Genomic DNA, 57,671 nt, shown 5'->3' with positions numbered 1-57,671 from the left:
ACATCTTGGTGCCGTTCAGCACGTAGCGGTCGCCCTTCAGTTCGGCCTTGAGCTTCATGCTGACGACGTCGGAACCGGCGTTCGGCTCGGACATGGCCAGCGCACCGACGTGCTCGCCCGAGATCAGCTTGGGCAGGTACTTGCGCTTCTGCTCTTCGTTGCCGTTGCGCTTGATCTGGTTGACGCACAGGTTCGAGTGGGCGCCGTAGGACAGGCCGACCGAGGCCGAGGCGCGCGAGATTTCTTCCATGGCGACGATGTGCGCCAGGTAGCCCATGTTGGCGCCGCCGTATTCCTCGCTGACGGTGATGCCCAGCAGGCCGAGCTCGCCCATTTTCTTCCACAGGTCCATCGGGAACTGGTCGGTGCGATCGATCTCGGCAGCGCGCGGTGCGATTTCGGCTTCCGCGAACTGTTGTACGGCTTCGCGCAGCGCGGCGATGTCTTCGCCATGGTCAAAGGTCAGGCCTGGGAGATGCAGCATGGTCGTCCTCACGGTGAACGGTGGTTGGGCAAAATTTAAGGATGAATCATACTCGCCTCTTACGTTAACGTAAACGTCAACCAGATGGCGAAAAAACGGGAGGTCCTGGCCTCCCGGTGCTTCAGGCCGCGTCCTTGCTCTCGGCGCTTTCGGCCAGCAGGCGGCGGCATTCTTCTTCGTGGGCGGAAATCTCTTCGAGCGCCATCTCGATGTCGGCGCGCTGCTGTTCCAGGGTCACGCGCTGGTGGGCCAGCACGCCGAGGAAGCGGTCGATCTGGGCGACGGTGTCGCGCGGCGACTCGTACATGTCGACGATGCTTTTAATTTCCGACAATGTCAGGCCGAGGCGCTTGCCGCGCAGGGTCAGCTTCAGGCGGGTGCGGTCGCGCGGGGTGTAGACGCGGTTGCGCCCGCCCACGCCTTCGCGCTTGGGGCTGAGCAGCCCCTGGTCCTCGTAAAAGCGGATGGCGCGGGCGGTAATGTCGAATTCACGGGCCAGTTCGGCGATGGTGTAGGTAACCATGGTGCTAGGGGTGAAGGAAAGCCTGGACAAGGAAAGCAAGGCAGGGAATCGCTTACAATCGATGCCTGCGCATTTCCGTTTACGTTAACGTTAACGGCATTGTAGCGCGCCCGCCTGTCGACGAACACGAAAGTTTTCCATGAACCCGCTCGAAGCCCAATTGCATTATCCTTTTGGCGACACGATCCCCGCGCCGGGGGAGATGCACGAACTGGCGCCTGGTCTGACCTGGATCCGCATGCCGCTGCCCTTCGCCCTCGACCACATCAACCTTTGGCTGCTGCGCGACGAGCAGGAGGGGCAAGCGGGCTGGAGCGTGGTCGATTGCGGCGCCGCTACCGAGGCCACCCGCGCGGCCTGGGAGGAAGTGCTCGCCAGGCGCCTGCAGGGCGCGCCGCTGCTGCGCGTGTTCGCGACCCATTGCCACCCGGACCACGTCGGCCTGTCCGGCTGGCTGAGCAGCCGCTTCGACATCCCGTTCTGGACCACGGCCGGGGAGTTTGCCTTCGCCCGCATGATGGCGGCGGCGCTGCCGGGTGTCGACGGTCCTTCGGCGATCCCGCATTTCGAGCGCCATGGCCTGGTGGACCCGGACATGCTGGAACAGATGCGCAGCCGCCGCAATTACTATCCCTCGCTGGTGCCTGCGGTGCCGGAAGCCTATACCCGCCTGCGCGATGGCGACTCGGTCGAGGTCGGCGGCGCGTCCTGGCGCGTGATCACCGGTTTCGGCCATTCGCCCGAGCACGCCTCGCTGTATTCGGAAGCACTGAATATCCTGATTTCCGGCGACATGGTATTGCCGCGCATTTCGACCAACGTATCGGTATTCGCAGTCGAGCCGGAAGGCAACCCGCTCGAGCTTTATCTGGAATCGCTGAAAAAGTTCACAAACTTGCCTGAAGATACTCTTGTATTGCCGTCGCACGGTAAACCTTTTCGCGGCCTGCATACCCGTATTGCGCAACTGCATGATCACCATACGGCGCGTCTCGCGGAAGTCCTGGCGGCCTGTGCCGAGCCGAAATCGGCGGTCGACATCGTGCCCCTGATGTTCCGCCGCCAGCTCGACGCCCACCAGCTCAGTTTCGCTCTGGGCGAGGCGCTGGCCCACCTGCATAAACTATGGCGCGACGGCCTGTTGCGGCGCTCGAAAGACAGCGACGGGATCATCCGCTTTCGCCTGGCCTGATGGGCCTGGAAGCGGCGGTGGCGGCCGCCGCCCAGGTATATTTGTTGCGCGCAATCGTGCGGCAATGTCATAATCTTTCCGTTAGGATAGATATTTAGCCTCATCCATCCCAGCGGCGGAAATTTTTGCAGACAATAACTGACGCAAATTCTATTAAATAATCACATCTTTGTTACTTTTTAAGGGTATGATTGTTCGCGAGGCTTCTCAGCAGCAGAAAGCCGGCCGTCCGCACACCATAGTAAGTATTGCAATGAATTCGACCAATGAACGGGAGAGCTTCAGTGAGCGCCTGCAACAGGCGCTGAAGAACGCCCACTACTCGCCCGATAGCCCGACCCGCCTCGCCAGGGAATTCAATATCCGTTTCGAAGGCCGCCCGATCACCGTCCATGCCGCGCGCAAGTGGTTGGTGGGCGAAGCCATTCCGACCCAGGAAAAGCTGCGCATGATTGCCCAGTGGCTGGGCGTGCCCGCCGATTGGCTGCGCTTCGGAGGCGCCGAACATGCCGCTACCGACACCAATGGCGGCAGCGCCCGCTTCGAATCCGCCGACGTCAAGCTGATTGCCGACCTGCAGCGCCTGGATGAACACCACCGCCAGCTCGCCCGTGAATTCATCCGCATGCTCGTGCGGATGAACCACCAGAAGCCCGAGCAAAAATAGTTTCGCAATTGCACTTTTCGTGACTGCCGGGACGCACAAACGTCCGCAGCTGGGTCATAATCGGTTTGTGGCGAGCGGATCCGCCGCCACAAGGTCACGTCAAGGAGCAGCAGCCGTATGCGAAACAACTACGCCAACACCGCCCAGCTCAAGGAACTGATGACCGCCCCGCCGATGACGGCGGCGCGTCATGCCGAGGTAATGCGACAACGCAATGCCCGGCGGCGGATGCTCGAGGAAGCGCGCGAGGCGAAGAAGGCCGACGAGCCCTTCGACGGCGACAAGCGCTGACAAGACTGGGGTTTACGAACCCTGCGTGTCTTTCATGCCGCCCCATCTGGGGGCCTGGGCGTTGTCGAGCCCGAGCAGGTCGACCGCCCGGTCGACGGTGTGCTCGACCATCTCTTCGATCGTTGCAGGACGGTGGTAGAAGCTCGGCAAGGGCGGGAACACGATGCCGCCCATCTCCGTCACGGCGGTCATGTTGCGCAGGTGCGCCAGGTTGAACGGCGTTTCGCGCACCATCAGCACCAGCCTGCGCCTTTCCTTCAGCATCACGTCCGCGGCACGCGTGACCAGGTTGTCCGACAGCCCGTGGGCGACGGCCGCCAGCGTCTTCATCGAACAGGGCGCGATCACCATGCCGTCGGTCTGGAACGAGCCGCTGGCGATCGAGGCGCCGATATCGCGGTTGCGATGGACGACGTGGGCCAGCGCCTCGGCGTCGCGCCGCTGCAGGCCGAGTTCCTGGTGCAGGGTGAGGGAAGCGGCGTCGGACACCACCAGGTGGGTCTCGACGCCGGGGGTCGCGTGCAGTCGCCGCAGCAGTTGCACGCCATAGACTGCGCCGGTCGCGCCGGTGATGGCGACGATGATCCGGCGGAGGGCGTCACCGCGCGGGCGGCCGTTCATGCGATCAGCCGTTCTTCAGCAGGGTCTGCAGTTCGCCCGATTCGAACATCTCGTTCATGATGTCGGAGCCGCCGACGAATTCGCCGCGCACGTACAGTTGCGGGATGGTCGGCCAGTTCGAGTAATCCTTGATGCCCTGGCGGACTTCCGCGTCTTCCAGGACGTTGACGGTGGCGATGTTCTCGACGCCGCAGGCCTTCAGGATCTGGATGGCGCGGCCCGAGAAACCGCATTGCGGGAACTGGGCGGTTCCCTTCATGAACAGCACGACCGGGGTGTTGGTCACGGTGTCTTTGATCCAGGTTTGAACGTCGCTCATGTGTGTGCCTTCAGTGGGGAGGATAAGATGCCGTCATTTTATAAGAATTCGGCAGGGCGGGCATGGACCGGGACCCAATCCCGGGTCGGCTGTGACAATCGACGGATTTTTGCCGGACAATCCCCGCTATGATGGCCTGTCCGCTACTCAAACGGGATTCGCCATGAACGCCCACCGAGGCTTCGCTTCCATGCCATCGCCCCTGCTGTGGTTCATGGCCGCGCTGTTCGTCATTCCCGGCCTGTACGATGTCCTTACCGGGAAGTTCCAGGACCGGCTGGAAGACCTCGTGCTCAATGCTGCCCAGTTGCTTGCGGGGCTGTTCCTGCTGTATTGCGCCGTGCTGGCCTGGCGCGACCGGCGCGGCGCGCTGGCCTCGCGCCGCACCACCATGGTCGGCTACGCCTGTTTCGGCCTGTTCTGCCTGTGCTTCGCCGTGAAGGCAGGCCTGATCGCGGTACACATGTTCCCCTGACCGGGCTGGCGCGGCTTGGGTGGGGCGCGTCGACTGCGGTATGATCGCGCGCATCGTCCATTCCCAGGTCTTATCCATGCAACAGCCACCCCGCCGCGGCCCCAACGCCGGCACGAATTTTCTCATCGCCGCCCTGCTGGGCATTCCCGGCATGATCAACCTGGTCGGCGGCATCATGCGCGCCGGTGCCGGCGAAATCATCTGCGGCCTGGCGGCGCTCGGCTACGCCGCGCTGCTGGTGCGCGACGCGCTTGCCATCCGCAAGACCGGCCGTCCGGCCATGCCGCAATCGCGCATGCTCCTGATCGGTTTCGGCTTCCTGAGCGTCTACATGGTAGGTCTCTACCTCAAGCACGCGGGCTGAGGACAGCGGCCGGCCGCCGGCTTACTTCTTCAGCTTGGCGAAGGCCGCCGCCATCGCGCCGCCGGCAGCCGGCGCCGGCTTGTCCTGGCGCTGTTGCTGATGCGCGGCCACGCGCTTGCGGTCGTCGCGGTCGGCGCGCTGCTCCGGGCGCGATCCCGGCTGCGGCGCCGCGTCCGACAGGCGCATGGTCAGCGCGATGCGCTTGCGCTTGACGTCCACTTCCAGCACCTTCACCTTCACCACCTGGCCGGCTTTGACCACCGTGTGCGGGTCTTTCACGAAGGTGTTCGACAGGGCCGAGATGTGCACCAGGCCGTCCTGGTGCACGCCGATGTCGACAAACGCGCCGAAGGCGGCGACGTTGGTGACCACGCCTTCCAGGATCATGTCGGGGCGCAGGTCCGAGATCGCTTCCACACCCTCCTTGAAGGTCGCGGTGGTGAACTCCGGACGCGGGTCGCGGCCCGGCTTTTCCAGTTCCTTCAGGATGTCGGTGACGGTCGGCACGCCGAACTTGTCATCGGCATACCGGACCGGATCGAGCGACTTGATGAGCGCGCCGTCGCCGATCACGGCCTTCATGTCGCGCTTGATATCGAGCAGGATCTTCTGGACCAGCGGATAGGATTCCGGGTGGACCGCCGAGGCGTCAAGCGGGTTCTCGCCGTTCATCACGCGCAGGAAGCCCGCCGCCTGCTCGAAGGTCTTGTCGCCCAGGCGCGGCACCGCCTTGAGCGCCGCGCGCGAGGCAAACGCGCCCTTCATGTCGCGGTAGGTGACGATGCTCTGGGCCACGCTGGAAGACAGGCCCGAGACGCGCGCCAGCAGCGGCGCCGAGGCGGTGTTCACGTCCACGCCCACCGCGTTCACGCAGTCCTCGACCACGGCGTCGAGCGAGCGCGCGAGCTGGGTCTGCGAGACGTCGTGCTGGTACTGGCCGACCCCGATCGACTTCGGGTCGATCTTGACCAGTTCCGCCAGCGGGTCCTGCAGGCGGCGCGCGATCGATACCGCGCCACGCAGCGACACATCGAGTTCCGGCAGCTCGCGCGAAGCGAATTCCGAGGCCGAATACACCGAGGCGCCGGCTTCCGACACCACGATCTTGGTGAGCTTGAGTTCCGGGCGCTGTTTGATCAGGTCCTGGGCCAGCTTGTCGGTCTCGCGTGAGGCGGTGCCGTTGCCGATCGAGATCAGGGACACGTTGTGCTTCGCCGCCAGCTGGCCCAGCACATGCAGGGCGCCGTCCCAGTCGTTGCACGGCTGGTGCGGATAGACGGTGGCGGTGTCGACCACCTTGCCGGTGGTGTCGACCACCGCCACCTTGACGCCGGTGCGCAGGCCCGGGTCCAGGCCCATGGTGGCGCGCGGGCCGGCCGGCGCCGCCAGCAGCAGCGCCTTCAGGTTGCGGGCAAACACCCCGATCGCATCGAGTTCGGCCTTCTCGCGCAGTAGCCCCATCAGCTCGGTCTCGATGTACATGAAGCTTTTGACGCGCCAGGTCCAGCGCGCGGTATCGAGCAGCCATTTGTCGGCCGGGCGGCCGGATGCCCTGATGCCGAAGGCGGCGCAGATGCGGCTCTCGCAGGGGTTGTGCGGCGCGTCCCACTTCGGCTTTTCCGGCTCCGAATCGAGGCGCAGGGCCACGTCCAGCACGCCCTCGCGGCGGCCGCGCATCAAGGCCAGCGCGCGGTGCGAGGGAATGGTGGACAGGGTCTCGGAATAATCGAAGTAGTCGGCGAACTTCTCGCCTTCGTCTTCCTTGCCGGCCACCACCTTCGATTCGACCACGCCGTGCTCCCGCACGTACTCGCGCAGCGACTGCAGCAGGGTGGCGTCTTCGGCGAAGCGCTCCATCAAAATCTGGCGCGCGCCGTCCAGCGCGGCTTTCGTGTCCGGCACGCCCGGGTTGGCGCCGCCGTCGGCATTGGTAAACGCCTCGCGCAGGTAGCCGGCGGCGGCGTCTTCGGGGTTGAGCCCCGGGTCGCCGAGCAGGGCCTCGGCCAGCGGCGCCAGGCCGGCCTCGATCGCGATCTGCGCCTTGGTGCGGCGCTTCTGTTTATAGGGCAGGTACAGGTCTTCGAGACGGGTCTTGTCCTCGGCATGGGCGATGGCGTCGAGCAGTTCCGGCGTCATCTTGTTCTGCTCCGTGATCGAGGCGACGATCGCCGCGCGCCGGTCTTCGAGTTCGCGCAGGTAGCGCAGGCGCTCTTCCAGAAGGCGCAGCTGGATGTCGTCGAGGCCGCCGGTGGCTTCCTTGCGGTAGCGTGCGATGAAGGGCACGGTGGCGCCTTCGTCGAGGAGGGCGACGGCGGCGGCCACCTGGGCCGGTCTGGCGGACAGTTCGAGGGCGAGGCGTTGTTCGATGGAAGGCAGCATGAGGCTTTTATTTGTTAAGGCGAACGGGCAATGATACGCAAACGCGACGGATGCGCCAGTCTTGACGTTGGCGGACACCTGTGCGTTCCCGTAACAGGCATCAATTTTTGGAATTTCCAGTGCGAAATAGTTGACCTCTATCATTACTGTAAGTCGTGAAGGTTACACAATGGAATCATCTGCTCACCTAACGGAGGACCCTGATGAATAAACTGATATTTAATAAGAAATGTACCGGTCAAGGAATGACCGAATACATCATTATCGTCGCTCTCATAGCAGTAGCGGCTATCGCGGTTTACCAGTTATTCGGCGCAACGGTACGAAACCAAACTGCCGGCATTGCTCAAGAAGTTGCCGGCCAGAACGGATCCGATGCGATAGCCAAAGCTGGCACTGCCGCAGACAAGGCAGCGACCGTTGCAGCAGACGCGAACAAAAATTCTCTGTCAACGTATGGGAACCAAGCCGACGCAGGGAAACAGGGCGGCGGCTCTGGTGGGCAATAGGAAACGCACGTAATTCGCTTCGCGTTCATTCCTGCGAGAGATGTACGTCAATCCAAAGTCAACCAATTACCAGTGGCCTGTCCGCCAACGTGGGCAGGCGCTTATCTATGGGCTATTCGTCCTAGCTGTTGGATTTGTAGCGCTATTCTTTTTATTTAACACTGCACAACTTTCTAGCGAAAAAACCAAGCTAGTCAATACGGCAGATGCTGTGGCATACAGCGCAGGAGTAATGCACGCGCGAGCACTAAATTTCGCGGCCTATACAAATCGTGCACTTATGGCCAACGAGGTACTAATAGCACAGATGGTGAGCGTTTCGTCCTGGATAGACTATGCCCAAGGACATGTTAGGGGGGTTCCACCGCTCAACTGCACATATCCGCCGTATTCCATTCCCGCAGCTCTTGCCCTTGTCGAATACCTACCATTGTGTGTAGCGCTCAGTTGGCCTCCGGGAGCAGTCGCTGTTAATTATGCTAAACAGGGCGTCGATATGGTTAGTCCCATCGTGATGTCCGCGTCAGAATCTGCGAAGGCTAATCTGCAATTAGCCCAATCAACGATGTTTGCTGCAATGTTGCCGGCCCGTTCGGAATTGATGCAGCAGGTGGCTGACGCGAACTATCAAAACGACGGTTCGGTTGAAGTGGATCCTCTCCCACTTATAGATGATTTCCTAATGCATGAGGGAGGCTCCTTCATTACGCGTTTCTCAAGTCAGGACCGTACAAGATTCAGGCAGGCTGAACTCACCGCTGCTAATCTAGACGAGTTCGTTCCAAACAGATCCTGGTCTTCAAAGTCTCCGTGGCCCTGCCTTCCTGTTCCGCCAAGAGGCGATGCTATCAGGACAGGCGGCACACAACTCATTGGTTTCGATGAGTGGCGGGCCAACGATGAAGCGTCTCTTACTGTTGAAAGTTTGCATATCAAGCTATTAAGCATAAAGTGCGAGACTGATGCGTACTATGACTTGGGTAGCGGCAACCGATCAGCAAGAAAAAACCAAGGAAGCTGGAACTACAGCGGCGTGCCCTCTTTTTTTGAGATTAACAAGAAGGCGCAGGACCGTGTGCCGGAGGATGGGGATTACGGGCCGACACTCAGGTTTGCTGTACGACTCGTGCGTGAGAAAGAACAAGTCAGAAATTCTGGTGGTCGCTCAGCGATTAAACCCACCGGAAAATTATCCATTTTTGAAGGAAAGGAAGCAGGTGGTGAGATGGCAGCCATCGCAACCTCTGAAGTGTACTTTGACCGCCCAGAGAAACGAACGGATAGTCGTCAGGAGCTTCCAAGCCTATTCAACCCCTACTGGCAGGTCCATCTCGTAGCTAATCCCCCGGCTGTTCTGGCCGCTGCAATTGCTAGGCAAAGCGGATCCTCTCATTGAGGAGCAGTATATGAAACTTATTTTGATTTTCGCCGCAATGTTTCTCCCAACTCTAGTGGCGAGCGCAACGACCCTCGCGGAAGAAGCGCTTCTAAGAACTCCGATGGCTCATGAAATATTTCGGGGGAGGGGGGGAGTGGTACAAGTCCATTATGTGCGTTTGCAGGGATATCTGGAAGGGAACCCTTCCAATGCAATACGTTTGGAACAACTCAAGGAGACGGTAAAAGCTTGCCTACGCCGGCGCAAGACAGAAGGGAAGCCAGTTCGTCCACCGACAACTTGGCCTGACTTCCTGCAGCGATCCCGAGAGGACGTTTATTATGCAACCAATCGCAGTATCCGCTACCTTACCAATATTGCATACGATGTGAATCAGGATGACTGCAGTCTGTATGAAAACGTCACGCAGAGCGCAGATCTTGTATCAATGGCAGGATCGTGTGACGTAGATCTTAAAGCGAAAAATGCAAAAGGTTACTGCCCTGCAGATGGCCACGCGAGCGCACCAGTTACGCGCGCTGGTCCCCCTGTCATGGCCGACGAGGTTCTCAAGCAAATGGCTGCAGATCCTCGGATGGCAACAGCTGTCGAAAACATCCGTAAGGCATTGAAGAAACTGAGCACAGCCACTGGGATGAAGCGGGAAGTTCTTGGGTTCGAATGCGAAATGTGGGATCAGCCAGCAGCACCAGGTGGAGGGACTGCTTGCTACACAAAAGCTGGGTCGTTCGTTCCAAGCCTAGGAGCCAGAAATCAAGGTGAGGCAGGAATGTTAGTTGAATTGGACACCAAATTCGGGTTCAAGATGAAAGCGGTAAGTGTGAAAACCGATACAGTGGTCAGTTCCCTCGTGTTTGTACCCTATCGTCAGGAAGGCTTTACTTCCACGAACAGCCAGCGAGGCCGGAAATGAGGTCTGCGCGCACTTTACCAGCGACACGACCTCTTCTCTATTTTCGCGGGGCAGTGGGTGGGCAAGCGCTTACGGAGTTCATTGTTCTCGCATTGGTGCTGATACCCCTCTTTCTCATCATCCCTTTGATAGCGAAGTACCAGGACATTGCCCATCATATACAAATGGCAAGTCGCTACGTCGCTTTTGAGGCAATGGCGAGGAACGATTCAATGAGTAGTTGGAAGCCTCAAAGTCAATTGGAACAAGAGGTGCAGCGGCGGTTTTTCAGCAATTCTGATGCGCCAATAAAGTCAAATGACGAAGCTGGCGACTTCAATTCCCATAGGAACGCGTTTTGGAAAGATCCGATGGGCGCGCCATTGATACGTAATTTTAATGACGACGTACGGATCAGCTTCGGTCCAGATAATATCGCCGCAATAAGAGAAAGCTTTATTAATGCTTCAGACAATGCCCCGTTCCGCGGCTTGGTCGGTGTATCTGACGCGCTGGGCCTCAATGCGCCAGGTATTCACCGTGCAAACGTAACCGTAGTTCTTGCAAACATTTCTCAGCCAGATGGGATACATGCCCGAGCATTCGAAGGCTTCAAAAACATCAACTTGACTATGAGTCGGCAGACAAGTCTGCTGATTGACCCCTGGAGTGCAAGGGACTCAGCCCAGATAGAAGAAAGGATCGACGATATACGGATATTTCCCGGATCAATGTTGACCACTGTAGCTCCGTTGGTAGATGCTGCTGTGGCGATTGTTGAAAGTCCTAGCTGCTTCAAAGGGGGATGTACCTCAGGGCCTAAGCTAGGAAAACTCGATTTTTGGCGCGACGTAGTGCCAAATGACAGGCTCAAATAGACGTAATGATAAATTTCTATGTCGGCGGATTCACGCGTTGCGTCCTATTCGTTGCAGTGTCGCTCGCCTTTATATGCTTGCCGTCCAGCGGCGCGGGGATTGTCCAGCGAGGATGGCCTGTTGTGACCTTCCCTAAAGACACGACGACGTATTCGATTGGTGATCAAATCACCGTTAACGGCATGCCCCTGAAAATCGAAGGCTTTCTTGCGAGATCTAGCCCTCATGTTATGGCCAAATGGTTTCGCGGACGTTTGGGGGAACCCATGGTAGAGACCAAGTTAGAGAACGCACTCATTCTCGGTAAGGCCCAAGAGGGCTATTTTATAACCATACGAATGGTCCCGGCAGGCGTAGGCACAAACGGGACGCTGACTGTTTCCAATTTGAAGGCGGCATACGACAGTCGGGATGTAACAAAAACTGCGCTGAGTCGCTTACTTGACCGCTTGCCAGCAGGATCAAAAATCGGTACGGTAATGATGTCGGCTGACGGCGGCAAACTAAGCAAATATTATGCACTGTCGAATAACCATGGTGAGGAGGTTAATCGTAACCATATTCTGGACCTGATGCGCGACGAGGGGATGAGCTTGCAGTTTCAAGCCGCGACTGAAGAAGAAAGACTGGCGAGTCGGACTCTGAAGATTTTAAAAAACGGTAAGACTTTATTCTTTCGAGGCAAAAAAAAAGAAGCAGTTGCTGTCATTGGAAGAACGTCAGAAGGCCCAACGATCGTTCAGGTCAACGTCATCAGCGAGGAAGAAATCAAAAAATGAATAATCCGCACAACAGCAATAGAATTTCTCGTCATAAAGAAAAGAAGGACGCTGGCCAGGCGATGATGGATTACTTGGTAGTTTGCGCTGCTCTCGCGTTCGCACTGTTCTATCCAATCCAAGACGACCAGACAAGCCCGGACAAGGCCCGAACAACAGTGCAAATTGTCTTGGATTCATTCAAGCAGGCTTATCAGAACATCAGCTACGCGATTTCTTTGCCGGGGTAAGTGATGAAACTAGATATCTTTAGTAAGTTTCGGCAGTTCAGACCGACCAGAACGTGGGTCGTGCTCGGCGTCGCAATTGGTATCGGCACTGTCGCAGCATTCGCTGCACGGAGCTATCTGGCCAGCCAAATTGACGAGATCGAGGCCCGAGCGAAAGGAAAAACAGTTGCGGTAGTGGTAGCAAAAGTCGACATTCCCAAGGGTGAAAAGCTTTCTTCAGCCACCGCGGCGGTGCGGCACATCCCTATCGAATTCGCTCATTCAGGCGCCATCACGCCCGATCAGTTTGATCGTGTTGAAGGACAAGTCATCGCCCATCCTTTGAGAAGTGGCGAAATGATTCTTTGGGGACTGATGGAAAGCCAGAAAGCGCCAACATTTTCGGCACGCGTCGGGCCGGGCCGTCGAGCGATTACAGTTGCCGTAGACGAGATCAATTCCATTTCCGGGATGCTTGAACCGGGCGACACCATTGATCTTATCGCGACCGTTGATCGAGGAGGTCGGCCTGCGACATTCCCGCTGTTGCAAAGTGTGATGGTCATGGCAACAGGACAGCGGTCCGTTGATGATGCCACTACTGGGGACCGACGGCATTTTTCTACCGTGACACTCGATACGACTCCACAGCAGGCACAGAACTTAATCGTCGCGCGCGAGGTCGGAAAATTAACTGCATTGTTAAGGAATCCTCAGGATAAGCAAGTAATAGGCAAGTTGCGCGAAGACTTATTTTCAGCAGCTGCCTCAGAACCCATCGACCGGTCGCGAGCAAGACGTTCGGTCCCGGTGATCTACGGTGGAAACCTCTCCAAGCTTGGACCTGACGCTCTTCGGCTGCCGTTGACAGCGGTCAACCCGCCTGATTTTGTTGGGCCACATGCCACGCCACCAATCGCTTCCTTGAGTTCTCAAATGCACGAGCAACGTTAAAGAGCCGATCTGGCATCGACTTTATCTCCATAGAAAAGGGGAACTCATGCATCAGACTGCAGCTAATCTCTACATACTCTTGCGCGAGCGCTTGTCCTCCCGAAGCAAGGTTTCAGTGAGTCTTCTTGCGTTAAGTGTGATTCCTGCCATTTCGATGGCCGGCGACGGTCTCGGTGCCGCGGAGAGTACGAAGGCGCCCATGACCGGCGTTTCACCACACCTTCGCATCACTCCAGTCCCACATAATCGCAAAACAGAAGAACGACCTGCCAAATTTCAGGAATCGTACGCACCTGTAAGAGACCTGGAAGATCCGAATCCGGTGCCGGAAATTCAGATGTTTGTTGGCGAATCCAGAGTGTTTCCCGCCCCTGGCGTGGCCAGAATTGCAGTTGGTAGTGGAGAAGTGCTAACCGCGTCTGCGCTTGACGACAATCAGGCCATCATTTTCGCTAACGGCGCTGGTACCTCCACACTGTTTCTTTGGCACAGGGATGGGCGCTACCAGCGAATTAAGGTAACGGTGGTACAAGGTGACACGTCGCGCGTTGCGCGTGAGGTCTCGGCCTTTCTCAGCAAAATTCCCAAAGCGACAGTGTCGGTCGTTGGCGACAAGGTCATTGTGGAAGGCGAAGAACTGTCTGACGCCGACCGGGAAAAGGTCGCAGAGTTAGCAAAAAGATACCCTCAGATAGTCAATTTCACCAGCCCGATTGGGTGGGAACAGATGGTGATGATGGATGTGAAGGTGGTCGAGTTTCCTAAAAGCGAATTGCGTGAACTCGGATTGAAATGGGGCTCTACCGGAGGAGCAGCGATCGGTGCAATCTGGAACCCCGCGGGACGGGGAAGTCAAAATGATTTTCAGCTGGCAGTACCCGAGGGTCCAGTCTCCCCAAGAGTTGAAGGGGCGCCACCATTCCCCGCATCGTTGACCGTTCTAAGTACGATCAATTTGGGCCTGAACGCCAAATTGAATCTCCTCGAGCAAAACGGCAAGGCAAGCATACTGGCGGAGCCGCAGTTGTCGACGCGAAGCGGTTACAAGGCGAGTTTTTTAGCCGGCGGTGAATTTCCCTACTCCGTGGCGACTGTTAGCGGTGTCACCGTCCAATTCAAGCCTTATGGCATCAAATTGGACATCGAGCCAAGAGTCGGCGCAAATGGTGTCATCCGCGCTGTGATCGATTCTGAAGTAAGTTCCCTGGATACTTCAATTACAACCCCGTCGGGCCCAGGACTCTTGAGCCGCCGGACGAAAACGGAATTCAACGTCAAGACCGGAGAGACCATTGTACTCTCAGGACTTTTGCAGCGCACGATGAGTACCGATGTCGACAAATTGCCGATGCTTGGAGATATTCCAGTCTTGGGGGCGCTCTTCCGTTCCAAGCGATTCCAAAACAAAGAAACTGAACTCGTTGTCTTCGTGACACCAACTGTAGTCGATAGTCGGAGCAAGGGATTAGTCGATCGTATCGAGCGCACAACAGAGCAACTCGGCAAACAATTAGGAAAAACTCCCTATCTCAGCGATCCGATCCAGCCTGCCAGCAATGCAGCGGATTTTAATAAGGTCCCTACGTCGTCTGCTGGAACGAAGACTGATAGATAAGGAGATGGACCATGCTACAAGTCGAGATCACTAGCCAAGACGGTGAGCCGCGCTTGGTGCAAGTACCCGATGAATGTGTTATCGGCAAGGGCGTGCAGAATGAGATCCGCCTGGACAGCTGGCGCATTGGAAAGGAACATGCGCGCCTTTTCAAGACTGGGAAGGGACTCTTCATCGAAGATCTCGGGGCGTTCCTCGGAGTGCTCGTTAACGCTGAACGGGTGACGTCCCAGCATGGACCTCTGTTGAAAGATGATGTCATTCGAATAGGCCCATTCAGGCTCCGCGTGTCCGAGATTGGGACAGACTCCGGCGTGGTGCAAGCTGCGTCGCCCAGATCACGGTCGAACTCTGCTGCCTATCGTAACCAGTTGGCAACAGAAGAGATTCGCGCGTCACGCGAGTTCGCCGAACGCAGGCAGGATGAGGTCAGGAGAGCCCAAGCGGCTCAGCTGGCTGACCCATCTGTGCTGCGTGAGCAACCTGCTGCGGTGGCATCTGGTAATTTTGCATTGGTGGTCGCACAGGATCCACGGCGCCGAGAACTGGAATTCGAGTGGCGAAAGCGCATCCATACCAGATTGCTCGAGACAATGGACTTGCGCCGGCAAGACGTGTCAAGCATGGCAGATGAGGAGCTTCGCAAGCAAACGAGTGCATTGATCAACCAGATCATGCTCGAGCAAAGCCTGGAAATCCCTCAGTCACTAGATCGAGAACTGCTGTGTAAGCAGGTTTTGAATGAAGCGGTCGGGCTTGGACCTTTGGAGGAACTGCTTGACGATGACAGCGTCACCGAAGTGATGGTCAACCGTTTCGACGAAATCTATATCGAACGGAATGGTCGGCTGCAGAAGCACCCATTGACCTTCACTGGGGACAGGGCAGTACTTGGTGTGATCGAGCGTATCGTCGCGCCGCTAGGGCGGCGGATCGACGAATCATCTCCAATGGTCGACGCACGGCTCAAGGACGGATCACGGGTAAATGCAATTATTCCTCCGCTTGCCCTCAAAGGGCCAGCCCTAACCATCCGCAAGTTTGCGAAGCGTAAGCTGGCGGCAGAAGATCTAGTGAGTTTTGGAGCAATCAGCCGGGAGATGGCAAATTTTTTGGAAGTTTGCGTTACGGCTAGAAAGAACATCATTGTGTCGGGTGGGACTGGCTCAGGTAAAACGACGCTTCTCAACATCCTTTCAAACTTCATTCTTCCTCACGAACGTGTCATCACCGTAGAAGACGCTGCCGAACTAAAGTTGCGTCACGAGCACTTGATCAGTCTTGAATCACGGCCTCCTAACGTGGAAGGAAAGGGTGCAGTCCACATCCGTGATCTGGTGAAGAACACATTGCGTATGCGTCCAGATCGTATCGTCGTTGGTGAGTGCCGTGGCGCGGAGGCGCTTGACATGCTGCAGGCGATGAACACTGGACACGAAGGCTCTTTGACGACTGTCAACGGCGATTGAAAACTGATACAGATTTCGTCGTGCCAGCGATTTAAAACTGATACACCGCCGTTGCCGAACACCGTCCGCGTTCAGCCAACTTCTGCAACATCGCTCCCCCTCATCATCCCGGCCTGGCGCTGGTGCTTCAGCCGGTAGCTTTCCCCTGCAATCGGCACGATGTGCGCGTGGTGCAGCAGCCGGTCGAGCAGGGCCGCGGTCAGCGTCGTGTCCTGCGCGAAGGTCGTGTCCCACTGCCCGAACGGCAGGTTGCTGGTCACGATCAGGCTGCTACGCTCATACAGGGCCGCGATCACCTGGAAGAACAGGTTGGCCTGTTCCCGGTTCATCGGTAAATAGCCGATCTCGTCGATGATCAAGAGCCGATACGCCTTGATCGCGCGGTGCATCACCGCTTTCAGATTGTTCTGCGTATGCGCCGTCGACAACGCCAACATCAAGTCGGCCGCCGTCGTGAAGCGCGTCTTGATGCCTGCCTGCGTGGCCTTGTAGCCCAGTGCCATTGCCAGGTGCGTCTTGCCTACGCCGCTGGGCCCGACCAGCACCACGTTTTCATGCCGTTCAACGAAGCCCAGGCCGGCCAGTTCCTCGACCTGGCTGCGCTTGACGCCTTTGGCGAAGTCATAGTTGAACTCGTCCAGCGTCTTCACTGCCGGGAACCCGGCCAGCCTGGTCATCATGCTCTGCTTGCGTACGTTGCGTCCGGCGGCTTCTTCCCTCAAGAGCCCCTCCAGGAAGTCGCTGTAGGCCATCTCCTGCTTCGCCGCCTTCTGGGTTGCGGCGCCATAGCCCTGTGCCACGAACGGCAGGTTCAGGCTCTCGCACAACGCCGCGATACGCTCATGCTGCAGGTTCATGCCGCCACCCCTTCAGTAACCCGCACCAGCAGCGCGTCGTACACCTGTAGCGGATGCTGTACTGGAGACGGTTGCGCGATCCGCTCCACCACCGCCGCCGGCCGCGGCGCCGCAGGTGCTGCAGTACTCGTTTGCGGCCTGGCTGCCGCGATGTCCGCCCGCCACGGTGCCGGTAGCGCTTGCAGGTGCTCCACCTCCCGCTTCAATGCTTCGGCTGGCGGCTCTCCGGTTGTTCCGTGGATGCGCGCATTGGCCACGTCGCGCAACCAGTGGGCCACTTCCACGTTGGCCGTCACGACGTCGAGCTTCTGGCCGCTCTGCGCGAGCCGGCTCGCCAGCGGCACGTAGAACGAACGACGCAGGTAGCCGTTGAATCGTTCGACCTTGCCCTTGGTCTTGGCCCGGTACGGCTGGCACAGCTTGATCACGAAACCGCTATGCCTGGCGTAGTCCAGGAAGCCGGCGTGGAAGCGGTGCTCGCCTTCGCCGTACGCATCGCGTTCCAGCACCACCGTCTTCATGTTGTCGTACAGGACCCGCCGCGTCACGCCACCGAACGCCGCAAAGGCGCGCTCGTGGCAAGCGATCAGGGTCTCCACCTTCATGTTGCTGACGAACTCCACGTAGCTCGCCCGGCTAAAGCCGAGCGTCGCGCAGAACGCGTGCAAGGGTGCGCTGCCTTTACGGAATTCGACCCAGTCCACCTGCAGCTGCTCGCCCATCGCCGTCTCGAAACGCACCACCGGGTCGGCTGGAGGCGCCGGGCGCAAGGTGCGCAGAAAGGCCCTCAACTGGCTCATGCCGCCCTCGTAGCCGCGAGCGGCGATCTCGCGGTACAGCACGGTGGCCGGAATCACGTCGGGCTGAGCGGCTTGCTGCCGATCTCTCAGGTACTGCTCGAATTGCGCCAGCTTCGTCTGGCGTTTGACCTTGCGTTCGTACTTCGGCACGGCCTCCAGGGCCAGATGCCGGCGTACCGTGTTCACTGCGCAGCCTACCTCGGCGGCGATCTGCCGAAGGCTTAACCCATGCCTCTTCAGGAGTTGAATTTCCACGTACACCTCTTTGGGTTTCAAGGCCGCTCCGCAAAGCGGCCATCTTCTCAAAATGGTGTATCAGTTTTCAATCGCTGCCTGTATCAGTTTACAACCGCTGCTGACAACGACCTTGCATGCGAATACACCCCGTGATGGGTTAGCGCGACTGGAAACAATGGTCCTGATGGCCGGCATGGATCTGCCATTGACAGCGATCCGCGAGCAGATTTGTTCGGCGGTGGACATCGTCGTGCAGCAGACGCGCTTCTCATGTGGTTCCCGCAAGGTGACGAGCATCACTGAGGTAACCGGGATCGAGAGCGGAAAGATCCAGTTACAAGAAGTTTTCAAGTTCGTCAGCAAAGGCTATGGCAATCCGGGGAGGAACGTGCCCAACAAGGTTCAGGGGTATTTCACGGCGTGCGGCCTAATCCCTACTTTCTACGAAGAACTCCGGGCTGCTGGGACGGATCTAGACATGACAATCTTCAAGCCCCACGAACAAGAACGGGTGGCCGAAGATGATTTCGTCTCTGATGAGCACTATCAAGGCAGGAAGTGAGGCAGATATGGAGTCGAACTCGATCACGATCATTACAGTTGTGATTGCCGTCTCGGTAGCAATGCTTGCCTGGTTTGCCGTTGAGGTAGGCACAAACGCAATGGCGGCATACAAGACCAAGTTTTCCGAACGGGCTCAGTTCCGAGCACAGGAGTTCTTCGTTTTTATCGACGGCCGGCTTCTGTTTCTCTCGAATATTGCAATCATGGCTCTAGGAGGAATTATCGCTTGGCTAATGTCCGGCAGCATTGTACTGGCAATCCCTGTTTTTCTTGCGATGGGGCTTTTCCCCAGATGGTTGTTTCAATGGATGCGCATGCGACGCCGGCGCCATTTTGAAGAACAGTTGCCAGACGCACTACTCATGCTGTCTGGTGGGTTGAAGGCTGGCGCGAGTTTGAGTTCGGCAATCGCTCAGTTGGTGGCAGAAGCACCGGCACCGCTCGGGCAGGAATTTTCACTGATGTTGCGCGAGCAAAAACTAGGTGTGACGCTTGAACAAAGCCTGAATAACTTACATCGGCGAATGCCCACCCAAACAACAGTTTTGGTGGTTTCGGCAATGCGCATAGCAAACGAAACAGGTGGGGGGCTAGCCGAAACACTGGAGCGCACCTCCAACACTATCCGAAGCCGGCTGCAGATGGAGGGAAAGATTAGCGCGCTGACGGCGCAAGGCAAGTTGCAAGCCTGGGTTGTCGGTTTTTTACCCATTGTACTGCTATTGGTACTTCAGAAAATGGAACCGGAGGCGATGGCGCTGCTGTGGACTACGCGGATTGGCTGGGGGGCGCTGGTTGCGCTTGTGTTCCTTGAGTTCATGGGTATCTTTGTAATTCGGAAAATTATCGCTATCGATGTTTGAAAGGTCCACTGTATTAACCAAACTAGGGGTTAGCAGATGCATCAGTTACTTCTTCAGCATAGCGGTTGGGTGGTGGCGGTGTTCGCCCTCGGAGTAGGGATGTCTGTCGCTCTGGTGGCATGGATTGTCAGCCGAAATGTAGCCGAGATTCCACCAGAAGATCGTCAGTACAAGGACGCGCCACCACTCGCATTTCGCATGGCCTGGATCCTGATTCATTGGATTAGTCACGCAATTGCCGACTTTGTGCCTGCGAAGCAGAATGATGCGCTCATTGTCCGTTTGCGCAGGGCAGGTCTTGAGTACTCACTGTCTCCATCGCAATTTATAGCAGGCTCAGTTGCCTCCGGCTTGCTAATTGCCATGTTGATTTGGTGGGGAACCAGCACTTTTGACATTCCAGGCGAGGACGGTGCGGACATTTCCCTGATGAGGTATTTGCAGTTCAGCATGGTCGGGTTTTTGTCAGGGTATGCCTACCCGTTCATCTGGCTCCGAGACCTGATCTTGCGAAGGAAAAGCGAACTGCTCAAGTCTATCCCCTTTTATCTGGACATCATTACCCTGTGTGTCGAAGCGGGGCTGAACATGCAGGGTGCGATGAGCCAGGCCGTCTCGAAGGGGCCGAAAGGCGTATTGCGCGATGAGTTCCAGCGCGTCCTACGTGACATCCGTGCCGGGAAGAGCCGCGCGGAGTCATTGCGCACAATGGCCGAGCGGCTGGCAGAGCCCAATGTCACAAATTTCATCACTGCCGTCATCCAGGCGGAGAAAATGGGGATGAACCTTGGTCCGGTGCTACGGGCGCAGGCTGATCAACGGCGCACCGAGCGATTTCTTCGTGCCGAAAAGCTGGCGATGGAGGCACCTGTGAAGATGCTGTTTCCCCTAATTGCCTTCATATTCCCATGTACTTTCATCGTCCTTTTCTTCCCGATTGTCATGAAGTTCATGAACTCGGGATTGTGATGGTAGATGACGATACAACCCGACATGCAAGTGCCCAAAAATTACGACGCCAGACTGCATACGCGCTCTGGTGTCCACTCCATAAAACTACTTACTGCCTATGGGCTATGGGAACGATTTCGCGGTCTCATGTTTTCTGCCCAGCTTCCTAAGGGGTTAGGCTTCCTGATCCCGAAATGTTCAAGTGTGCATTGTTTTTTTATGCGCTATCCAATCGACGTCGTGTATATCGACGGCGATGGCAGGGTGTTGAAGTACGTTCGAGGGATGGCGCCATGGAAAATAAGTGCGGTAGCGCCATGGCTACGATCGAAAGCCAGCGCAGTTCACACTCTGGAACTAGCCGCAGGAAGTATCGACAAGTTCGCAATCGACTACGGAAGCCGGCTGATCTATGTACCGCCCAAGTCAAGGCACACGATGGGAACTCTGCCTAAACACCAGGCCTGGCACCGCGGATCTGCGATGACGGAGTTTGTCGTGGTGGGGCCTGTCATCACGCTGCTCGGTTTGGCCATCCTGCAGTATGGTCTTCTCTTCTTCGCAAAGAATCAGTTAAATCACGCAACTTTCATGGCTGCGCGGGCGGGTAGCGTTGGCAATGCGAGCCTGGAGAAGATAGAAACTGCTTTTGCTAACGCCCTAGTCCCGTTGTATGGAGGTGGGCAGTCTGCGGCCGAGATTGCCGCATCCCTTGCCAAGGCGAAGGCAGACCTGGCGGGTAACGTTCGGATTGAGCTACTTAATCCGACCAAAGAAAGCTTTGACGACTGGAGCGATCCTGACTTGCAGAAGGCACTGAAAACCGGATCACGACGCGTCATTCGAAACAGCAATCTGCCGTTTCTAAGCCCTGGTATGACTGAAATTAAACCGAATTCGGGGCAGACCCGACAGGATGCGAATCTGATAAAACTAAGAATCACGCACGGTTACATGCCGAAGGTCCCGGTTGTGTCGAATATCTACAAGGTGTACCTGAAGTGGCTGGACCCTAAGTCCGACTCTTTTCACACCCAGTTGGTGGAAGCAGGGCGGATTCCGGTAGTTACCCACGTGACAATGCAGATGCAATCGCATCCAATCGAGAGCGACAACCCGGTATCCCTGCCCGGTGCAGGCAACGGAGGCCAGACAACGGACCCGGGAGATCCCCCGGTTAGCAATACGCCGCCACCGGAGTGCGGAACCCTCAGTTGCCATCCCTCGCAACCGAAACCATCGCCCCCAGTTGACCCCGACGGGCCATGTACCGGGAACGATTGCCCAGTTTGTGAAGTCCCGTCTGCCTAGCAATTATGCATAGCTTCAAGTAGTCGATCTCGTTGAAGAAACGGGCAATCGTTAAGCCATCCATTTTGTTTCAAAGGGAACGTACATGAATAATAAATCGGTCCTGATGATTGCTATGTGTTGCTGTTTGTTTGTCACAACGTCATCTATTGCCCAGATCCCACTACCAGGCAGTTGTGACCCCAAAATCCAGAGCTGTGCTCCAGGAACCAATCCTCCCCCTGGGCCGGGCGGACCAGGGACATGTGGTCCGCAGCCTGGTGGCGCTACTTGTGGAGCGGCAGGCCCGGCAACCGGCGCAAGCAACGCTGGCGTAGACGTTGGCGCCGGCAATCCAATCAATGTCATCAACGGCAATAAGTACCAACGCGAGGTTGACATGCCACCCTTGCCTGGCGTGCTCGGTCTGGAACTGGTACGACATTACAACAGTGCATACAGCCGGCCGACACATCCGAACGGAATCGTTGGCCGCGGCTGGAAACTGAGCTACGAAACAGAGCTACACGCGGTGGGCCGAACCATTCAAATCGTGCAGGCCGATGGCTCGCGTGTAATGTTCGCGCGCGATCCGAACAATCCCAGCCTGTGCAGCACAGCTGAACCGTCTCAGGGCACGGTGCATATCGCGCGCACCGCGCGTGGCGACGAATACCGCTGGGTCTGGACTGACGGCCGTGTCCTGAGCTTCAATGCCGCTGGTAAGCTCCTGCAGATCACGGTCCCCACAGGCGAATTCCTCACATTGCAGTACGACTCGAGAGGCTTGCTGCTTGGGGTCACCGACCCGCAGGGGCGTAGTCTGCGCCTGCACTATCTCTCGGCCGAGTTGGCGCGCACGGGCGAGCGCTTCCGTGGCGTGCAATTCATCGACACGCCGGTAGGTCGGATCGAATATGAATACGGAAGTACGATGCCAAAAGGCGCCTCTGGCTCGAGCAGAGATGTGCTGGCCAATCTGGTTGGGGTCAAAGGGCCGGACGGCGAATGGCATCAGCGTTACCATTACGAAGACCCGCGTTACCCGACCCTGCTGACAGGCATGAGTGTCGAGGAACGGGGAACGCCGGGCATGCCAATCGGTCGTCGTATTGCTACCTACGGATACGACGCTGAAGGCAAAGCGAACCTCACAGTTCGGGGCCAGCCGGCGCGCTTGAAGACGGGAGTCGACGGCAAGCCACTGCAACCCGCATCCCTGGTCGAGGGTACCGGTGTCGAGCAGGTCACGCTGGATACCCGTACTGCTGGCCAGACAGTTATCAGCAACAGCCTGGGAAAGAAAACCGTTTACCGCCATGCCATCCTGGCCGGCCAGTACAGGCTGCTGGAAGTGCGGGGCGCGGGCTGCGCGAGCTGCGGTGACGCCGACGTTCGGTACCGCTACGACGACACCGGCAGGCTGCTCGAGACAATCCGCCTCTCTCCCGGTGGAACTCCCTTGGAGGGAATACAGACGGAATACGACCATCTCGGGCGGATTGCCCTGGTCAGTCGGATCGCCTATCGTCATGGCAAGCCGTACCAATCCAGCTGGCTCGAGCGTTACGAGTATGCTGGCGATACTTGGCGCCCCCATCTGGTCGCGCGCCCGAGCGTTGTTCCTGGCCTGGAGATGCAAACGCGCTACCAGTTCAATGCGCACGGCCAACCGCTCGCAATCACCGAGTCCGGATGGGCGCCGGCGAGCGGCGAAAAGACAGCGCCGCAAGCCCTCTCCCGCACCACGCGCTACGGCTATACGCTAGTGAGCGGCCGCAGCCTGCTTTCCACGATCGATGGCCCGCTTCCAAACGGGGCGGGCGCGACGCCCGCGACTGCCGATATCACGGCAATCGAATGGGATGCGCGGGGCAACGCAGTGGTGGCCATCACCCTGCCCGGTGGTTTGCGCAGCCAGGTGCGCTATGACGCGGTTGGCCGCATCGCCGGGGTCGTTGGACCGGACGGCCAGGCATCCACCTATGCGTACAACGCCCGCCACCAGCTCGTAGCAATCGATCGCGGTGCGGTACGGCAGGGCATTCGCTACGATGGCATGGGCAACATGGTCGAGACCGGGGCCGATGCGGGAAACGGGTACCGGCCACTCCTGCGTTTCGACCACGACAGCGCCGGCCGCCGGATATCGGTGGCCTCGCACATCGGTATCGCAGCGATCCGTCGCTTCGATACCGAGGGCAAGCTGCTTGCAGAGAGCGTCATGTCGGCGAGCTTCCGACAAGGGCGGCGCTTCCAGTACGACACTGCCGGACACTTGACCGCGGTGACCGATGACGCTGGCGCGACGCGCCGCATTGCCTGGAACGAGATGGGGTTGCCCGGTGTCGTTACCGACGCCCTGGGCCGGCAACGGCGTTTCCGCTACGACGAAAGAGGCCAGCTGTCGCAGGTGAACGAGGCCGCCAACACCACACAAGCCGGGCTGTACGACACGACGTTGCGCCTGTGGCGTGACCCAACGGGCCGGATCGCGCGCACCACCACACCTGGCGGATTGACGACGCACCAGCGTACCGACGATTTCGGACGCATCGTCTCCACCGGTAACGCCGACCGCGGCACGGTTATCCGGCACTACGATGCAGCCGACCGCCTTGTAAAGAGCATCGATGCGAATGGCAGCTGGGCCAATTATGAATACGACGTGGCTGGGCGCATTGTCCGACAGACGCTGACCGATCCGCGAGCCCCTATGGGGCAGCGGAATAGCGTAACAAGCTGGACTTACACGGGGGCCTTGCTGACCGGGATCGACCATCCTGGCCATCAGGAACGGTACACCCACGATGCCGCCGGACGCATCATCGCCAGGACCGTCACGCTGTCGCCGACTGGCGGCAAGGCCGTCACCAGTGTGACGGAATATGTCTATGACCGGAGTGGCCGATTGTCCGGCATGTCCCTACCCGACGGCAGCATGCTCGACTACCGGCGCAACGGCCAGGGTCAGGTCGTGGCGCTTGAGCGTCACCGCATCCGTACTCCCTGGCTGCGCTGGCTGCAAGCGCCCGAGGTCATCGTCAAAGACCTCGAGCGCGACATCGTCGGTTTGCGCAGCGCCACCTTTGGCAACGGGGTGCGTGCACGCTACCTGCGCAGCGCGCAGGGCGTACTGGCCAGGGTCGACTACCGCGCGCCGCTACGCGCAGCGTCGGCGGCAGGCATGACGCTGGCGCTTTCCGCCCTGTCGGGCGCCGGGCCAGCCGCCGCAGCCCCGCGCACCGGCGAGCATACCTCGGCGCTGGCGACGCCGGCAATTCCCGGTGCGCTTGGACACGAACGCGATCCGGATGCCCTGCTGGATCATCGCTACCTGTGGGACGCCGAAAGCAACCTGCTCCTTCAGGATGCGGCCGACTGGACCAGCACCTACGCCTATGACGCCCAGGATCGCCTGATCGTCAGCGCCACGGCGCGCAAGGCAGGCCGTAAGCCGCTCGCCCTGAATGTCAGCCGCTATGCGTATGACGACGCCGGCAACCGCCTGCTGTCGCAGCAGGACATCGCCAGCCAGGACGAGCTCACGGCCGGCACACGCGCGGCGCGCTACGCGCCCGGCAGCCAGCGCTGGCGCGGCGACTCCGCGAGCGCGGCGCCCGTGTACGACCCGATTGGCCAGCCTATTGCAGCCGGGACGCGGAGCTACCGCTGGAACGCCGCGGGCCAGCTGCGCGAGGTGCAAATGGGGAGCAAGGTCCTGGCACGTTACCGCTACGACCATCGCGGCCTGCGGGTGGCCAAGGAAAGCAGCGGAACGCTGCGCCACTACCTGTACGAAGGCCGCCAGCTGCGTGCGGAGCTCGCTGCCGACGGGGCGATTGCCCGCCAATACGTGTACCTGGCCGATCAGGTGGTGGCAGTAATCGACAGTGATCACGCTGCCCTGGTCGAGCGGCCGCGTTCGCCATTCGCTCAGGCAGTTGTCGACTTGGGGACGGCTGTCGCAGGTTGCTTCTCGAGGGCGGACGCAACTGCCTACCTGCATACCAATCACCTGGGCGCGGTGGAAGCGGCCACCGACCATGAAGGGAAACTGCTCTGGCGCGCGGCGTATCACCCCTACGGCAGGCTTGCTAGCGTGAGCGCACAACGCGGATTCGCGCTCAACCTGCGCCTGCCCGGACAGTACTTCGACACCGAAACCGGGCTGCATTACAACGATCGGCGCTATTACGATCCTGAGCTGGGGCGGTACCTGACGCCAGATCCGATCGGACTGCACGGTGGCGTCAACAGTTATGCCTATGTAGATGGCAACCCGTTGAAATATGTGGATCCGAGTGGACTGATTCTGTTTGCGTTCGATGGCACTGGCAACAGCGCTAATCCCGGGACGGGGGCATCGTTGTCGAATGTGTGGAAAATCCACCAAGCCTACGACGAGAAGCTGAATGGAAGGAAGTTCTATATTACCGGCATCGGCACCACGGACATCAACATGAGCTATGAAGGCAATGTGGCCAACGGCGATGGCTTCGACCAGCGCATCGCACTGGGCTTCAAGTTCCTCGACGAGTTTATCGGCAGTGATACCAAATCGGACCTGATTGACATCGACGTCGTCGGCTTCAGTCGGGGCGCGGCCGAGGCGCGGGTCTGGCTCAACCAGTTGGTGGGAAAAATGCGCAATGGGCAGTACACCAGCAGAAATGGCAAGACCCGCTGCCTTAACTTGCGCTTCGAAGGTCTGTTCGACACGGTTTCGCACTTGGGCTACCTGAACGGCGACGACGACAAGCACGACTTCGGGATTCCTGCGGCTGTGCGCCATGCCGCACACGCAGTTGCGTTAAATGAATACCGCGGCGACCCGGTGAGCTTCCACCTGCGCTCGATCCTGGGCTCGCAGCAGTCATCGCAGGCTAATAGAGTCGAACAGGGGTTCGTGGGCGCCCATTCGGATGTTGGCGGCGGCTATGCTACGGGCGACCTGTCGGATGTTGCGCTGATGTGGATGCTGAACCAGGCCAAACAGCAGGGGATCAAGTTCGATGAGGACCGGATCACGAAAGCGGGATGGAAGACCGTCACCCTCCCCATTCTCCATGACAGCAGCGGCAACTACCTCCACGTGCCGAGGCTGGCGCCGCATTACGATAATCGGAAGGTTATCTACACGGATGGTAAAGAGGTACAAGCTTTGGAAAACGTACGCATCGGGGGCTACAGCATTGCAGACACTAAAGCCCTCATCCATTACTACAGCCGCTGGTGCGGTCAACCCGGCTCCCCCGCAGTCGGGTTGGTGGACATGGCAAAGTACAGCGAATGGGCCAAGAAATCAGGTATCAGCATCGCCTTCCAGCAGCCCACCCAAACCCGTTTCTGCCAATGAGGGACCAATGGACGCTTCCCACATCAAGAGTTCAACACGCGACCGCGCGCCATTCAAGCTCGGCGTCATCCTGGCATTGGCACTGCTAATCCTGGGCGGCTTCCGCCTGTGGCAGGACGAGCCATCCACAGGTGGGGCCGTGTTGAACTTCACGAGCACGGTGCCGGACAAAAGGATCGAAATCAGTAGCGCTCGAGACCAGGCCGGCCTTCCCTTCGCACATGCAGGTTCCTTCCACCACTCCGATAACCCAATGAACGGCGGAGCAACAATGGGAAGCGCGCCAGGCACGTTTGGCATGCCAACTTGGGTCGAGTTCACGTGGCAGGAGTTGCCTTACCCTGCGCAGCCGCGTGAGTCGTTCGCTACCGAGGAGGCGTGGGTCGCCTACGTCGACGAGCGCTATCGAGCGGCGCCTCTAAAGACGGAGCGCGTCAAAGTGGCGGAAAAAGTGCCGGCATGGGCGTTGGAAGAGGTCGCCAAATCGCGTGCAGCCACACCGCCAAATGAGCTGCCGGACAAGATGTTGTGGTTGCACTTCATCTGGACGACCGATGGAATCAAGGTACGCTGGAAAATCCACAACAGCGAGCGTGGGGGCAACTCTCCTGAAGGTGGAGATCCCATATGACATTTCCGAGCGCGACGATTAGGTGACGGCCAAGACCGTCGCGCTGGCGCCAGCTTGCAGCAAGGTGGTCATCAGAGGTGATGAAAATGACTCGAGAAAGACTTCGTAAATTGCGGTCGGCGACCATTGTTATTTTATTTGTGGCTGCGATTGTATCAAGCATGGCGGCAGGTTCTCGAAAACCCTCGATTGGCTTAACATTGGAATAAGAGTCGGTAGGGGGCGACGTTGAGATTAACTATGTCAGAACCGAAGGTGGACATAACGAAAGAAAGGTTCATACTAACATTACGAAAGAATCTCCAGCGAGTTATGCTTTTATGTCTGGTGACGTGGGTGGAATTCCGAAATGGATGGAAGTTGAGTGGCAATACGGAATTGTTGAAGGAAAAACATACGAAGAGGCCACAGATATGCCAAGTATGCGACAACCCGTATTGACCTGGAAGCGTTGATCCCGCCCGAATGCATCGAAGAGGTCGCACGGGATCGGAACCGCAAGCAGTTAAAACTGACCGGGACGTTCAGCGATGACAAGCTCAGCATGCGCGCTGAAGTGTATCAGTGGCGAGATTAGTTTTATAAATTCCAGATTGGTCAACATGGTTTTCAGCGAGTTAAGCGTTGCTATTAAGGTCAGTCGCTGCGCCGACCTGGGAGCGGCAATCGCGGACTGGTTCGCGAGGGCGGACGCCACTGCCTATTTGCATACCAATCACCTGGGCGCGGTTGGGAGCGGCCACCGACAGTGTTATCGACACAAATGTAAAGAGGTACGATCCGTGGAAAACACATGCATCGGGAGCTACAGCATTGCAGACACTAAAGCCCTCATCCGTTTCTGCAGCCGCTAGTGCGGTCAACCCGGCTCTCCCGCAGTCGGTTTAGTGGACATGGCGAAGTACAGCGAATGGGCCAAGAAATCGGGTATCAGCATCGCCTTCCAGCAGCCCACCCAAACCCGTATCTGCCAATGAGGGACGCCATTGAGGGACGAACGGACGCTTTCCACATCAAGAGTTCAATACGCGACCGCGCGCCATTCAAGCTCGGCGTCATCCTGGCAGAGGCACTGCTAATCCTGGGCGGCTGCAGCCTGTGGCGGGAGAAGCCTCCACGGGTGGGGCTGTGTTGAACTTCACGAGCACGGTGCCGGACAAAAGGATCGAAATCAGTAGCGCTCGAGACCAGGCCGGGCTTCCCTTCGCACATGCAGGCTCCTTCCACCACTCCGACAACCCATGAACGGCGGAGCAACAATGGGAAGCGCGTCGGGCACGTTTGGCATACCAACTTGGGTCGAGTTCACGTGGCAGGAGTTGCCTTACCCTGCGCAGCCGCGTGAGTCGTTCGCTACCGAAGATGCCTGGGTCGCCTACGTCGACGAGCGCTATCGAGCCGGGCCTCTAAAGACGGCGCGCGTCAAGGTGGCGGAAAGTCAGCCCCTTAGGGCTGCATGGTTGTTGCCAAACTCGCTCAATGTCGGCGCTCAAGACGTCGTCGTACTGGGCAGGTGCACAAAACGACCGCGAGCCTCGCTGTGTCGCGGTATAACCCAGTAGCCGGACGGTGCGAGCTGCATTACGAGACAGATCGGCTCGGCGCCGAAGTCAAGGCGCTCTGTGCAGGACCGAGCTAACGAGCGCTGATGTCCATGATCGTAGAACCGCCTGATCGCTAGCGCAACGGCACCGACGGTAAGGGCGATGTCGCTTGAGTGTGCGGCGCGTTCCAATCCGGCGTTTCGGATTTCGAGCTGCGGCCAACGTCACGCCGACACGCCCACACGCCGTCGCGACGACCGCACGTCCGGGCCAGCGTGCGGTGGAAGGAATAGTCCGTAGAGTCTCGGCATAGCTGAAATAGTCGGCGAATTCTTGTCCTCATCCCCTTGGTGGGGACGACCCTCGACTGGCATAGCGACTGCAGCAGCCCCGCGTTTTCGAGAAGTGCTACGACAGGACCAGGCGTGCATCGTCGCGACGTCTTCTTTGCCAGTACGCTAAGGCTGGCACCGCTGTCCGTGTAGGTAAGGATGCGCGGATAGACCGGAGCCGCCCCGTCCGGATTGAGCGTGGGGCAGCGGACGGGGCGAGGTCCGCTTTAATCGCGATCTGCGCCGTGGTGCAGCGCTTCTGCTTATGGAGCGTGTAGAGCAGATTATCGAGCCAGATCGTGTTTTTGGCATTATTGACCGCGTCCAGTAGTCCGGGCGCGCCATCGGGTCCTATACCGTGATCGACCGATGATCGACTTGGGCCGGTTTGCGACAACGCGCAGGCAGTCCAAGCGCTTTTCGCGAGCCCTCGTGGGGTGTCGTACAAGCCGCCACAGGCGTGTGCGTTGCCAGGTCCGTGGCATGTGCGCATGTCTCTAAAAGGTCAAGCAAACAATGATACGCAAACGTCGCCGATACGCCAGTCTTGACAGCGTCACTTGAACATGCGAGAACAGTCGGCTGCATCCGTGAAGTCCGATGCATGCAGGTGGTGCGGACAAGTTTTGGCCGCTACGTGCGATTACGAACAAAACGGAAGCGCGCGTATGAAGGATAATGTTCGTTATTGTCGTTTTTAATACAGACACACGAGACCCATGCACACAGTCGATGATCATCGCGAGAACGCCACCGATGCAGCCGCGCTAGTACCAGCGCATGCTCCCGCGGTTGCCCGCGCTCCCGCCCGCGCTCCCTCCCTGCCCGCGCCGGTGGTGAGCTGGCTGCAAAGGGTCGAGGCGGCGGCGCACCCGCAACCCAAGCTGACCGACGAGGTCGCCGATCCGAAGGCCGTGCAGTACAAGTTCGTCTACGTGATGGCCCCCACCAGCGGCGGACGCCATGTCGCCATCTGCCTGTGCAAGGCGCGCCTGCGCCCGAACGGCGACGTGGCCGCCGCCAGCCCGGTCAGCGAAGTGTTCTCGCTGCTGTCGGCGCCACCTGCCTACCTGGAGGGCGACGACGTCGACCTGGTGCGCTTCTTCATCGCGATGCGCAGCGGCTCGGCCCAGGGCACCAGCGCCACCGAACCGAAGGGCAAGGTCGGTGCCATCCTGCTGCACATGCTGCTCGAACAGGGCAAGCTGCTGTGGGCAAATTCCTGGTCCGACATGGCCAATGGGCTGGTCTATCCGCTGCAGGCCGGCCCTACCCGCCTGGCCAGCCTGGCCTGGCGCGACGAAGGCCGCGTGGCCAAGCTCGGATGGTCGGTCGAACCGGCCAAGGGCGCCACCCACAGCGGCGCCGACCTGATCGACTACATGCTGCCGACCGACCCGCCGTGGTACATCGACAACCTGTCGATCGGCCCGCTCGAGCTCAATCGCGGCGGCATCGACATCTCGCTGGCCGAACTGCAGGCGCTGGTGGCCCAGGCCCCGACCCTGTCCGGCACCGACAAGAAGCGTGTCTCGCAGCTGTTGCTGGCGCACGGCCTGCAGGGGCTGATGCCGCTGCCGCAGCCGCTCACCCAGCGCCTGCGCAACGACGTCAAACCCATACCGCACCTGCTGCTCGATTCGGTGCAGCTGTCCGACGGCGGCACGCCGCGCTGGCATGACTTCGCCGTGCTGGCCTACGACTACGACGGCCAGCGCGTGTCCTTCGACCCGGCCCAGCGCGTGGTGCGCCAGATCGGCGACGTCACCGAGGTCATCGAGCGCGACCCGAAAGCCGAAGCCGCGGCGCTCAACGCCCTGAACGAGATGGGCTTCCGCAAGCCGGTCACCGCGCCCTTCAACGCGATGGCCGGCGCGCTGGTGCTGGACAGCCAGGCGCACTGGCTGCGCTTCGCCGAGAACGACCTCGATCCGCTGTCCGACGCCGGCTGGCACCTGCAGAAGTCGGCCAAGTACCGCTACGACGTGGTGCCGGTCGAAGACTGGTATGCCGACATCGACGAACCCGAAGAAGCGGGCAATGCCTGGTTCGAACTCGAACTGGGCATCGTGGTGGCGCGCAAGCGCGTGCCCCTGTTGCCGGTGCTGGTGCAGCTGATTCGCAGCGCGCCCGCCGACTTCGACCCGGCCGTGCTGGCCGCGTATGCCGAAGCCGACCAGATGCTGGCCACGCTGCCCGACGGCGTGCGCGTGGCGCTGCCCTGGGGGCGCGTGAAGCCGATCCTCGCGACCCTCGGCGAGCTGTATTTCAACGACAAGATCAAGGGCCGCATGCGCCTGTCCACGCTGGACGCGGCGCGCCTGGAGGAACTGGCGCGCGGCCTCGCGCTGCGCTGGACCGGCGGCGAACGCCTGCGCGAGACCGGCCGCAAGCTGAGCCAGTTCGGCTCGGTCAAGAAGGTCGAGCCGCCGAAGGGCCTGCAGGCCACGCTGCGCGACTACCAGCTCGACGGCCTGTCGTGGATGCAGTTCCTGCGCGAGTACGACCTCGGCGGCATCCTGGCCGACGACATGGGCCTGGGTAAAACCGTGCAGACGCTGGCCCACATCCTGATCGAGAAGGAAGCGGGCCGCCTGACCAGCCCGGCCCTGGTGATCGCGCCGACCAGCCTGATGACCAACTGGTTCGACGAGGCCGCGCGCTTCGCCCCGAGCCTGAAGGTGCTGCTCCTGCAGGGCAAGGAGCGCATGGACCTGTTCGACCAGATCGACGATGCCGACATCGTCCTGACCACCTATGCGCTGCTGCCGCGCGACGAAGAAAAGCTGCGCGAGCACCACTATCACCTGGTGATCCTGGACGAATCGCACTACATCAAGAACACCCGCTCCAAGGCGGCCCAGACGGCCGGCTCGCTCGACGCCAACCACCGCCTGTGCCTGTCCGGCACGCCGCTCGAGAACCACCTGGGCGAGCTGTGGTCGCAGTTCCACTTCCTGCTGCCCGGCCTGCTGGGCGACGAGAAAACCTTCAACAGCCAGTTCCGTCACCCGATCGAACGCCAGGACGATACGGTGCGCCGCATCCTGCTGAGCCGCCGCATCAAGCCTTTCCTGCTGCGCCGGACCAAGGACAACGTGGCCAAGGAACTGCCGGAAAAGACCGAAATGGTGCGCCGCATCGAGCTCTCGGGCGCCCAGCGCGACCTGTACGAAACCGTGCGCCTGGCCATGGACAAGAAAGTGCGCGACGAGATCGACCGCAAGGGCGTGGCGCGCAGCCAGATCGTCATCCTCGAAGCGCTGCTCAAGCTGCGCCAGGTCTGCTGCGACCCGCGCCTGGTGAAAGTGATGCCGGGCAGGAAGAACACGGCCGCGGTGTCGGCCAAGCTGCTGGACCTGATGCAGATGGTCGAAGACCTGCTGCAGGAAGGCCGCAAGATCCTGGTGTTCTCGCAGTTCACCAGCATGCTGTTCCTGATCGAGGAAGAACTCGCCGCACGCGGCATCCGCTACGCACTGCTCACCGGCGAGACGCGCGACCGCTCGGCCCAGGTCGCCGCCTTCCAGCAGGGCGCGGTGCCGATCTTCCTGATCAGCCTGAAGGCCGGCGGCGTGGGCCTGAACCTGACCGCGGCCGACACCGTGATCCACTACGATCCGTGGTGGAACCCGGCGGCCGAGAACCAGGCCACCGACCGCGCCTGGCGCATCGGGCAAGATAAACCGGTGTTCGTCTACAAGCTGATCGCCAAGGGCACGCTGGAAGAAAAAATCCAGCTCCTGCAGCAGAAGAAGTCGGAGCTGGCGCAGTCGATCCTGTCCGAAGGCGAGTCGCAGAAAATGGCGCTGACGCAAGAAGACCTGCAGGCAATCTTCGCGCCGCTGGAAGACGGCGAGGCCTGACCGGCAGCGGTGATCCGGCAAAGCCGTCGGATCGCCGCCGTCCCCTTGTCCCAGGGCGCCGGCCCCGCTTGCGCCCGGCGCTAACGATCCCTGCAGATCCAATCGTGTTCGCAATCGGACGCGGGGTATCCCCATGCTAGACTTTATCCAGGAACGCGGGATTGCACAGCGTACCCGCCTCACTCATCCTGCCTTGCCGGAATCGTGGAGGAATGCCGAACGATGACTGATCCCGTACTGAACGAAGCCGCCGGTTCCGGTGCGCGCCGGAAAATCCAGGTCAATCCGCCCGTTTTCTACATCTCGGCCGGGCTGATCCTCACCTTCGCCCTGTTCGGCGCGCTGTTCCCGGAGCAAGCCGGCAGCGTGTTCGCCTTGCTGCAGGCGGCCATCGTGCGCGATTTCGGCTGGTTCTATATCCTGGCGGTCGCCGTGTTCCTGATCTTCGTGCTGTTCCTGATGATGAGCCGCTATGGCGACGTCAAGCTGGGCCCGGACGAGAGCGAACCCGAGTACAGCTATATTTCGTGGTTCGCCATGCTGTTCAGCGCCGGGATGGGCATCGGCCTGCTGTTCTTCGGCGTTGCCGAGCCAATCCAGCACTACGCCTCGCCGCCGGTGGGCGAGGGACGCACCATCGACTCGGCGCGCCAGGCCATGGTGCTGACCTTCTTCCACTGGGGCCTGCATGCCTGGGCGATCTACATCGTGGTCGGCCTGGCCCTGGCCTATTTCGCATTCCGGCGCGGCCTGCCGCTCACGCTGCGTTCGGGCCTGTTCCCGCTGATCGGCAATCGCATCCATGGCCCGATCGGCCATGCCATCGACATCTTCGCGGTGCTGGGCACGATGTTCGGCGTCGCGACCTCGCTCGGCTTCGGCGTGCTGCAGGTGAACGCCGGCTTCTCCTACCTGTTCGGCCTGCCCGTCAGCCCGATGGTACAGGTCGTGCTGATCGTCGTCATTACCGGCTTGGCGACGCTGTCCGCCGGCCTCGGGCTCGACAAGGGCGTCAAGCGCCTGTCCGAGCTCAACATCATCCTGGCGATCGCCCTGCTCATCTTCATGCTGGCGGTGGGCTCGACCGTGTTCCTGCTGCAGGCCTTCGTCCAGAACATCGGCGCCTACCTGGGCGCGGTGGTGCAGCGCACCTTCCGCATGTACGCCTACGAGCCGAACGCCTGGCTGGGCGACTGGACCCTGTTCTACTGGGGCTGGTGGATCTCCTGGTCGCCTTTCGTCGGCATGTTCATCGCGCGTATCTCGCGCGGGCGTACCATCCGCGAATTCATCACCGGGGTGCTGCTGGTGCCGGTGCTGTTTACCTTCCTGTGGATGACCGTGTTCGGCAACACGGCGATCGCGCTCGACCTGGGCGGCACGGCGCCGATCGTGCAGACGGTGGCCGACAACCTGCCGGTGGCGCTGTTCGAAGTGCTGGGGCAGCTGCCGTTCTCCACGATCGCGTCCGGGCTGGCCACGCTGCTGGTGATTACCTTCTTCGTGACCTCGGCCGATTCCGGGGCGCTGGTGATCGACATGATCACCTCCGGTGCCGCGCCGAACCCGCCGGTATGGCAGCGCATCTTCTGGGCAATCTGCGCCGGGATCGTGGCCGCCGTGTTGCTGCTGGCCGGGGGGCTGCAGGGGCTGCAGACCGCCGCGATCGCCAGCGCGTTGCCGTTTGCGGCGATCATGCTGTTCATCTGTTACGGCCTGCTGCGCGCGCTGCAGACGGAAACGCAGGGCTCGGCGATGGACTTGTCCATCGTCGCCGATACACCGCCGTCCGACACCGGCCTGAGCTGGCAGCAGCGCCTGGCCAGCATCACGAATTTCTACGACCGGCCCGAGATTGGCGCTTTTCTCGAAGGCACGGCGCGCCCGGCACTGGAGGCGGTCCTCACGCAGATGCGCGAAAGCGGCCTCGAACCGGAACTGGTCACCACCGCCGAGCGCCTCGACCTGGAAGTGCCGCACGGCGACCGCGGCGTGTTCCGCTATACGATCCGCGCACGCAGCTTCCGCCCGCCCAGCTTTGCCTGGGCCGAGACGGGAGAACCGGATCCGTCCAGCCGGCACTACCGTGCCATGGCCACCAGCTCCGAAGGCGATCAGGCGCATGACGTCACCGGCTACACCCGCGAGCAGCTGATCAACGATCTCCTGAACCGCTACGCGCGCTTCCGCCACGTGCGGCGGCTTCCCTGAATGTAGGGCGGCATGCACCGCGGCGGCCGCCGTTTCCTTTGCCGTGTTCGCCTTGCCTCGCCCCCGGATCTATCTAACTGGATACATCGCCGTGACAAAGACGTGCTTGTCATGGCAGCCAGGGCGGTCCGGGGCGCGTCGCCGGCTTCGCCGACCGCGCGTCCAACAAGCGAGCGCAGTCGCATCGCGTGCCGGAGCCGAACGCGCGGTCGGCCGAGCCGACCACCCTACGCACATCCGCTATCCCATGCCCGGCATACGTCAGGCAGGCCCTGGCGCCTGCCCATGAAAAAGGGCTGCCGGTGCGACCCGGCAGCCCTGCTGCGTCCTGACACTGCCGAATCCGGCGGCATCACCTTATTTGTAGAACGCCTCGACCTTGCCTTTCAGCTTGATCAGCATCGGCTTGCCCTTGCGGTCGAGCGTGCGGCCGGCGGCAACCTTGATCCAGCCTTCGCTGATGCAATACTCTTCCACGTCGTGGCGATCCTTGTCGTTGAAACGGATGCCGATCTCGTGCTGGAAAACATCGCGGTTATGAAAAGGGCTGCTCGGGTCGATCGAGAGCCGGTCCGGGAGTGGGGGGAGGGTAGCGGTATCGTTCATAGACGCGGATTATCCACCAACTGCGCGCGTCATGGCGCATTTTTCATTGCTGGATGCGGTCCCATCAGCAATAGGGTCCGAGGGCTCTGCTATACAAGAGGGCAAGAGCGACGATATACTGAACGACAAGTTTCATTGTCCAATCGCTAATAGAAAGTGCCTGATGACGCGTAGAACGGCTGCTGACCCTTCTGCTCCGGCCTGTCCGGAGCACCCTGGCGCCGGCACTGCCGGCATCGATGCGCAGTTTCGCACCATCGCTGAAATCGCCGGCGACATTGCTTTCAGCATCGACTTGCCCGCGCGTACGGTCCGTTACCTGAGCCCGGCCTTCACGGTCCTGCTGGGCCACGCGACAGGCGCGCTGCAGGCGGCGATCGCCGGCAGCGGCGCCCAGGAAGCGCTCGGTGCGCTCGGCATGCACCTGGCCGCCAGCGGCGCCGGCGCCCCCGGCGAGCGCCGCGTGCAGGAAGTCGACGTGCACAACGCAGAAGGCCATCCGATCGGCCTGCAAGTCATCACGACGGTGCTGCGCAATCCGGACGGCAGCGATTCGCTGGTGGGCCTGCTGCGCGACCTGTCGGCGCAGCGCGCCCACCTGGCCGACCAGCGCCGCTTTGCCAGCATGCTGAACCACGAATTCCGCACCCCGCTGGCGACCATCGACGGCGCCATCCAGCGCCTGGAAGCGACCACGCACGGCGCCGACGACGCGGTACGCCAGCGCTACCGCAAGATTGCGGTGGCGACCGACCGCCTGATTGCCATGTTGGATGAATATTTGTCGCCCGACCGCATGGCCGCCATCGGCAAGGTGCGCCAGCCGAACACCGTGGGCGCCCGCGAATTGCTGGAGGTCGGCGTCAAGCAGGTGCGCGAGGCGGGGCGCGAGGCGCTGCTCGAAGCCGAAGAACTGCGGCTGGGCCTGCGCGGCGAGCCCGAGGGACTGCGGCTGGCGCTGAAGGTTCTGGTCGACAACGCCCTGCTGTTCTCCCCAGGCGGCAGCACGGTGACGCTGGGCGCACGCCGCAGCGGCGGCGGGGTCGAGTTCTCGGTGCGCGACGGCGGCGCCGGGGTGCCGCCTGGCGACGCTCCGCACATCTTCGACAAGGGCTACCGCGGCAGCAATGCCACCGGCCTGCCCGGCAGCGGCCTGGGCCTATACATGGCGCGCTCGATCGTCGATGTCCATGGCGGCATGTTGCGCCTGGGAAGTGAAAATAGGGGCGGCGGCGCGGAATTCCGGCTCTGGCTACCCGCGCTGGATATTGACGGTCAACAACAACTTGCCTCATCCAGCCCCAGCAGTGATAATCGGACCGATCATTAACATGGCCCATCCATGACGCAGATACTGATTGTTGAAGACAATGGCGAATACGCAGACGACATGGCCGAGTTCCTGCGGGAGCTCGACCACGAGGTGACGATCGCCAAGACCGCAAGCGAGATGTGGGCGGCGCTGACGCGCACGCCGGCAGCGGTCGTCGTGCTCGATCTCGGCCTGCCGGACGAGGACGGCTTCAACGTCATCCCGCGGATGCGCCAGCTGTATCCCGAGATCGGCCTGTTGGTACTGACGGGCAGGGTAGCGTTCGATCACCGCATTCTCGGCTTGCGCCTGGGCGCCGACCATTACCTGACCAAGCCGATCAAGTTCCCCGAACTGGCGGCGCACATCGAAGCCCTGGACCGTCGCGTACGTCCGGCCGATCCGGCGCCGGCGCCGAGCAAGTGGACGCTGCGCGTGAGCGCGCGCCAGCTCGAGCTGGCCGGCAAGTTGATCGACCTGACCGAAAAAGAGTGCAATTTCCTGCACCTGCTCACCATCAATACCCGTCCGGTTCCGCGCCAGGTCATCGTGGCCGGCATGGGGGGCGAAGACGCGGATGCCAGCCGCCGGGTGGACATGCTGGTCTACCGCCTGCGCAAGAAGGCGCGTTCCGGCCTCGGCCAGGACCTGCCCCTGCGCAGCGCCTACGGCGAAGGCTACAGCCTGTCGGCCGGCTTCACCCTCGCTTGAGCTAAACAGGGACAGAGTCAGCCTTATTTTCAGTCCTCCAAGGATTAATTGGGGACAGAGTAAAAATTCTCGGCTAAAATGTCTGCTCGACCTATGAGCACGCCATGGCACGACTTCCCCGCCTCATCATCCCGAACCAGCCGCAGCACCTGATCCAGCGCGGCAACAACCGCCAGGCGATCTTCCACGACGAAGTCGATTACCAGCGCTTCCTGGTCTGGCTGAAAGAGGCGGCGCGCTTCTATGAAGTGGCGATCCACGCCTATGTGCTGATGCCCAATCACCTCCACCTGCTCGCGACGCCATCCAATGCCACCGGGCTGGCGCTGATGATGCAGAAGGTCGGCCGCTTCTACGTCCCCTGGTTCAACAACAAGTACGCCCGCAGCGGCGGCCTGTTCGAAGGGCGCTTCCGCACTTCGCTGGTCGACACCGAACACTATTTTTTGGCCTGCAGCCGCTATATCGAGCTCAATCCGGTGCGCGCCGGCCTGGCGGCCGGGCCGCTGGATTACCCCTGGTCGAGCTACGCCCACCACGCCGGAGTACGCACCGACGCCCTGGTGACCGACCATTTGCTGTATTGGGGCCTCGGCAATACGCCATTCCAGCGCGAAGCCGCATATACCGAACTGGTCCTGCAGGGTATTGCGCAGGAAGAAGTCGACTTCGTCACCGCGTCGGTGCTCAAGAACCAGCCGCTTGGTTCGGATGCCTTCAAGGCCGAGCTGGAGCGCAAGACCAGGCGCCAGATCCTGCCGGCCAAGCGCGGGCGACCGTTCCGCGAACCACTTCCGCCGCCTCCGCAAGCATAAGCAATCACCAGGCAATCAAGGGCATGATTATTCATGCCCTTTTTTTATCGCGGGCCTGTGCAGACGGCGCGCTTCGGCACCTGCGTCATATCCGCGCTCGCCACGGCGACCCGCTTCGGCGCGCATTCGCGCCATGAAATCAGACACTTACCAGACAATTCACCCCTATCGCCGGCTCTCGTCTGACTCTGTCCCCAATTAATCGAATCTTCAGAAAGTTGTCAAACAATTCGACTCTGACCCTAATTGTTGTGGTTGCGGGTTCTGCTGCGTTGCACTATTCTCGATTTTCAACCCCCGATAAAGCTGTGGAGATTGCCTCATGATTGCCCAAGGTTTGTACGATCCCGCCAATGAGCACGATGCCTGCGGCGTCGGTTTCATCGCCCATATCAAGGGCAACAAGAGCCACTCGATCATCGAGCAGGGCCTGCAGATCCTGAAGAACCTCGACCACCGCGGCGCGGTCGGTGCCGATCCCCTGATGGGCGACGGCGCCGGTATCCTGATCCAGATCCCGGACCAGTACTTCCGCGACGAAATGGCCAGGCAGGGCGTGGAACTGCCGCCGCCCGGCGAGTACGGCGTCGGCATGGTGTTCCTGCCGAAGGAACACGCCTCGCGCATCGCTTGTGAACAAGAAATCGAACGCGCCGTGCGCATCGAAGGCCAGGTCGTGCTCGGCTGGCGCAACGTGCCGGTCGACGAGGCCATGCCGATGTCGCCTTTCGTGAAGGCCAAGGAGCCCGTGATCCGCCAGATCTTCATCGGCCGCGGCCCGGACATCATGGTCACCGATGCGCTCGAGCGCAAGCTCTACGTCATCCGCAAGTCGTCCGGCCACGCGATCCAGGCCTTGAAGCTCCTGCACGGCAAGGAGTTCTTCGTGCCTTCGATGTCGGCCCGCACCATCGTCTATAAAGGCCTGCTGCTGGCCGACCAGGTCGGCGTCTACTACCGCGACCTGCAGGATCCGCGCTGCATCTCGGCCCTGGCGCTGGTGCACCAGCGCTTCTCGACCAACACCTTCCCGGAATGGCCGCTGGCCCACCCCTACCGCCTGATCGCGCACAACGGCGAGATCAACACCGTCAAGGGCAACTTCAACTGGACCCGCGCCCGCGAAGGCATGCTCAAATCCGCCGTGCTGGGCGAAGACCTGGGCAAGCTGTTCCCGCTGATCTATGAAGGCCAGTCCGACACCGCCTGTTTCGACAATGCGCTCGAACTGCTGGTGATGGCCGGCTATCCCGTCGCCCAGGCGATGATGATGATGATCCCGGAAGCCTGGGAAAACCACACGTCGATGGACGACAACCGCCGCGCCTTCTACGAATACCACGCCGCGATGATGGAACCCTGGGACGGCCCGGCCGCCATGGCCTTCACCGACGGCCGCCACATCGGCGGCACCCTGGACCGCAACGGCCTGCGCCCGGCGCGCTACGTCATCACCGAGGACGACCTGGTGGTCATGGCGTCCGAATCCGGCGTGCTGCCGATTCCCGAATCGCGCATCGTCAAGAAATGGCGCCTGCAGCCGGGCAAGATGTTCCTGATCGACCTGGAAGCCGGCCGCATCATCGACGACAAGGAGCTCAAGGACACCTACTCGAACGCCAAGCCCTATAAAGCCTGGATCAAGTCGGTGCGCATCAAGCTCAATGAAATCAAGCTGTCGGAAAGCCAGCTGGCGCAGAACCGCGGCAAGGACGGTGCGAGCCACGGCGCAGCGCAGGGTGAACGGGCCGCGATCCCGCTGCTCGACCGCCAGCAAGCCTTCGGCTACACCCAGGAAGACCTGAAGTTCCTGATGGCGCCGATGGCGGTGCTGGGCGAGGAAGCCACGGGCTCGATGGGCAACGACTCGCCGCTGGCGGTGATGTCGAACAAGCTCAAACCTTTGTATAACTACTTTAAACAATTGTTTGCGCAAGTGACCAACCCGCCGATCGACCCGATCCGCGAAAGCATGGTGATGTCGCTGGTGTCCTTCATCGGCCCCAAGCCGAACCTGCTGGACACCAACAACGTCAACCCGCCGATGCGCCTGGAAGTGGCGCAGCCGATCCTCGGCTTCGACGACATGGCGCGCCTGCGCGCCATCAGCCAGCACACCGGCGGCAAGTTCAAGTCGTATGAGCTGAACATCTGCTATCCGGTCGCCTGGGGCAAGGAAGGCATCGAAGCCTGCCTGGCCTCGCTGTGCGCGGAAGCCGTCGATGCGGTCAAGTCGGGTCACAACATCCTGATCGTCTCGGACCGCAACCTCTCGCCTGAACAGGTCGCGATTCCCGCGCTGCTGGCCACTTCGACCATCCACCAGCACCTGGTCGGGCGCGGCCTGCGCGCCTCCACCGGCCTGGTGGTCGAAACCGGTTCGGCGCGCGAGACCCACCACTTCGCCCTGCTGGCAGGCTACGGCGCCGAAGCCGTGCACCCCTACCTGGCGCTGGAAACGCTCAGCGACCTGGCGCACAGCCTGCCGCACGAGAAGGATGCCGACAAGGCGATCCATAACTACACCAAGGCGGTCGGCAAGGGCCTGATGAAGGTGATGTCCAAGATGGGCATCTCCACCTACATGTCCTACTGCGGCGCGCAGATCTTCGAAGCCGTGGGCCTGAACAAGTCGCTGGTCGACAAGTACTTCCGCGGCACCTCCTCCACCGTCGAAGGCATCGGCCTGTTCGAAGTGGCCGAGGAAGCGCTGCGCCTGCACGCGCTCGCCTTCGGCAGCGACCCGGTGCTGGCCAACGCGCTCGACACCGGCGGCGAGTACGCCTTCCGCGTGCGCGGCGAAGACCACCTGTGGACCCCGGACGCCATTGCGAAACTGCAGCACTCGACCCGCGCCAACAACTACAGCACCTACAAGGAATACGCGCAGATCATCAACGACCAGACCCGCCGCCACCTGACCCTGCGCGGCCTGTTCGAATTCAAGATCGATCCCTCGAAGGCGATTGCGCTGGAAGAAGTCGAGCCGGCCAAGGACATCGTCAAGCGCTTCGCCACCGGCGCCATGTCGCTCGGTTCGATCAGCACCGAAGCCCACGCCACCCTGGCGATTGCCATGAACCGCATCGGCGGCAAGAGCAACACGGGCGAGGGCGGCGAAGATCCGGCGCGCTACCTCAACGAATTCAAGGGCATCAAGATCAGCAAGGGCGAAACGCTGGCATCAGTGCTCGGCGCCGGGCGCGTGATGGTCGACATCCCGCTCGAAGAAGGCGATTCGCTGCGCTCGAAGATCAAGCAGGTGGCCTCGGGCCGCTTCGGCGTCACCGCCGAATACCTGGCCGCGGCCGACCAGATCCAGATCAAGATGGCGCAAGGCGCCAAGCCGGGCGAGGGCGGCCAGCTGCCGGGCCATAAGGTGTCCGAGTACATCGCCAGCTTGCGCTTCTCGGTTCCGGGCGTGGGCCTGATCTCGCCGCCGCCGCACCACGACATCTACTCGATCGAAGACCTGGCGCAGCTGATCCACGACCTCAAGAACGCCAACCCGCGGGCCTCGATCTCGGTCAAGCTGGTGTCGGAAGTGGGCATCGGCACCGTGGCCGCGGGCGTCTCGAAGGCCAAGGCCGACCATGTGGTGGTCGCCGGCCACGACGGCGGCACCGGCGCCTCGCCGCTGTCCTCGGTCAAGCACGCCGGCACCCCATGGGAGCTGGGCCTGGCCGAGACCCAGCAGACGCTGGTCCTGAACGGCCTGCGCAGCCGCATCCGGGTGCAGGCGGATGGCCAGATGCGCACCGGCCGCGACGTGGTGGTGGCCGCCATGCTGGGCGCCGACGAAATCGGTTTTGCGACCGCGCCGCTGGTGGTGGAAGGCTGCATCATGATGCGCAAGTGCCACCTGAATACCTGCCCGGTGGGCGTGGCCACGCAAGACCCGGTGCTGCGCGCCAAGTTCCAGGGTAAGCCAGAGCACGTGGTGAACTACTTCTTCTTCGTGGCCGAAGAAGCGCGCCAGATCATGGCGCAGCTGGGCATCCGCAGCTACGACGAACTGATCGGCCGCACCGACCTGCTCGACAAGGCACGCGCGATCCAGCACTGGAAGGCGCAGGGCCTGGACTTCTCGAACATCTTCTACCAGCCGAAGCATGAATCGCCGCGCGCGCTGTACCATACCGACGCCCAGGACCATGGCCTCGACAAGGCGCTGGACCACAAGCTGATCGCCCAGGCCAAGGCCGCGCTGGAGAAGGGCGAACGGGTCTCCTTCATCTCGCCGGTGAAGAACCTGAACCGCACCGTGGGCACCATGCTGTCGGGCGAAGTGGCCAAGCGCTACGGCCATGCCGGCCTGCCCGACGACACCATCCACATCCAGTTGCAGGGCACCGCCGGCCAGTCGGCCGCGGCCTTCCTGGCCAGCGGCATCACGATCGACCTGGTGGGTGAGGGCAACGACTACGTCGGCAAAGGCCTGTCGGGCGGCCGCATCATCGTGCGTCCGAACACCGAGTTCCGTGGCTGGGCAGTGGACAACATCATCGTCGGCAATACGGTGCTGTATGGCGCGATTGCGGGCGAGGCCTTCTTCAACGGCGTGGCGGGCGAGCGTTTCGCGGTGCGTAACTCGGGCGCCACGGCGGTGGTCGAGGGCTGCGGCGACCACGGTTGCGAATACATGACCGGCGGCACCGTGGTGGTGCTGGGCGAGACCGGCCGCAACTTCGCGGCGGGCATGTCGGGCGGCGTCGCCTACGTGTACGACCCGACGGGCGAGTTCGAAGGCAAGTGCAATATGTCGATGGTGAACCTGGAGCCGGTGTTGACCACCAAGCAGCAAGGCCAGGCCGGCTGGCACAGCCAGACCCGCGACGGCGAGCGCGAATCGGACGAAACCATCCTGCGCCGCCTGATCGAGCGCCACTTCAAGCACACGGGTTCGACCCGCGCGCGCAACCTGCTCGACGACTGGGCCAACAGCCGCGGCAAGTTCGTCAAGGTCTTCCCGACCGACTACAAGCGCGCGCTCGAGGAGATGCACAACTCGAGCATGGAAGAAGCGAACGACAAGATCGAGCTGGAGGCGTAAGGCAAACGGCGGCGCGCCGACAAGGCATCCAGTATCACGACATTTAGCACGTCATCCCGGCGCAGGCAGGGCCCCAGGTTCTGCAAGCGCCGACGATACGCGAGCAGACTTGGGTTCCGGCCTTCGCCGGAACGACGGCAAGGAGCCAGCATCGGCTCCGAGGGACGAAAAGGAAAACAACGTGGGCAAAATTACCGGCTTCATGGAATTCGAACGGCAGGAAGAGGGCCACCTCGCGCCGCAAGATCGCGTCAAGAACTACAAGGAATTCGTGCTGACCCTGACCGACGGCCAGGCCAAGGTGCAGGGCGCGCGCTGCATGGATTGCGGCATCCCTTTCTGTAGCACGGGCTGCCCGGTCAACAACCAGATCCCCGACTGGAACGACCTGGTCTATCACGGCAACTACCGTGCGGCCGTCGAGAACCTCCATTCGACCAACAACTTCCCCGAGTTCACCGGCCGCATCTGCCCGGCGCCCTGCGAGTCGGCCTGCACGCTGGGCATCAACGACGAGCCGGTCGGCATCAAGTCGATCGAGCGCAAGATCGCCGACGCCGGCTGGGAACACGGCTGGATCGTGCCGCAGCCCGCTGCCGCCAAGACCGGCAGGAAGGTCGCCGTGATCGGTTCCGGACCGGCCGGCCTGGCCGCCGCCCAGCAGCTGGCGCGGGTCGGCCACGACGTGACGGTGTTCGAGAAGAGCGACCGCATCGGCGGCCTGCTGCGCTACGGCATCCCCGACTTCAAGATGGAGAAGGGCCTGATCGACCGTCGCGTCGAGCAGATGAAGGCCGAGGGTGTCACGTTCCGCACCAGTGTCCTGGTCGGCAAGGACTTCCCGGCCACGGTCAGCAACATGGCACGCGACACCATCTTCCCGGAAGACCTGGAGAAGGAATTCGATGCCGTGGTCCTGGCCGGCGGCGCCGAGCAGCCGCGCGACTTGCCGGTGCCGGGCCGCGAACTCAAGGGCGTGCATTTCGCCATGGACTTCCTGCCGCAGCAGAACCGGGTCAATGCCGGCGACAAGCTCAAGGACCAGATCAAGGCGACGGCCAAGCACGTGGTCGTGATCGGCGGCGGCGACACCGGCTCCGACTGCGTCGGCACCTCGAACCGCCATGGCGCCGCGTCCGTCACCCAGTTCGAACTGATGCCGATGCCGCCGGAGCACGAAAACAAGCCGCTGGTCTGGCCCTACTGGCCGACCCGCCTGCGCACCTCGTCCTCGCACGAGGAAGGCTGCCAGCGCGACTGGGCGGTGGCGACCAAGCGCCTGGAAGGCAAGGGCGGCAAGGTGGACAAGCTGGTCGCCTGCCGCGTCGAGTGGAAGGACGGCAAGATGCAGGAAGTGCCGGACTCGGAATTCGAGATGAAGGCCGACCTGGTGTTCCTGGCGATGGGTTTCGTTTCGCCGGTGCAGAACGTGCTGGATGCCTTCGGCGTGCAGAAGGATGCGCGCGGCAATGCCCGCGCTGCGACCGAAGGCGAGAAGTCGTACCAGACGTCGAAGCCGAACGTCTTCGCCGCCGGCGACATGCGCCGCGGCCAGTCGCTGGTCGTGTGGGCGATCCGCGAAGGCCGCCAGTGCGCGCGCGCGGTCGACGAGTTCCTGATGGGGAGTTCGGTGCTGCCGCGATAATCCGTGCCGCCGCCGGGCGGCGCTGGAAGGACGCAAGGCCTCTTCGGAGGCCTTTTTTTATGTGCGCCCAGCATGGGCGCACTCTTGTGGGTGAAAGTCCCGCCGCGAGCTGACCACAGCGAGCGAAGCGAAGCACAACTGCATGAGGGCGACCGAGTGTGGAGAGGAAGTGTGGAGCGAAACTGCGAGCCGATGGACAAGAATCGGATACAAGGCGCTGCCGAGCAGGACGAGCGGGCATGAAACCGCGAAGTTCTTGTGGTCAAGGCGAAGCGGCGTAAATCCGGCGGTTGTGCAGGGAAGGAGTGCGTTCTTACCTGGGGAGATCTCGCCTCATGCCTAAAAGGGCGACGATGAAAAAAAAATCGGAGCGAGAAGTCAGCAGAGGCCGTAGTAGCTGAGTTTTTTTTTAGCGAAGGGCCGAACGAGTAGGAGTGTCGAACAACTTGTCGATGAATCGTGTACAGCATCAGATGCCCGCAACAGCGGGGCGGGTCGCAGTAAGGCGGGGTGAAGCCTCGTCTAAAGTGACCAGCGATGAAACACGGTTCCCGCGACAGGACTCGGCAGACACAGGGCGAGACTTGCTTGAGCAAGCGCTCGCGAGGGAGAACATGCAACGCGCGTGGAAACGTGTGAAGGCGAACAAGGGAGCTGCAGGCGTCGATGGTCTGGACATTGCCCGGACCGGGCAACACCTGAAGCACGTTTGGCCGACCATCAAGCAGCAACTGATGGCAGGCACGTATCGGCCAATGCCGGTGCGGCGCGTCGGCATTCCGAAGCCGGATGGAAGCGAGCGTGAACTGGGGATACCCACCGTGACCGACCGTTTGATTCAGCAGGCACTATTGCAGGTGCTACAACCGCTGATCGATCCCACCTTTAGTGAACACAGCCATGGGTTCCGGCCCGGCCGGCGTGCGCGTGATGCCGTGCTTGCAGCACAGCAGTACGTGCAGGAAGGCTACCGCACCGTGGTCGACGTCGATCTGTCGAAGTTCTTTGATCGGGTCAACCACGACATCCTGATCGACCGCCTGAGGAAACGCGTGAACGACGCTGGAATCATCCGGCTGGTGCGCGCCTACCTGAACGCGGGGATCATGGACGGCGGCGTGGTGGTTGAACGGGGGGAAGGGACGCCGCAAGGCGGACCGCTCTCACCGCTTCTGGCCAACGTGCTTCTCGACGAGGTGGATCGGATCCTGGAACGACAGGGGCACCGCTTTGCCCGCTATGCCGATGACTGTAATGTATATGTGCGCAGTCAGAAGGCAGGCGAGCGTGTGATGGCCCTGCTCAAGCGTCGATACGACAGGCTGCACTTGAAGATCAACGAATCGAAAAGTGCGGTAAGCCAGGCGTTTGGCCGCAAATTTCTGGGCTATGAGTTATGGATGGCTCCGAGAGGCGAGGTGAAGCGGGCGGTGACGAAGAAGGCGCTGGAGGCGTTTCGGCAAAAGATCAGGCAACTCACCCGCCGATCTGGCGGGCGAAGCATCCAACAGGTGATTGAAGGCTTGCGCCTCTACGTACTGGGATGGAAAGGCTACTTTGGCCTGGCGCAAACTCCGCGCGTCCTGCTCACGCTGGGCGAGTGGATGCGTCATCGGCTGCGGGCCATCCACCTCAAGCACTGGAAGCGTGGCACGACGATATACCGGGAGCTGCTGAAGCTAGGGGCAAATCCGAATGTCGCTTTGCTGGTGGCTAGAAACAGCCACCGCTGGTGGCGCAACAGCCGCCTTGCCCTGAACAAGGTGCTGACGATTGCCTACTTCGATCGTCTTGGCATGCCTCGCCTCACTTAACCTCAACTACTCGAACCGCCCGGTGCGGACCCGCATGCCGGGTGGTGTGGGAGGGGCCGGTCAGCATGCTGACCGCCCCTATCCCGATGCACGCAAGTACCAGGTCGTACATATTCGATTGTTCACACGAGTGCATCGGAACCCGCTATCCTCGCGCTGTTTTTTTGCGATCCGACCTCATGCTGAAGCACGTGTTCCGAACCATTTGTCTTGTTGTGATGTCCGTCGCCGCCGCCGCCGCCGCCGGCGCCGCCGAGCTGGGCGTGCTGGTTCCGCTGTCCGGCGCGCAGGGGATGCTGACCCGCCCCGCTCCCGGAGGCAAGGCGGAAGCGCCGGTAGTGAAGCGGGTCCGGGAAGGCAAGCTGTTCGAGGCCATCCAGCACGAAGCGCGGCACGGCTTCACGGCGACCGCGCTGGCGCTGGACGAGCTGGCGATGCGCAGCGCCGGCCAGGGCGCGCGCACCACATGGCTCATGCTGTCGCAGGAAGACGGCGGCTTTGCGCGGCGCGGCTTCTGGCTCGAGGAAGGCGCGGCGCTGCGCTGGATGGACGAGCCGATGGTCGACCTGGTCGTCGATGCCGCCAGCGTCGCCGACGGCAGTTTCGAGGAAATCTTCGCGCACGAACTGGGACACGTGATGCTGCGCCGCCTGCTGCCGAACCTGCCGCACGGGTATTCGCGCGCACCGCACCACAGCTTCAGCATCACCGACCAGCAGACCGCCTTCGACGAAGGCTGGGCCATCCACTTCCAGGGACTGGCGCGGCGCTTCACCCTGAACCAGCGCCTGCGCGCCGAGGACGCCGGCCTGGAAGGCAAGCCCTATCTGCCGCTCTGGTTGAGCAACCTGGACCGTGCGACGCGCATCGACGGCATGCGCCGCAACTGGTTCGTGCACCGCCAGGTGCCGCTCCCGGCCATGGCCGACCCGATCCAGGCGCGCCAGCTATCGACGCTGTTCGACCGCGCCCGACTCAAGAATGCGGCGCAAATGCTTGCCTCCGAAGGCGTCGTCGCCACCTTCTTCTACCGCCACCTAGTGCCGCCGCCGGGGCAGGATGCCGGCCTGGAGACGCGCTACGCAGCGATGTTCGCAGCCCTGCGCGTGCTGTCGGCCGAGCCGCTCACCGTGACGACCCCGCTCGTGCCGGCCCTGGCGCAGGTGCTGCTGCGCACTAGCCCGGAGCAGGGCAAGCGCTTCATTGCGACGCTGATGGAGGTCAGCCATGGCGCGCTGGCCTCGCCGCGGCTGGCCGCCGCGGCCGAGGCGCTGGCGCAGCCGGGGCGTGTCGGTGACGCCGCGGCCTTCGTGCCCATGCTGCAGGCGGCGCGCAAGCAATTCGCGGCAGAGCTGGAACAGGTGACCGCCCATCCGGAACGCCTGGCCGCCCACGCCGGGCCGGCAGTGTGGCTGCTGCTGCCCACGCCCGGCGCCGGGGGAGAAAGTGTCGTCATCGACCTGAACACCGCGGAGCGGGAGCACCTGCTCGCCTTGCCCGGCATCGATGCCGGCGCCGCCGGGCGCGCCCTGCACAGCCGCGCCACGGGCGGACACTTCTACAGCATCGAGGACTTCGCGGCCCGTGCCGGGCTCGCTCCTGAGGGCAGGCTTGCGCTGGCAGCAATGGCCCAGGCAGCGAGCAGGCTCGGCCCACACGTGCGCGACTAGCCCCGGCTGCCCGAGGGCACGCACGCCCGGTACTGTGGGCATAGTCCAACACTTATGTTGGGTTCTGTGCCGATTACTGTACTTATGTGCGTACCCGCACGACCAAAAGTCACGCAAGTTCCTTACGCTGAGGCTTATTGCACTGCATCACATGACAGGCAATGTGACGCCGATCCGACCGCTCTTGGCTGCCGGATAAATATGTTGCTTCATAGAATATGTTTCTTAGTTGAAATAAACTGTCATGTTGACAGATAGATATGTCCTTTTAAAAACAGCATCTTAGGCGCCGAAATATCTGACCCGCCGGTTATTTTTGTTGCAAGGGTACGTCAAGGCGGCTGCTGGAAATGGGCCACCTCAAGCGGGGCTTAAGCTTTCTGCACTACAATAACGGATTACCCAAATATTAATCACGCTGTGTCGAACCTAGTCGAAATCCGCGATCTGCACTTTGCGTACGGAGAGCGTTCCATCCTGTCGAACCTCCGCATGGACTTTCCACGCGGCAAGCTCGTGGCCGTCATGGGCGGCTCGGGCTGTGGCAAGACCACGGTCCTGCGCCTGATCGGCGGCCAGATCCGCCCGCAGCGCGGCGAGGTGCGCGTGGGCGGCGAAGTCGTGCACAAGCTCAATACCGAAGGCCTGTACCGCCTGCGCCGCCGCATGGGCATGCTGTTCCAGTTCGGCGCGCTGTTCACCGACCTGTCGGTGTTCGACAACGTGGCTTTCCCGCTGCGCGAGCACACCGACCTGCCTGAAGAAGTGATCCGTGACCTGGTCCTCATGAAGCTCAATGCGGTAGGCCTGCGCAACGCGCACCGCCTGAAGCCGGCCGAGATCTCGGGCGGCATGGCGCGCCGGGTCGCGGTTGCCCGTGCGGTGGCCCTGGACCCCGAACTGATCATGTACGACGAGCCCTTCGCCGGCCTCGATCCGATCTCGATGGGCGTGACCGCCAACCTGATCCGCAACCTGAACGATGCCCTCGGTTCGACCTCGATCCTGGTGTCGCACGACGTCCACGAGTGCTTCGCGATCGCCGACTACGTGTATTTCATGTCGGCGGGCAAGATCGTCGCCGAAGGCACGCCAGACGACCTGCGCGTCTCGGAAGACCCGTACGTGAAACAGTTCGTGAATGCCGCGCCGGACGGCCCGGTGCCCTTCCATTATCCGGGCAAGTCGCTGGCCGACGACCTCGGCCTGGGAGTGCGCAAATGATGATCACGCGCTTCCTGGAAACCGTCGGCCGCACCGTGCGCGAAGCCGTCGCCAGCGTCGGCTTCTCCACCCGTTCCTTCTTCAACCTGCTCGGCGTCTCGCCCGGCGCCTTCAAGCGTCCGGCCCTGATTTCCGAACAGGTCCATTTCATCGGCAACTATTCGCTGGTGATCATCATCGTGTCCGGCCTGTTCGTCGGCATGGTCCTCGGCCTGCAGGGTTATTACACGCTGAACCAGTACGGGGCCGAGCAGGCCCTCGGCCAGGTGGTGGCGCTGGCGCTGGTACGCGAACTCGGTCCGGTGGTGACCGCGCTGCTGTTCGCCGGCCGCGCCGGCACCTCGCTGACCGCGCAGATCGGTCTGATGAAGGCCGGCGAGCAGCTCTCGGCCATGGAAATGATGGCGATCAACCCGGTCCAGCGCGTGCTGGCGCCGCGCTTCTGGGGCGGCGTGATCGCCATGCCGATCCTGGCGGCCATCTTCTCGGCCGTCGGCGTGTTCGGCGGCTACCTGGTCGGTGTGCAACTGATCGGCGTGGACGAGGGCGCCTTCTGGTCGCAGATGCAGGCCGGCGTGGATGTGCGCGCTGACGTACTGAACGGTGTGCTCAAAAGCTTTATCTTCGGTATCGCGGTCACGTTCACCGCGCTGTTCCAGGGCTACCAGACCAAGCCGACCCCGGAAGACGTCTCGCGCGCTACCACGCGCACCGTCGTCATCGCATCGCTGATGGTCTGGGGCCTGGACTTCGTCATGACCGCACTGATGTTCAACAAATAATAAGTTCTACTAGGGTATTCGTATGCACCGCAAAACTATCGACGTCTGGGTTGGCCTGTTTGTCCTGCTGGGCGCGGCCTCGCTGCTGTTCCTGGCCCTGCAGGCAGGCAACATGAGCACGATTTCGTTCAGCAAGACCTATGCCGTGACCGCCAAGTTCAACAATATTGGCGGGCTCAAGCCGCAGGCGCCGGTCAAGAGCGCCGGCGTGGTGGTCGGCCGCGTCGGTGAAATTACCTTCGACGACAAGACCTACCAGGCGCTCGTGCGCCTCGATATGGAGCCAGGCTATAAATTCCCGAAAGACAGCTCGTTGAAGATCTTGACTGCTGGCCTGCTGGGCGAGCAATACATCGGTATCGAACCGGGCGGCGAAATCGAGAACCTGGTCGATGGCGACCGCATCAACCGTACCCAGTCGGCCACGGTGCTCGAAGACCTGATCAACCAATTTATCTATAGCAAAGCCGCTGAAGGCAAGGAAGGTAGCGAATGAAGCACACGCCACACCGTATTTCCGGTCGCATGCCCGGCCTGGCGGCCATCGGCGCCGCCCTGCTGCTGACCGGCTGCGCCACGACGCAGAATCCGCAAGACCCGCTGGAGGGCTATAACCGAGCCGTGTTCCGGTTCAACGATGCGGTCGACCGCACCGTGCTCAAGCCGACCGCCACCGCCTACAAGAACGTGACGCCGGGCTTCATGCAAACAGGCGTCAACAATTTCTTCGGCAACCTGTCCGATGCCTGGAGCGCGGTCAACAATTTGCTGCAGGGCAAGGGCCAGGCTGGCATGGGTGACGTAACCCGTGTCGCGTTCAATTCGACCTTCGGCATCTTCGGCCTGCTCGATATCGCCTCGGAAGCCGGTATTCCGAAGCACAACGAGGATTTCGGCCAGACCCTGGGCGTATGGGGTTTCCCGAGCGGCCCCTACTTGATGTTGCCGCTGTTGGGCCCATCTACGGTACGTGATACCGCCGCTCTGCCTGCCGACATCGGCGCCGATATCTGGAAGTACAAGCGTCCTGATAACTGGCGCAACATCGGCTCGGCCATCCGCGTCGTCGACAAGCGCGCCACCCTGCTGGACGCGTCCAGTCTGCTGGAAGACGCTGCCCTCGACCGCTACGAGTTCATCCGCGACGGTTACCTGCAACGCCGCCAGAGCCAGGTCTACGACGGCAACGTGCCGTATCAGGACGAGGCGGATGCGGCTGCCACCAGCAACGCCGAGCCGGCTGCCGATCCGGCCGGCACGGGGGCGGTGGAGCCGCCCGCCAAGCCGTCGAACTAACAAACGCTTACACAACCGGTGTCATCCGTAAAACGGCACAAAGAGTTAACCAGGGATATGCCTCGCCGACACCTTGCTCGGCAAGGCCCCCTAGATAAGGAAAACGACACATGAAACCAATCATCCAGCTGATCGCTGCAGCAAGCGCCACCATCGCCTTTGCCACCTCCGCCATCGCCGCCGAAGCACCGGACGCGCTGGTCAAGCGCATCAGCGCCGACGTCATCGAGACCGTCAAGGCCGACAAGGACATCCAGGGCGGCAACCGCAACAAGATCATGGACCTGGTGAATTCCAAGATCCTGCCGCACGTCGACACCGAGAAGATGACGCGCCAGGCGGCCGGTCGCTTCTGGCGCCAGGCCACGCCGGAACAGCAAAAGGCACTGACCAAGGAATTCACCAGCCTGCTGGTCTATACCTATGCCGGCGCGCTGTCGCAGATCAAGAACGAAACCGTCGAGTTCAAGCCGTTCCGTGCCGAGGCCGGTGCGAACGATGTCGAAGTGCGTTCGCAGGTGAACGTCGCCCGCGGCGAGCCGATCACCCTGAACTACCGCCTGAGCAATGGTCCGCAAGGCTGGAAGATCTACGACATCAACGTGCTGGGCGCCTGGCTGGTCCAGACCTACACCAGCACCTTCGCCAGCGAGATCCAGAAGAACGGCATCGATGGCCTGATCAAGAAGCTGGCCGAGCGTAACCAGCAGCTGGCTTCCAAGCCGCTGAAAGCGCCGAAGTAATGGCCGAAGCCAATCCCATGCTCTCGCTCGACGCCCTGACTTTCGGTAGCGCCAAAGGCGCCCTCGAGCAGGGCTGCACGGCGATCGCTGCCGGCGAGACCGTGTTCGACCTGGGCGGCGTCAGCGCCGCCGATTCGTCCGGCGTCGCGGTGCTGCTGGCCTGGCAGCGCCGCGCGCGCGCCGCCAACCAGCGCCTGAGCTTCATCAACGTTCCCCAGAACGTGCAAAAGCTGGCCGCGCTGTATGGCGTGGACCAGCTCATTTCGCAGTCATGATGTGGTAGGGTGGTCGGCTCCGCCGACCGCGCGTTCAGCCAGGGCAAGATCAGCCGTATCATCTGTTCACAGGTGATTTGAACGCGCGGGCGGCAAAGCCGCCCACCCTACGAACCCCTCGACTCTCGTCGAACCGACGCAGTCGGCTCAAAATTCCCCGCCGGCCTCTTGTATTTGCGATTTCCCCTATAATGGGCCGTTTCCCCGCAAGGTCCCGGCGCGCCCGCGCTACCCCTCCAAACAAGAATGACAGCGATCCAGATTAACAGCGTCGAAAAAAGCTACAAGGGCCTCAAGGCCCTCAAGGGCGTTTCGATGAACATCGAGGAAGGCGAGTTCTTCGGCCTTCTCGGCCCCAACGGCGCCGGCAAGACCACCCTGATCTCCACCGTGGCCGGTTTGATCCGCCCGGACGCGGGCAGCGTCAAGATCCATGGCCACGACGTGGTGAGCGACTTCCGCGAAGCGCGCAAGCGCCTGGGGGTGGTACCGCAGGAGCTGGTGTTCGATCCCTTCTTCACGGTGCGCGAAACGCTGCGCCTGCAGTCGGGCTACTTCGGCATCAAGAACAACGATGCCTGGATCGACGAGGTGATGCACAACCTGGATCTCACCAACAAGGCCGAGGTCAACATGCGCGCCCTGTCGGGCGGCATGAAGCGCCGCGTGCTGGTGGCCCAGGCGCTGGTGCACAAGCCGCCGGTCATCGTGCTGGACGAGCCCACCGCCGGCGTCGACGTCGAGCTGCGCCAGACCCTGTGGAAGTTCATCTCGCGCCTGAACCGCGAAGGCCACACCGTGGTGCTGACCACCCACTATCTGGAAGAAGCCCAGGCCATGTGCCAGCGCGTGGCCATGCTCAAGCTCGGCGAAGTGGTGGCGCTCGACACCATGGCGGCGCTGCTGCGCCGCGTGTCGGGCTCGCAGCTGGTGGTGCACCTGAAGAGCGGCGCCTTGCCGGAAGGCCTGCGCCACCTGGTGTCGCACGATGAACATGACCAGAACAATGGCAGCGGCAACAAGTACACCCTGCGCGTCAACGACGTCAACGAAGTCGAGCCGATCCTGGCCAGCCTGCGCGCGGGCGGCGCCGTGATCGACGAGATGCAGCTGGAGCAGGCCGACCTGGAAGACATCTTCCTGCAGATCGTCGGCGCGAATGGGGCAAACGAGCAATCCGGAGGCCCGCAATGAGTCTGTTCTCGGTGGGTTTCCGCACCCTGTTCTACAAGGAGGCGCTGCGTTTCTGGAAGGTGGCGACCCAGACCATCGCGGCGCCGGTCGTCACGGCCATGCTGTATCTGCTGATTTTCGGCCACGTCCTGGAAGGCAAGGTCCAGATGCTCGACGGCGTCAGCTATACCGCCTTCCTGATCCCGGGCCTGGTGATGATGAGCGTGCTGCAGAACGCCTTCGCCAACTCGTCCTCGTCCCTGATCCAGTCGAAGATCACCGGCAACCTGGTGTTCATCCTGCTGCCGCCGCTGTCGCACGCCGAGATCCTGTCGGCCTATGTGGGGGCGGCCGTGCTGCGCGGGGTGACGGTGGGCTTCGGCGTATTCGTCATTACCGCCTGGTTCGCACACCTCAGTTTTGTTGCGCCGCTGTGGATCCTGGTGTTCGCCTTCCTGGGCGCCGCCATCCTCGGCACCATGGGCGTCATCGCCGGCATCTGGGCCGAGAAGTTCGACCAGCTGGCCGCTTTCCAGAACTTCCTGATCATGCCGGCCACCTTCCTGGCCGGGGTGTTCTATTCCATTCAAAAACTGCCGCCGTTCTGGCTGGCGGTCTCGCATTTCAACCCGTTCTTTTATATGATTGACGGGTTCCGCTATGGATTCTTCGGCAAGTCCGACGTCTCGCCCTGGACCAGCCTGGCCATCGTGTCGGTGTTCTTCGTGGTGCTGGCAACCATGGCGGTCAATATGCTCAAGCGTGGCTACAAGTTGCGCCACTGATTCGCCTCACCAAGCGCCACCACAGAATTCACTGGAGTTACCCGTGTCGACCACCCCCGAACTGATCCACAGCTACATCAGCGCCGGCCTCGAATGCACCCACCTCGAGGTGCAGGGCGACGGCCAGCATTTCACGGCCGTCATCGTGTCCCCGAGCTTTGCCGGCAAGCGTCCGATCCAGCGCCACCAACTGGTGTATGCAGCGCTCGGCGACCGCATGCGCGAAGAGATCCACGCGTTGTCGATGAAGACCCTCACCCCCGAAGAGTACGGAGGCTAAGCATGGACAAGCTGCAGATCACCGGCGGCAAGCGCCTGGACGGCGACATCGCCATCTCGGGCGCCAAGAACGCGGCGCTGCCCATCCTGTGCGCGGGCCTGTTGACCAGCGGCGACCTCGAGCTGTCGAACGTGCCGCGCCTGCACGACGTGCGCACCATCCTCAAGCTGCTCGCCCAGACCGGCCTGAAGGTGAACCAGGACGACGAGCGCGTCACGCTCAATGGCGCGAACATTACCTCGCTGGAGGCGCCGTACGAGCTGGTCAAGACCATGCGCGCCTCGATCCTGGTGCTCGGCCCGCTGCTGGCGCGCTTCGGCGAAGCCAAGGTCTCGCTGCCGGGCGGCTGCGCGATCGGTTCGCGTCCCGTGGACCAGCACATCAAGGGCTTGCGCCAGATGGGCGCCGAGATCACCATCGAGGGCGGCTACATCCACGCGCGCAGCAACGGCAAGCTCAAGGGCGCGCGCATCCACACCGACATGATCACCGTGACCGGCACCGAGAACCTCCTGATGGCCGCCACCCTGGCCGAGGGCGAGACCGTGCTGGAAAACGCCGCGCGCGAGCCGGAAGTCACCGACCTGGCCAACCTCCTGGTGGCGATGGGCGCGAAGATCGACGGCATCGGCACCGACCGCCTGGTGATCCAGGGCGTCGAAGCGCTGCACGGCGCCCGGCACGCGGTGATCTCGGACCGCATCGAAGCGGCCACCTTCCTGTGCGCGGTGGCGGCCACCGGCGGCGACATCATGCTGCGCAACACCCGCACCGACATCTTCGACGTGGCGCTCGACAAGCTGCGCGAAATCGGCCTGCAGCTCGACGTGGGCACGGACACCATCCGCGCGCGCATGGACGGCCGCCCGCACCCGGTCTCGTTCCGCACCACCGAATACCCGGGCTTCCCGACCGACATGCAGGCCCAGTTCATGGCCGTGAACATCCTGGCCGACGGCCCGAGCCGCGTCACCGAGACCATTTTCGAGAACCGCTTCATGCACGTGCAGGAGATGAACCGCCTCGGCGCGCAGATCTCCACCGAGGGCAATACCGCCTTCATCGAGGGCGTCGACCGCCTGGTCGGCGCGCCCGTGATGGCGACCGACCTGCGTGCCTCGGCCTCGTTGGTGATCGCCGGCATGGCAGCCGAGGGCACCACCCTGGTCGACCGTATCTACCACCTCGATCGCGGCTACGACCGCATGGAAGTGAAACTCTCGGCGGTAGGCGCCGACATCGTCCGCATCAAGTAATGACAACAATAGACAAACACGGCGAGCCCGGGCTGATCCTGGCGCTCTCCAAAGGCCGCATCTTCGAAGACACCCTGCCGCTGCTGGCGGCGGCCGGCATCACCGTCACCGAGAATCCGGAAACCTCGCGCAAGCTGATCCTGCCGACCAACGACCCGGGCGTGCGCGTGCTGATCGTGCGCGCCAGCGACGTGCCGACCTATGTCCAGCACGGCGCCGCCGATTTCGGCGTGGCCGGCAAGGACGTGCTGCTCGAGCATGGCGGCGAAGGCCTGTACCAGCCGATCGACCTGCGCATCGCGAGCTGCCGCATGTCGGTGGCGGTGAACGCCGGCTTCGACTACGAGACCGCGGTGCGCCAGGGCGCGCGCCTGCGGGTGGCGACCAAGTTCGTCAACACCGCGCGCGAGCACTTCGCCAGCAAGGGTGTGCACGTCGACCTGATCAAGCTGTACGGCTCGATGGAGCTGGCGCCGCTGGTCGGCCTGTCCGACGCCATCGTCGACGTGGTCTCGACCGGCGGCACCCTGCGCGCCAACAACCTGGTCGAAGTCGAAAAGATCATGGACATCTCCTCGCGCCTGGTGGTCAACCAGGCTGCGCTCAAGCTCAAGCGCGAGCGCCTGCAACCGATCCTCGATGCCTTCCAGAAGGCATCGGCACAACAAGGCTGAGACAAGGTAACCCGATGGCAGTACAGATCCGCA

At 61.4% G+C, this 57,671-nt stretch carries 49 protein-coding genes (2 of these 49 cut by a window edge); 41 read left to right on the top strand and 8 right to left on the bottom strand.

Annotated elements, in window-relative coordinates; all coding sequences use genetic code 11:
- Together IM543_00725 and IM543_00720 are read right to left on the bottom strand one after the other, a co-directional pair.
- Positions 1 to 484 carry the beginning of an isovaleryl-CoA dehydrogenase gene (locus tag IM543_00725; GenBank protein QOY94486.1) on the bottom strand. The gene continues 701 nt to the left of window position 1, outside the view, so the window shows 484 of its 1,185 coding nt (coding positions 1–484); it begins with the start codon at positions 482 to 484; its stop codon lies beyond the left edge, outside the window.
- A gap of 121 nt (positions 485 to 605) precedes the next feature.
- On the bottom strand, positions 606 to 1,007 hold the full coding sequence (locus tag IM543_00720) for a MerR family DNA-binding transcriptional regulator (GenBank protein QOY94485.1): 402 nt from the start codon (positions 1,005 to 1,007) through the stop codon (positions 606 to 608).
- A 139-nt stretch (positions 1,008 to 1,146) separates the two neighbouring features.
- Between IM543_00720 and IM543_00715 the strand changes: the two genes are divergently transcribed.
- The 3 genes from IM543_00715 to IM543_00705 all read left to right on the top strand — a co-directional run bounded on the left by IM543_00715 (position 1,147) and on the right by IM543_00705 (position 3,157).
- Complete coding sequence (locus tag IM543_00715; protein ID QOY94484.1) at positions 1,147 to 2,199, top strand: MBL fold metallo-hydrolase; 1,053 nt, start codon at positions 1,147 to 1,149, stop codon at positions 2,197 to 2,199.
- A 253-nt stretch (positions 2,200 to 2,452) separates the two neighbouring features.
- Positions 2,453 to 2,866 carry a hypothetical protein gene (locus IM543_00710; GenBank protein QOY96454.1) on the top strand — a complete coding sequence of 138 codons (414 nt, stop codon included), beginning with the start codon at positions 2,453 to 2,455 and terminating at the stop codon, positions 2,864 to 2,866.
- Positions 2,867 to 2,983: 117 nt separating this feature from the next.
- Positions 2,984 to 3,157, top strand: a complete 174-nt coding sequence (locus IM543_00705; GenBank protein ID QOY94483.1) for a hypothetical protein — start codon at positions 2,984 to 2,986, stop codon at positions 3,155 to 3,157.
- 12 nt (positions 3,158 to 3,169) lie between these two features.
- On the opposite strand, the gene IM543_00700 is transcribed toward IM543_00705, so the two are convergent.
- Both IM543_00700 and grxD read right to left on the bottom strand, forming a co-directional pair.
- Positions 3,170 to 3,778: a UbiX family flavin prenyltransferase gene (locus tag IM543_00700; GenBank protein QOY94482.1), complete on the bottom strand. Its 609-nt coding sequence runs from the start codon at positions 3,776 to 3,778 to the stop codon at positions 3,170 to 3,172.
- A 4-nt stretch (positions 3,779 to 3,782) separates the two neighbouring features.
- Positions 3,783 to 4,097, bottom strand: a complete 315-nt coding sequence (gene grxD / locus IM543_00695) for a Grx4 family monothiol glutaredoxin (protein QOY94481.1) — start codon at positions 4,095 to 4,097, stop codon at positions 3,783 to 3,785.
- Positions 4,098 to 4,260: 163 nt separating this feature from the next.
- Here grxD and IM543_00690 point away from each other — a divergent pair, with 163 nt between their 5' ends.
- Positions 4,261 to 4,572 (top strand): hypothetical protein, encoded by a 312-nt coding sequence (locus IM543_00690; GenBank protein QOY94480.1) that lies wholly within the window; start codon positions 4,261 to 4,263, stop codon positions 4,570 to 4,572.
- A 76-nt stretch (positions 4,573 to 4,648) separates the two neighbouring features.
- On the top strand, positions 4,649 to 4,936 hold the full coding sequence (locus IM543_00685) for a hypothetical protein (protein ID QOY94479.1): 288 nt from the start codon (positions 4,649 to 4,651) through the stop codon (positions 4,934 to 4,936).
- A gap of 21 nt (positions 4,937 to 4,957) precedes the next feature.
- On the opposite strand, the gene IM543_00680 is transcribed toward IM543_00685, so the two are convergent.
- Positions 4,958 to 7,315, bottom strand: coding sequence for an RNA-binding transcriptional accessory protein (locus tag IM543_00680; GenBank protein QOY94478.1), 2,358 nt, complete (start codon positions 7,313 to 7,315; stop codon positions 4,958 to 4,960).
- 203 nt (positions 7,316 to 7,518) lie between these two features.
- Between IM543_00680 and IM543_00675 the strand changes: the two genes are divergently transcribed.
- The 9 genes from IM543_00675 (at position 7,519) to tadA (IM543_00635) (ending at position 16,019) form a co-directional block, all read left to right on the top strand.
- Positions 7,519 to 7,824, top strand: coding sequence for a hypothetical protein (locus tag IM543_00675; protein QOY94477.1), 306 nt, complete (start codon positions 7,519 to 7,521; stop codon positions 7,822 to 7,824).
- A 40-nt stretch (positions 7,825 to 7,864) separates the two neighbouring features.
- On the top strand, positions 7,865 to 9,220 hold the full coding sequence (locus tag IM543_00670; GenBank protein QOY94476.1) for a Tad domain-containing protein: 1,356 nt from the start codon (positions 7,865 to 7,867) through the stop codon (positions 9,218 to 9,220).
- Positions 9,221 to 9,230: 10 nt separating this feature from the next.
- Positions 9,231 to 10,136: a hypothetical protein gene (locus tag IM543_00665; GenBank protein ID QOY94475.1), complete on the top strand. Its 906-nt coding sequence runs from the start codon at positions 9,231 to 9,233 to the stop codon at positions 10,134 to 10,136.
- Positions 10,137 to 10,189: 53 nt separating this feature from the next.
- Positions 10,190 to 10,993, top strand: coding sequence for a hypothetical protein (locus tag IM543_00660; GenBank protein ID QOY96453.1), 804 nt, complete (start codon positions 10,190 to 10,192; stop codon positions 10,991 to 10,993).
- Positions 10,994 to 11,115: 122 nt separating this feature from the next.
- The gene (locus IM543_00655) at positions 11,116 to 11,772 is read left to right on the top strand and encodes a hypothetical protein (GenBank protein ID QOY94474.1); all 657 of its coding nucleotides are present in this window, start codon (positions 11,116 to 11,118) and stop codon (positions 11,770 to 11,772) included.
- Positions 11,769 to 12,002: a hypothetical protein gene (locus IM543_00650; GenBank protein ID QOY94473.1), complete on the top strand. Its 234-nt coding sequence runs from the start codon at positions 11,769 to 11,771 to the stop codon at positions 12,000 to 12,002. Before IM543_00655 ends, IM543_00650 begins: the two co-directional genes overlap by 4 nt.
- A gap of 3 nt (positions 12,003 to 12,005) precedes the next feature.
- Positions 12,006 to 12,935, top strand: coding sequence for a Flp pilus assembly protein CpaB (cpaB, locus tag IM543_00645; protein QOY94472.1), 930 nt, complete (start codon positions 12,006 to 12,008; stop codon positions 12,933 to 12,935).
- A 46-nt stretch (positions 12,936 to 12,981) separates the two neighbouring features.
- Entirely contained in the window at positions 12,982 to 14,550 is a 1,569-nt protein-coding gene (locus IM543_00640) for a pilus assembly protein N-terminal domain-containing protein (GenBank protein ID QOY94471.1), read from the top strand.
- Between the two features lie 11 nt (positions 14,551 to 14,561).
- On the top strand, positions 14,562 to 16,019 hold the full coding sequence (gene tadA, locus IM543_00635) for a Flp pilus assembly complex ATPase component TadA (protein QOY94470.1): 1,458 nt from the start codon (positions 14,562 to 14,564) through the stop codon (positions 16,017 to 16,019).
- Positions 16,020 to 16,090: 71 nt separating this feature from the next.
- Here the strand turns inward: tadA (IM543_00635) and IM543_00630 are convergent, their stop codons facing one another.
- On the bottom strand, positions 16,091 to 16,876 hold the full coding sequence (locus IM543_00630; protein QOY94469.1) for an AAA family ATPase: 786 nt from the start codon (positions 16,874 to 16,876) through the stop codon (positions 16,091 to 16,093).
- A complete protein-coding gene (locus IM543_00625; protein ID QOY94468.1) occupies positions 16,873 to 17,952 on the bottom strand; it encodes an IS21 family transposase in 1,080 nt (359 codons plus the stop codon). Before IM543_00625 ends, IM543_00630 begins: the two co-directional genes overlap by 4 nt.
- 31 nt (positions 17,953 to 17,983) lie before the next feature.
- On the opposite strand from IM543_00625, the gene tadA (IM543_00620) reads away from it, so the two are divergent.
- From tadA (IM543_00620) to IM543_00585, 8 genes are all read left to right on the top strand, one after another.
- On the top strand, positions 17,984 to 18,475 hold the full coding sequence (gene tadA, locus IM543_00620) for a Flp pilus assembly complex ATPase component TadA (GenBank protein ID QOY96452.1): 492 nt from the start codon (positions 17,984 to 17,986) through the stop codon (positions 18,473 to 18,475).
- 7 nt (positions 18,476 to 18,482) lie between these two features.
- Positions 18,483 to 19,340, top strand: a complete 858-nt coding sequence (locus IM543_00615) for a type II secretion system F family protein (protein QOY96451.1) — start codon at positions 18,483 to 18,485, stop codon at positions 19,338 to 19,340.
- Between the two features lie 36 nt (positions 19,341 to 19,376).
- Positions 19,377 to 20,309: a type II secretion system F family protein gene (locus IM543_00610; protein ID QOY94467.1), complete on the top strand. Its 933-nt coding sequence runs from the start codon at positions 19,377 to 19,379 to the stop codon at positions 20,307 to 20,309.
- 6 nt (positions 20,310 to 20,315) lie between these two features.
- Complete coding sequence (locus IM543_00605) at positions 20,316 to 21,602, top strand: DUF192 domain-containing protein (GenBank protein QOY94466.1); 1,287 nt, start codon at positions 20,316 to 20,318, stop codon at positions 21,600 to 21,602.
- Between the two features lie 379 nt (positions 21,603 to 21,981).
- Positions 21,982 to 26,940 (top strand): DUF2235 domain-containing protein, encoded by a 4,959-nt coding sequence (locus IM543_00600; GenBank protein QOY94465.1) that lies wholly within the window; start codon positions 21,982 to 21,984, stop codon positions 26,938 to 26,940.
- Between the two features lie 7 nt (positions 26,941 to 26,947).
- Positions 26,948 to 27,571, top strand: coding sequence for a hypothetical protein (locus tag IM543_00595; protein ID QOY94464.1), 624 nt, complete (start codon positions 26,948 to 26,950; stop codon positions 27,569 to 27,571).
- A gap of 2,595 nt (positions 27,572 to 30,166) precedes the next feature.
- Entirely contained in the window at positions 30,167 to 33,313 is a 3,147-nt protein-coding gene (locus IM543_00590) for a DEAD/DEAH box helicase (GenBank protein ID QOY94463.1), read from the top strand.
- 222 nt (positions 33,314 to 33,535) lie between these two features.
- Positions 33,536 to 35,524 carry a BCCT family transporter gene (locus IM543_00585; protein QOY94462.1) on the top strand — a complete coding sequence of 663 codons (1,989 nt, stop codon included), beginning with the start codon at positions 33,536 to 33,538 and terminating at the stop codon, positions 35,522 to 35,524.
- 357 nt (positions 35,525 to 35,881) lie between these two features.
- Here the strand turns inward: IM543_00585 and IM543_00580 are convergent, their stop codons facing one another.
- Entirely contained in the window at positions 35,882 to 36,130 is a 249-nt protein-coding gene (locus IM543_00580; GenBank protein ID QOY94461.1) for a DUF3297 family protein, read from the bottom strand.
- 163 nt (positions 36,131 to 36,293) lie between these two features.
- Between IM543_00580 and IM543_00575 the strand changes: the two genes are divergently transcribed.
- The 19 genes from IM543_00575 to hisD all read left to right on the top strand — a co-directional run.
- Positions 36,294 to 37,460, top strand: coding sequence for a HAMP domain-containing histidine kinase (locus tag IM543_00575; GenBank protein ID QOY94460.1), 1,167 nt, complete (start codon positions 36,294 to 36,296; stop codon positions 37,458 to 37,460).
- Between the two features lie 12 nt (positions 37,461 to 37,472).
- A complete protein-coding gene (locus tag IM543_00570; GenBank protein ID QOY94459.1) occupies positions 37,473 to 38,153 on the top strand; it encodes a response regulator transcription factor in 681 nt (226 codons plus the stop codon).
- Positions 38,154 to 38,257: 104 nt separating this feature from the next.
- Entirely contained in the window at positions 38,258 to 38,968 is a 711-nt protein-coding gene (locus IM543_00565; GenBank protein ID QOY94458.1) for a transposase, read from the top strand.
- 322 nt (positions 38,969 to 39,290) lie between these two features.
- Positions 39,291 to 44,021: a glutamate synthase subunit alpha gene (locus IM543_00560; protein QOY94457.1), complete on the top strand. Its 4,731-nt coding sequence runs from the start codon at positions 39,291 to 39,293 to the stop codon at positions 44,019 to 44,021.
- Positions 44,022 to 44,202: 181 nt separating this feature from the next.
- Positions 44,203 to 45,666: a glutamate synthase subunit beta gene (locus tag IM543_00555; protein QOY94456.1), complete on the top strand. Its 1,464-nt coding sequence runs from the start codon at positions 44,203 to 44,205 to the stop codon at positions 45,664 to 45,666.
- Between the two features lie 473 nt (positions 45,667 to 46,139).
- Positions 46,140 to 47,480: a group II intron reverse transcriptase/maturase gene (gene ltrA / locus IM543_00550; protein ID QOY96450.1), complete on the top strand. Its 1,341-nt coding sequence runs from the start codon at positions 46,140 to 46,142 to the stop codon at positions 47,478 to 47,480.
- A gap of 218 nt (positions 47,481 to 47,698) precedes the next feature.
- Entirely contained in the window at positions 47,699 to 49,150 is a 1,452-nt protein-coding gene (locus IM543_00545) for a helix-hairpin-helix domain-containing protein (protein QOY94455.1), read from the top strand.
- Between the two features lie 420 nt (positions 49,151 to 49,570).
- Positions 49,571 to 50,374 (top strand): ABC transporter ATP-binding protein, encoded by an 804-nt coding sequence (locus tag IM543_00540; GenBank protein QOY94454.1) that lies wholly within the window; start codon positions 49,571 to 49,573, stop codon positions 50,372 to 50,374.
- Positions 50,374 to 51,156: a lipid asymmetry maintenance ABC transporter permease subunit MlaE gene (gene mlaE, locus IM543_00535; GenBank protein QOY96449.1), complete on the top strand. Its 783-nt coding sequence runs from the start codon at positions 50,374 to 50,376 to the stop codon at positions 51,154 to 51,156. The genes IM543_00540 and mlaE overlap by 1 nt, the downstream gene beginning before the upstream one ends.
- A 22-nt stretch (positions 51,157 to 51,178) precedes the next feature.
- Positions 51,179 to 51,652, top strand: a complete 474-nt coding sequence (gene mlaD / locus IM543_00530) for an outer membrane lipid asymmetry maintenance protein MlaD (protein ID QOY94453.1) — start codon at positions 51,179 to 51,181, stop codon at positions 51,650 to 51,652.
- Positions 51,649 to 52,452 carry a VacJ family lipoprotein gene (locus IM543_00525; protein ID QOY94452.1) on the top strand — a complete coding sequence of 268 codons (804 nt, stop codon included), beginning with the start codon at positions 51,649 to 51,651 and terminating at the stop codon, positions 52,450 to 52,452. The genes mlaD and IM543_00525 overlap by 4 nt, the downstream gene beginning before the upstream one ends.
- A 110-nt stretch (positions 52,453 to 52,562) precedes the next feature.
- Positions 52,563 to 53,195, top strand: a complete 633-nt coding sequence (locus tag IM543_00520; protein ID QOY94451.1) for an ABC transporter substrate-binding protein — start codon at positions 52,563 to 52,565, stop codon at positions 53,193 to 53,195.
- Positions 53,195 to 53,470 carry an STAS domain-containing protein gene (locus IM543_00515; protein QOY94450.1) on the top strand — a complete coding sequence of 92 codons (276 nt, stop codon included), beginning with the start codon at positions 53,195 to 53,197 and terminating at the stop codon, positions 53,468 to 53,470. The genes IM543_00520 and IM543_00515 overlap by 1 nt, the downstream gene beginning before the upstream one ends.
- Positions 53,471 to 53,716: 246 nt before the next feature.
- Entirely contained in the window at positions 53,717 to 54,664 is a 948-nt protein-coding gene (locus IM543_00510) for an ABC transporter ATP-binding protein (GenBank protein QOY94449.1), read from the top strand.
- A complete protein-coding gene (locus tag IM543_00505) occupies positions 54,661 to 55,428 on the top strand; it encodes an ABC transporter permease (GenBank protein ID QOY94448.1) in 768 nt (255 codons plus the stop codon). Before IM543_00510 ends, IM543_00505 begins: the two co-directional genes overlap by 4 nt.
- A gap of 43 nt (positions 55,429 to 55,471) precedes the next feature.
- Positions 55,472 to 55,708 (top strand): BolA family transcriptional regulator, encoded by a 237-nt coding sequence (locus IM543_00500; GenBank protein ID QOY94447.1) that lies wholly within the window; start codon positions 55,472 to 55,474, stop codon positions 55,706 to 55,708.
- Between the two features lie 2 nt (positions 55,709 to 55,710).
- On the top strand, positions 55,711 to 56,964 hold the full coding sequence (gene murA / locus IM543_00495) for a UDP-N-acetylglucosamine 1-carboxyvinyltransferase (protein ID QOY94446.1): 1,254 nt from the start codon (positions 55,711 to 55,713) through the stop codon (positions 56,962 to 56,964).
- The gene (locus tag IM543_00490; GenBank protein ID QOY94445.1) at positions 56,964 to 57,638 is read left to right on the top strand and encodes an ATP phosphoribosyltransferase; all 675 of its coding nucleotides are present in this window, start codon (positions 56,964 to 56,966) and stop codon (positions 57,636 to 57,638) included. The genes murA and IM543_00490 overlap by 1 nt, the downstream gene beginning before the upstream one ends.
- A gap of 14 nt (positions 57,639 to 57,652) precedes the next feature.
- Positions 57,653 to 57,671, top strand: the beginning of a protein-coding gene (gene hisD, locus IM543_00485; GenBank protein QOY94444.1) for a histidinol dehydrogenase. 1,301 nt of this gene lie beyond the right edge of the window; 19 of the gene's 1,320 nt are visible here — the first part of the coding sequence; it begins with the start codon at positions 57,653 to 57,655; its stop codon lies off the right edge, out of view.

The sequence above is a fragment of the Massilia sp. UMI-21 genome (assembly GCA_015277795.1).
In the GTDB taxonomy this organism is placed as follows: Bacteria; Pseudomonadota; Gammaproteobacteria; order Burkholderiales; family Burkholderiaceae_D; genus Telluria.
This window is presented reverse-complemented; position numbering and strand designations above follow the sequence as displayed.

Coding starts and splice junctions, on each gene's coding strand:
- IM543_00720 (QOY94485.1), bottom strand. CDS start 1,007: ATGGTTACCTACACCATCGCCGAACTGGCCCGTGAATTCGACATTACC.
- IM543_00715 (QOY94484.1), top strand. CDS start 1,147: ATGAACCCGCTCGAAGCCCAATTGCATTATCCTTTTGGCGACACGATC.
- IM543_00710 (QOY96454.1), top strand. CDS start 2,453: ATGAATTCGACCAATGAACGGGAGAGCTTCAGTGAGCGCCTGCAACAG.
- IM543_00705 (QOY94483.1), top strand. CDS start 2,984: ATGCGAAACAACTACGCCAACACCGCCCAGCTCAAGGAACTGATGACC.
- IM543_00700 (QOY94482.1), bottom strand. CDS start 3,778: ATGAACGGCCGCCCGCGCGGTGACGCCCTCCGCCGGATCATCGTCGCC.
- grxD (QOY94481.1), bottom strand. CDS start 4,097: ATGAGCGACGTTCAAACCTGGATCAAAGACACCGTGACCAACACCCCG.
- IM543_00690 (QOY94480.1), top strand. CDS start 4,261: ATGAACGCCCACCGAGGCTTCGCTTCCATGCCATCGCCCCTGCTGTGG.
- IM543_00685 (QOY94479.1), top strand. CDS start 4,649: ATGCAACAGCCACCCCGCCGCGGCCCCAACGCCGGCACGAATTTTCTC.
- IM543_00680 (QOY94478.1), bottom strand. CDS start 7,315: ATGCTGCCTTCCATCGAACAACGCCTCGCCCTCGAACTGTCCGCCAGA.
- IM543_00675 (QOY94477.1), top strand. CDS start 7,519: ATGAATAAACTGATATTTAATAAGAAATGTACCGGTCAAGGAATGACC.
- IM543_00670 (QOY94476.1), top strand. CDS start 7,865: ATGTACGTCAATCCAAAGTCAACCAATTACCAGTGGCCTGTCCGCCAA.
- IM543_00665 (QOY94475.1), top strand. CDS start 9,231: ATGAAACTTATTTTGATTTTCGCCGCAATGTTTCTCCCAACTCTAGTG.
- IM543_00650 (QOY94473.1), top strand. CDS start 11,769: ATGAATAATCCGCACAACAGCAATAGAATTTCTCGTCATAAAGAAAAG.
- cpaB (QOY94472.1), top strand. CDS start 12,006: ATGAAACTAGATATCTTTAGTAAGTTTCGGCAGTTCAGACCGACCAGA.
- IM543_00640 (QOY94471.1), top strand. CDS start 12,982: ATGCATCAGACTGCAGCTAATCTCTACATACTCTTGCGCGAGCGCTTG.
- tadA (QOY94470.1), top strand. CDS start 14,562: ATGCTACAAGTCGAGATCACTAGCCAAGACGGTGAGCCGCGCTTGGTG.
- IM543_00630 (QOY94469.1), bottom strand. CDS start 16,876: ATGAACCTGCAGCATGAGCGTATCGCGGCGTTGTGCGAGAGCCTGAAC.
- tadA (QOY96452.1), top strand. CDS start 17,984: ATGGTGTATCAGTTTTCAATCGCTGCCTGTATCAGTTTACAACCGCTG.
- IM543_00615 (QOY96451.1), top strand. CDS start 18,483: ATGGAGTCGAACTCGATCACGATCATTACAGTTGTGATTGCCGTCTCG.
- IM543_00610 (QOY94467.1), top strand. CDS start 19,377: ATGCATCAGTTACTTCTTCAGCATAGCGGTTGGGTGGTGGCGGTGTTC.
- IM543_00605 (QOY94466.1), top strand. CDS start 20,316: ATGACGATACAACCCGACATGCAAGTGCCCAAAAATTACGACGCCAGA.
- IM543_00600 (QOY94465.1), top strand. CDS start 21,982: ATGCCACCCTTGCCTGGCGTGCTCGGTCTGGAACTGGTACGACATTAC.
- IM543_00595 (QOY94464.1), top strand. CDS start 26,948: ATGGACGCTTCCCACATCAAGAGTTCAACACGCGACCGCGCGCCATTC.
- IM543_00590 (QOY94463.1), top strand. CDS start 30,167: ATGCACACAGTCGATGATCATCGCGAGAACGCCACCGATGCAGCCGCG.
- IM543_00585 (QOY94462.1), top strand. CDS start 33,536: ATGACTGATCCCGTACTGAACGAAGCCGCCGGTTCCGGTGCGCGCCGG.
- IM543_00580 (QOY94461.1), bottom strand. CDS start 36,130: ATGAACGATACCGCTACCCTCCCCCCACTCCCGGACCGGCTCTCGATC.
- IM543_00575 (QOY94460.1), top strand. CDS start 36,294: ATGACGCGTAGAACGGCTGCTGACCCTTCTGCTCCGGCCTGTCCGGAG.
- IM543_00570 (QOY94459.1), top strand. CDS start 37,473: ATGACGCAGATACTGATTGTTGAAGACAATGGCGAATACGCAGACGAC.
- IM543_00565 (QOY94458.1), top strand. CDS start 38,258: ATGGCACGACTTCCCCGCCTCATCATCCCGAACCAGCCGCAGCACCTG.
- IM543_00560 (QOY94457.1), top strand. CDS start 39,291: ATGATTGCCCAAGGTTTGTACGATCCCGCCAATGAGCACGATGCCTGC.
- ltrA (QOY96450.1), top strand. CDS start 46,140: ATGCCCGCAACAGCGGGGCGGGTCGCAGTAAGGCGGGGTGAAGCCTCG.
- IM543_00545 (QOY94455.1), top strand. CDS start 47,699: ATGTCCGTCGCCGCCGCCGCCGCCGCCGGCGCCGCCGAGCTGGGCGTG.
- mlaE (QOY96449.1), top strand. CDS start 50,374: ATGATCACGCGCTTCCTGGAAACCGTCGGCCGCACCGTGCGCGAAGCC.
- mlaD (QOY94453.1), top strand. CDS start 51,179: ATGCACCGCAAAACTATCGACGTCTGGGTTGGCCTGTTTGTCCTGCTG.
- IM543_00525 (QOY94452.1), top strand. CDS start 51,649: ATGAAGCACACGCCACACCGTATTTCCGGTCGCATGCCCGGCCTGGCG.
- IM543_00520 (QOY94451.1), top strand. CDS start 52,563: ATGAAACCAATCATCCAGCTGATCGCTGCAGCAAGCGCCACCATCGCC.
- IM543_00515 (QOY94450.1), top strand. CDS start 53,195: ATGGCCGAAGCCAATCCCATGCTCTCGCTCGACGCCCTGACTTTCGGT.
- IM543_00510 (QOY94449.1), top strand. CDS start 53,717: ATGACAGCGATCCAGATTAACAGCGTCGAAAAAAGCTACAAGGGCCTC.
- IM543_00505 (QOY94448.1), top strand. CDS start 54,661: ATGAGTCTGTTCTCGGTGGGTTTCCGCACCCTGTTCTACAAGGAGGCG.
- murA (QOY94446.1), top strand. CDS start 55,711: ATGGACAAGCTGCAGATCACCGGCGGCAAGCGCCTGGACGGCGACATC.
- IM543_00490 (QOY94445.1), top strand. CDS start 56,964: ATGACAACAATAGACAAACACGGCGAGCCCGGGCTGATCCTGGCGCTC.